This is a genomic window from Phycisphaerae bacterium (assembly GCA_018003015.1).
Classification (GTDB): Bacteria; Planctomycetota; Phycisphaerae; order UBA1845; family PWPN01; genus JAGNEZ01.
In genome coordinates, this window is the sequence record JAGNEZ010000026.1 from 1 (window position 1) to 57671 (window position 57671).

At 64.3% G+C, this 57671-nt stretch carries 43 protein-coding genes (1 of these 43 running past the window's edge); 19 read left to right on the forward strand and 24 right to left on the reverse strand.

The window, feature by feature from the left end:
• On the reverse strand, nt 1-1083 hold a 1083-nt coding region (locus tag KA354_12835), incomplete at its 3' end, for a DUF2961 domain-containing protein (protein ID MBP7935524.1).
• Between the two features lie 354 nt (nt 1084-1437).
• Between KA354_12835 and KA354_12840 the strand changes: the two genes are divergently transcribed.
• The gene (locus KA354_12840) at nt 1438-2973 is read left to right on the forward strand and encodes an insulinase family protein (GenBank protein ID MBP7935525.1); all 1536 of its coding nucleotides are present in this window, start codon (nt 1438-1440) and stop codon (nt 2971-2973) included.
• Nucleotides 2974-3009: 36 nt separating this feature from the next.
• Nucleotides 3010-4521 (forward strand): insulinase family protein, encoded by a 1512-nt coding sequence (locus KA354_12845; protein ID MBP7935526.1) that lies wholly within the window; start codon nt 3010-3012, stop codon nt 4519-4521.
• Between the two features lie 520 nt (nt 4522-5041).
• Here KA354_12845 and KA354_12850 read toward each other — a convergent pair.
• The 5 genes from KA354_12850 to KA354_12870 form a co-directional block, all read right to left on the reverse strand.
• Nucleotides 5042-6256 carry a DUF362 domain-containing protein gene (locus KA354_12850; GenBank protein MBP7935527.1) on the reverse strand — a complete coding sequence of 405 codons (1215 nt, stop codon included), beginning with the start codon at nt 6254-6256 and terminating at the stop codon, nt 5042-5044.
• A gap of 138 nt (nt 6257-6394) precedes the next feature.
• A complete protein-coding gene (locus KA354_12855; GenBank protein MBP7935528.1) occupies nt 6395-7030 on the reverse strand; it encodes an HNH endonuclease in 636 nt (211 codons plus the stop codon).
• Nucleotides 7031-7306: 276 nt separating this feature from the next.
• Nucleotides 7307-7873, reverse strand: coding sequence for a ribosome recycling factor (gene frr, locus KA354_12860; GenBank protein MBP7935529.1), 567 nt, complete (start codon nt 7871-7873; stop codon nt 7307-7309).
• A 79-nt stretch (nt 7874-7952) separates the two neighbouring features.
• Nucleotides 7953-8846, reverse strand: coding sequence for a decaprenyl-phosphate phosphoribosyltransferase (locus KA354_12865; GenBank protein MBP7935530.1), 894 nt, complete (start codon nt 8844-8846; stop codon nt 7953-7955).
• Between the two features lie 265 nt (nt 8847-9111).
• Nucleotides 9112-10539, reverse strand: a complete 1428-nt coding sequence (locus KA354_12870; GenBank protein ID MBP7935531.1) for a hypothetical protein — start codon at nt 10537-10539, stop codon at nt 9112-9114.
• 225 nt (nt 10540-10764) lie between these two features.
• Between KA354_12870 and KA354_12875 the strand changes: the two genes are divergently transcribed.
• The 5 genes from KA354_12875 (at nt 10765) to KA354_12895 (ending at nt 14267) form a co-directional block, all read left to right on the forward strand.
• Entirely contained in the window at nt 10765-11592 is an 828-nt protein-coding gene (locus tag KA354_12875) for a sugar phosphate isomerase/epimerase (GenBank protein MBP7935532.1), read from the forward strand.
• A gap of 169 nt (nt 11593-11761) precedes the next feature.
• Nucleotides 11762-12304, forward strand: a complete 543-nt coding sequence (locus KA354_12880) for a hypothetical protein (protein MBP7935533.1) — start codon at nt 11762-11764, stop codon at nt 12302-12304.
• A gap of 132 nt (nt 12305-12436) precedes the next feature.
• The gene (locus KA354_12885) at nt 12437-12643 is read left to right on the forward strand and encodes a hypothetical protein (GenBank protein MBP7935534.1); all 207 of its coding nucleotides are present in this window, start codon (nt 12437-12439) and stop codon (nt 12641-12643) included.
• Nucleotides 12644-12757: 114 nt separating this feature from the next.
• Nucleotides 12758-13588, forward strand: coding sequence for a sugar phosphate isomerase/epimerase (locus KA354_12890; protein MBP7935535.1), 831 nt, complete (start codon nt 12758-12760; stop codon nt 13586-13588).
• Nucleotides 13589-13889: 301 nt separating this feature from the next.
• Nucleotides 13890-14267, forward strand: coding sequence for a PilZ domain-containing protein (locus KA354_12895; GenBank protein MBP7935536.1), 378 nt, complete (start codon nt 13890-13892; stop codon nt 14265-14267).
• 12 nt (nt 14268-14279) lie between these two features.
• Here the strand turns inward: KA354_12895 and KA354_12900 are convergent, their stop codons facing one another.
• The 4 genes from KA354_12900 to KA354_12915 form a co-directional block, all read right to left on the reverse strand.
• Nucleotides 14280-16409 (reverse strand): hypothetical protein, encoded by a 2130-nt coding sequence (locus tag KA354_12900; GenBank protein MBP7935537.1) that lies wholly within the window; start codon nt 16407-16409, stop codon nt 14280-14282.
• Between the two features lie 68 nt (nt 16410-16477).
• Nucleotides 16478-17704 (reverse strand): ABC transporter permease, encoded by a 1227-nt coding sequence (locus KA354_12905; protein MBP7935538.1) that lies wholly within the window; start codon nt 17702-17704, stop codon nt 16478-16480.
• Nucleotides 17704-18492, reverse strand: coding sequence for an ABC transporter ATP-binding protein (locus KA354_12910; protein ID MBP7935539.1), 789 nt, complete (start codon nt 18490-18492; stop codon nt 17704-17706). Before KA354_12910 ends, KA354_12905 begins: the two co-directional genes overlap by 1 nt.
• Nucleotides 18493-18515: 23 nt before the next feature.
• Nucleotides 18516-19817: an efflux RND transporter periplasmic adaptor subunit gene (locus KA354_12915; GenBank protein ID MBP7935540.1), complete on the reverse strand. Its 1302-nt coding sequence runs from the start codon at nt 19815-19817 to the stop codon at nt 18516-18518.
• Nucleotides 19818-20058: 241 nt separating this feature from the next.
• On the opposite strand from KA354_12915, the gene KA354_12920 reads away from it, so the two are divergent.
• From KA354_12920 to KA354_12935, 4 genes are read left to right on the forward strand one after another with little or no spacing between them, the layout of a single operon-like run.
• Nucleotides 20059-21189 (forward strand): 3-oxoacyl-ACP synthase III family protein, encoded by a 1131-nt coding sequence (locus KA354_12920; protein ID MBP7935541.1) that lies wholly within the window; start codon nt 20059-20061, stop codon nt 21187-21189.
• A gap of 2 nt (nt 21190-21191) precedes the next feature.
• On the forward strand, nt 21192-21770 hold the full coding sequence (locus KA354_12925; GenBank protein ID MBP7935542.1) for an isoprenylcysteine carboxylmethyltransferase family protein: 579 nt from the start codon (nt 21192-21194) through the stop codon (nt 21768-21770).
• Nucleotides 21767-22753, forward strand: coding sequence for an NAD(P)-dependent oxidoreductase (locus tag KA354_12930; protein ID MBP7935543.1), 987 nt, complete (start codon nt 21767-21769; stop codon nt 22751-22753). Before KA354_12925 ends, KA354_12930 begins: the two co-directional genes overlap by 4 nt.
• Complete coding sequence (locus KA354_12935) at nt 22753-24846, forward strand: hypothetical protein (protein MBP7935544.1); 2094 nt, start codon at nt 22753-22755, stop codon at nt 24844-24846. The genes KA354_12930 and KA354_12935 overlap by 1 nt, the downstream gene beginning before the upstream one ends.
• 37 nt (nt 24847-24883) lie before the next feature.
• Here the strand turns inward: KA354_12935 and KA354_12940 are convergent, their stop codons facing one another.
• The 8 genes from KA354_12940 to KA354_12975 form a co-directional block, all read right to left on the reverse strand.
• Nucleotides 24884-26134 carry a glycosyltransferase gene (locus KA354_12940; GenBank protein ID MBP7935545.1) on the reverse strand — a complete coding sequence of 417 codons (1251 nt, stop codon included), beginning with the start codon at nt 26132-26134 and terminating at the stop codon, nt 24884-24886.
• Entirely contained in the window at nt 26134-27387 is a 1254-nt protein-coding gene (locus KA354_12945; GenBank protein MBP7935546.1) for a glycosyltransferase family 1 protein, read from the reverse strand. Before KA354_12945 ends, KA354_12940 begins: the two co-directional genes overlap by 1 nt.
• Before the next feature lie 189 nt (nt 27388-27576).
• Nucleotides 27577-28872 (reverse strand): glycosyltransferase, encoded by a 1296-nt coding sequence (locus tag KA354_12950; GenBank protein ID MBP7935547.1) that lies wholly within the window; start codon nt 28870-28872, stop codon nt 27577-27579.
• Between the two features lie 19 nt (nt 28873-28891).
• Nucleotides 28892-30169 (reverse strand): glycosyltransferase, encoded by a 1278-nt coding sequence (locus tag KA354_12955; GenBank protein ID MBP7935548.1) that lies wholly within the window; start codon nt 30167-30169, stop codon nt 28892-28894.
• A gap of 101 nt (nt 30170-30270) precedes the next feature.
• Complete coding sequence (locus KA354_12960; protein MBP7935549.1) at nt 30271-31644, reverse strand: hypothetical protein; 1374 nt, start codon at nt 31642-31644, stop codon at nt 30271-30273.
• A 21-nt stretch (nt 31645-31665) separates the two neighbouring features.
• Nucleotides 31666-32583: a sulfotransferase gene (locus KA354_12965; GenBank protein ID MBP7935550.1), complete on the reverse strand. Its 918-nt coding sequence runs from the start codon at nt 32581-32583 to the stop codon at nt 31666-31668.
• A gap of 686 nt (nt 32584-33269) precedes the next feature.
• The gene (selB, locus tag KA354_12970; GenBank protein ID MBP7935551.1) at nt 33270-35186 is read right to left on the reverse strand and encodes a selenocysteine-specific translation elongation factor; all 1917 of its coding nucleotides are present in this window, start codon (nt 35184-35186) and stop codon (nt 33270-33272) included.
• 9 nt (nt 35187-35195) lie between these two features.
• Entirely contained in the window at nt 35196-36605 is a 1410-nt protein-coding gene (locus tag KA354_12975) for an L-seryl-tRNA(Sec) selenium transferase (protein MBP7935552.1), read from the reverse strand.
• 308 nt (nt 36606-36913) lie between these two features.
• Here KA354_12975 and KA354_12980 point away from each other — a divergent pair, with 308 nt between their 5' ends.
• The 7 genes from KA354_12980 (at nt 36914) to KA354_13010 (ending at nt 46335) form a co-directional block, all read left to right on the forward strand.
• Nucleotides 36914-38203, forward strand: coding sequence for a hypothetical protein (locus tag KA354_12980; GenBank protein MBP7935553.1), 1290 nt, complete (start codon nt 36914-36916; stop codon nt 38201-38203).
• A gap of 420 nt (nt 38204-38623) precedes the next feature.
• Nucleotides 38624-40810: a hypothetical protein gene (locus KA354_12985; GenBank protein MBP7935554.1), complete on the forward strand. Its 2187-nt coding sequence runs from the start codon at nt 38624-38626 to the stop codon at nt 40808-40810.
• A 273-nt stretch (nt 40811-41083) separates the two neighbouring features.
• Nucleotides 41084-41890, forward strand: a complete 807-nt coding sequence (locus KA354_12990; protein ID MBP7935555.1) for a class I SAM-dependent methyltransferase — start codon at nt 41084-41086, stop codon at nt 41888-41890.
• 68 nt (nt 41891-41958) lie between these two features.
• Entirely contained in the window at nt 41959-43167 is a 1209-nt protein-coding gene (locus tag KA354_12995; GenBank protein ID MBP7935556.1) for a 2-hydroxyacyl-CoA dehydratase, read from the forward strand.
• Nucleotides 43164-44153 (forward strand): 2-hydroxyacyl-CoA dehydratase, encoded by a 990-nt coding sequence (locus KA354_13000; GenBank protein ID MBP7935557.1) that lies wholly within the window; start codon nt 43164-43166, stop codon nt 44151-44153. Before KA354_12995 ends, KA354_13000 begins: the two co-directional genes overlap by 4 nt.
• Nucleotides 44150-45526: a 2-hydroxyacyl-CoA dehydratase gene (locus KA354_13005; protein MBP7935558.1), complete on the forward strand. Its 1377-nt coding sequence runs from the start codon at nt 44150-44152 to the stop codon at nt 45524-45526. The genes KA354_13000 and KA354_13005 overlap by 4 nt, the downstream gene beginning before the upstream one ends.
• Nucleotides 45523-46335, forward strand: a complete 813-nt coding sequence (locus KA354_13010; protein ID MBP7935559.1) for a 2-hydroxyglutaryl-CoA dehydratase — start codon at nt 45523-45525, stop codon at nt 46333-46335. Before KA354_13005 ends, KA354_13010 begins: the two co-directional genes overlap by 4 nt.
• Before the next feature lie 24 nt (nt 46336-46359).
• Here the strand turns inward: KA354_13010 and KA354_13015 are convergent, their stop codons facing one another.
• A complete protein-coding gene (locus tag KA354_13015; GenBank protein ID MBP7935560.1) occupies nt 46360-48411 on the reverse strand; it encodes a S46 family peptidase in 2052 nt (683 codons plus the stop codon).
• A 528-nt stretch (nt 48412-48939) separates the two neighbouring features.
• Nucleotides 48940-50685 carry a hypothetical protein gene (locus KA354_13020; protein MBP7935561.1) on the reverse strand — a complete coding sequence of 582 codons (1746 nt, stop codon included), beginning with the start codon at nt 50683-50685 and terminating at the stop codon, nt 48940-48942.
• A 291-nt stretch (nt 50686-50976) separates the two neighbouring features.
• Here KA354_13020 and KA354_13025 point away from each other — a divergent pair, with 291 nt between their 5' ends.
• The gene (locus KA354_13025; GenBank protein MBP7935562.1) at nt 50977-51900 is read left to right on the forward strand and encodes an FAD:protein FMN transferase; all 924 of its coding nucleotides are present in this window, start codon (nt 50977-50979) and stop codon (nt 51898-51900) included.
• A 31-nt stretch (nt 51901-51931) separates the two neighbouring features.
• On the opposite strand, the gene KA354_13030 is transcribed toward KA354_13025, so the two are convergent.
• From KA354_13030 to ftsH, 4 genes are all read right to left on the reverse strand, one after another.
• Complete coding sequence (locus tag KA354_13030) at nt 51932-53473, reverse strand: DoxX family membrane protein (protein ID MBP7935563.1); 1542 nt, start codon at nt 53471-53473, stop codon at nt 51932-51934.
• 4 nt (nt 53474-53477) lie between these two features.
• The gene (locus KA354_13035) at nt 53478-55403 is read right to left on the reverse strand and encodes a hypothetical protein (protein ID MBP7935564.1); all 1926 of its coding nucleotides are present in this window, start codon (nt 55401-55403) and stop codon (nt 53478-53480) included.
• A gap of 180 nt (nt 55404-55583) precedes the next feature.
• On the reverse strand, nt 55584-56063 hold the full coding sequence (locus KA354_13040; protein ID MBP7935565.1) for a GNAT family N-acetyltransferase: 480 nt from the start codon (nt 56061-56063) through the stop codon (nt 55584-55586).
• 8 nt (nt 56064-56071) lie between these two features.
• Nucleotides 56072-57671 carry the 3' portion of an ATP-dependent zinc metalloprotease FtsH gene (ftsH, locus tag KA354_13045; GenBank protein ID MBP7935566.1) on the reverse strand. It continues 416 nt past the right edge of the window, so 1600 of the gene's 2016 nt are visible here — the last part of the coding sequence; its start codon lies off the right edge, out of view; the stop codon is at nt 56072-56074.

Consider the following 57671-nt stretch of genomic DNA (forward strand, 5'->3'; position numbering starts at 1 on the left):
CGTCCCCGCGCGGTCGGGCTTGGTGATGAGCTTGGCTCGCTCGGCCACCGCCGGCAAGGGCTGGTGCTTGTAGCCGCCGGGCGAGTTCTGATACCAGTAGTAGACCACGGCGTAATCGACCCAGCCGCCACCCTTCGCGATGGCTTCTTCCCACTTCGGGCCGAACTTCTTGTTGCCAAACATCTGCTTCTCCTGGCTCCAGTTCAAGTGCCAGCGGATCGACTTGTTGAAACGGATCGGCTGATGATCGTGAAACCGGTAAATCGAAAGCATGCAGGGCAGATCGCCTTTGACCAGCGTCATGCCTGCCCGCAAACCGGTGAACGGCTGCTGAAAGCCCCAACTGAAGGTGAACGAGTCTTCGCTGCCCAGATAGTCCACCCGACGCGGCTGGCCGTCAATGTCCACCTCATTGTTGGCCTCCATAACCGCCGAAAAACGCTGGAAAACCGGTTCGTCCGTCACTACGCTGAACTGGCGGCCAATGATGTGCCCCGAACCCTCGGTCTCGAAGAACACCGGGTCGGCGGTTGTCGTCATCTGGAAACACCTCCGGCTGTAGGTCGCGTGAAAATAGCCGAGCCGGTCATCCCATTCCGGCAGACTCTCCCACTCGAGATAACTGTAGCTGGACAGGTGCTTGTCCGTGTCGTTGCGGAGAAATACGCGGGCACGGGACTTGAATGGCATCTGGAAGTAACAGTTGTAGCTCCACGGGGCGCACTCGATGAACAGACATGAGAAATCGCGGCCGCTCCCGTTGCACCCGTCGCCGAAGAAGTCGGCCAGCGGGCACTGGACCGCCGGCTCCTTGGCGTCGTCAAACCAGACCTCGAGCACCACGCCCCGGGCGGCAAGATCCTTGGGTTGATGGCGGGTGATGTGAATGTGGCGGATGACGCCCGGCCCCTTCAGGTCGGCCAGAGGCATGCTCTTGTTGGCGTCCAGCCTGGGCAGGTCACTGTAGCGGTCCAGGTTCCAGCCGCCGTTGGCAAAGCCGGTCTGCACATCGGTGCGGATGATGGCCAGATCCGGCGGGGCGGCAGAGACCGGAACTGCCGCCGGCAGCAGCCACGTCGTCATGCCAATCCCACCCACGAGCCAAAATGTGATCCGATGCATCTGTAACCCCTTTCCTTGATGTACCATGGAGAAGCAAGAGACGGCAGCTACTGTACACGCGCAGACCGAACTGGGGAAGCAGCCGCCTCCGCCCGCTGCACCCTTCGCGGTGGGAATAATCGGCCTCCGTCCGGCACCGGGATAGAACCCACCACCAGCCTCCACGCCCCGTCATGAACCGCGGCTCGAGGCCCCGCCGCTCCCACCACTCCTCGCTCCACACTCACTTCCCGATGTTGTCCCGGACCCTATCAGGGTTGACAGTCCCGGTTCAGAGAGTTACTCCTAGCAACCATGTGCAGCAATCACCTTACCATGAAGCGTACCGTCAGCGGCCTGGTTCTGGTCCTCGCTTTCAGTTGTCCATCCCAGGCTCAGGAAGTGCCCGCGGTCGAAAAGTCCCTCTCCAACGGTATGCGCGTGCTCATGGTCGAACGGCATACCGAGCCCACCATCGCCGGCGGGTGGGTCGCCCACGTCGGCAGCTCGAATGAGCGACCGGGAATCACCGGTATTGCCCACTTGTTCGAGCACATGATGTTCAAGGGCAGCACCACGATCGGAACCAAGGACAATGCCAAGGACCAGGAGATCATCGCCAGCCAGGAGGTGCTTCGCGACCAGATGCGCGAGGAAGAGGCCAGAATGCGGGCCGCCCTCCGCCGTGGCCACATCGACGACATGCTCAAACCGGAAAACGCCACGCCCCGTTGGCGCGAACTGAAGAAACAGTTCGATGAGCTCATCACCCAGCAGCGCGCTAACATGGTCAAGGACGAGTTCGATCTGGTATACACCGCGGCCGGCGGCAGCCACCTCAACGCCTTCACATCCAACGATCAGACGGCCTACTTCGTCACCGTCCCGGCCAATAAACTCGAACTCTGGATGTGGATGGAGTCCGACCGCCTGCTCAACCACGTCTTCCGCGAGTTCTACTCCGAACGCGATGTGGTCCAGGAAGAACGCCGCCTCGGCGTCGACTCCACCCCCCTCGGCAAGGCCGGCGAGGCGTTCGAGGCCCTGGCTTGGGGCGGCCATCCATACGCCTGGCCCGTCGTGGGCTGGCCGTCGGATCTGCCCGCCATCACCAAGGCCCAGGCGGACGAGTTCTTCGCCATCTACTACGCCCCACAGAACATCACCCTCGTCCTCGTCGGCGATCTCAAGCCCGACGCCGTCATCCCCCTGGCCGAGCGCTACTTCGGCCGGATCTCCCGCGGTAGCATCGACCCGCCAGAAGTGATCACCGCGGATCCCCGCCACCCAATCGAGCGAAGAATGAACGCCCAGGTCGACGCCAACCCCCAAGTCTGGATCGCCTGGCAAACCGTCGCCTCCGCTCACCGCGACGCCTACCCCCTGGCCGTGCTCTGCGGCTTGCTCGAAGGACGAACCGGCCGCCTGCACAAGGCCCTGGTACTCAAGGACCAAATCGCCACCTCCGTCTCCGCCGCCGATGACTGCCGCAAGTGGGCCGGCAGCTTCGCCATCAGCGCTGAAGCCCGCGAGCCGCACACACCGGCAAAATGCGAGCAGGCCGTCTACACCGTACTCGATCGCCTCGCCCGCGACGACGTGCCCGCCGAAGAACTCCAGAAGGTCAAAAACCAGTTCGCCGCACGCGAGTACCGCAAGCTCGCCAATAACTACGCCATCTTCATGCAGCTCATCCACTACGACGGACAGGGTAACTGGCGCGAGATCAACGAGGCCGGCCCTAAACTCCAGGCGGTCACCGCGGCCGACGTCCGACGCGTGGTCAACCGGTACTTCACCCCCGAGAACCGGGCCGTGGCCTTGCTCACCCGCAAGCCGCCCGCAGTCCCGCCAAGCCCCACCGAACAGTAAAAGGAGTTAAAAGGCTCTTCCCGTGAGGTATGAACCATGATCCAGCCACACCGCAATGCACACTTGCTGGCCAGCGGCCTTACCCTGATGGCCGTGGGATGCAGCACCGCCGTGACCAGGATAACCATCCCCAACCGCCCGGAGAAGCTCACCTATCCGCCGCTGGTCTATCATCCGCCGACTCCCGCCGACTACCGCGTGCCACTCGCCGCAGGACCGGTCGCCTACCTGGTACCCGACCGCTCACGCCCCCTGATCACCGTGCAGGTGCTCGTCCGCGCTCCAGCCTACGCCGTCCCCGCCGGCAAAGAGCCCCTGAACTCCCTCCTCGCCGATCTGCTCACCCAGGGCGGTACCCAATCCCAAACCGCCGAACAACTCGAGGAACGCCTCGAGTTCCTGGCCGCCGAACTCGGCGTGCACGCATCCCATACCGAAATGTCCGCCCGCCTGAATATCCTCACCAAAGACTTCGACCAGGGCCTGGCCATCCTCCGACAAATCCTCACTACCCCGCGATTCCAGGAGGACCGGCTCAACCTCCTCAAACAGCAGGAACTGCAAGCCATGCGCGAACGCAACGACGCCTCGGCCGGTATCGAGCAACGCGAACGCGGCTTCCTGGCATTCGGCGAGTCGTTCTTCACCAACCGCCACGCCACCGCAGCCTCCCTCCAGTCCGTGACCCGCGACGACCTCGTAGCATTCCATCGTCAGTTCTTCCACCCCGCCAACATGGTCCTCGCGGTCAGCGGCGACTTCGACCGCGCCGAGATGATCAGGAAACTCGACACCTTCCTCAGTGACTGGCCCATCACCGGCAAAACCGCACCACCCTGTCCTACCGACGCGACCTTCGCTGCCCCAGGTGTCTACCTGGTCAACAAACCCGAGGTCAACCAGGGCCGCGTCGGCGTCCTCCTGCCCGGCATCCGGCGCGATAACCCCGACTACTACGCCGTGACCGTGATGAACGACATCCTCGGCGGCGGAGGATTCACCTCGCGGATCATGAAGCGAGTTCGATCCGATGAGGGACTGGCCTACTCCGCGGGCTCGCACTTCCCGGCAGGAGTACACTACCCGCTCTTCTTCGCCGCCGGATTCCAGACCAAGGCCCGGACCGTCGCCTTCGCTACCTCCATCGTCCTGACCGAAATGAAACGCATCGCCGCCGAACCGGTCAGCGATCAGGAGTTGCATACTTCCAAGCGATCCTTCATCGACGTCTTCCCGAACAACTTCGTCACCGCCGATCAGATCGCCGCCACCTTCGCCAACGACGAGTTCACCGGACGCTACGCCTCCGATCCCGATTACTGGAAGAACTACCGCGCAAAAATCGACGCCCTGACCAAGACCGACATCCAACGCGTGGCCGGTCAGTACCTCACACCCGAAAAGGTGGTCATCCTCGTTGTCGGCCCAAGGGAGGAGATACTCAAGGGACACCCCGACCATCCGGTCACCCTCCAGTCGCTCTCCCCCGGCTCGCTCAAGGACCTGCCGCTCCGCGATCCGCTGACCCTGAAGCCCATGACCAGGTAGATCGGCACCGGATACTCCTCCTGGTCCGCCACGAGGCGGCAATCGATACCCGCTCACGAGATCCAGGCCCGCCGCCATCCGCTATTCACCGGCCGCCGCCAGGCCCCTCCGGCGGTTCTTGCCCCCTCTCGCTGCGTGCGAACCGCCGCTGCCCCGCCTCCTTCCGGGACACGCGCAGTGTTCTTGCCACGGAGCCCGGCGCAGCCTCGCTGCCGATCAACCACCCACTCACCCTCAGGCTCAATCGCCCTCAAGACCGGCAGTGCTTGTGAATCTGGGTAACGGCGTTGGCTTCGTTTGGCGCTCCATGTCGCCGGTGAACGGCACTGCATACCCCCTGGCGCGGTCGGAAAGGCGGATTCCACCCTTGAAGCTGGCTTCGTTTCGTATCCCGGCAACGACAGGGGCAGGTAGACCCGCGATCGGAAAAGCTCACCCCTGCACCGGCCACGAACAGGGCCCTCGCCCGGGTCCGGCCCCGCCTGCCGGGACACCCGAACCTGACCCCCGAACCACCCGCTCAGCTCCTTGGCAGCCTCTTCCCCCAACCACCCAGCTTGGACGAGATCATCGACAAACCGAAGAAGACGATTCGAAGGACGGCCGCAAGAGGAGGACTCAGTCTCCGGATCGTGATCGCCTTGGACGGGCAGAGTTCCTGGCAACAGAAGCAGCGAATGCAGCCCTTAAGATCGGCAGTGGGCTTGCCGGTATCCATCGTGATGACCTTCGCTGGACAATGCCTCGCACACAAGGCGCAACCGGTGCACGCGGCGCGGTGAAAGACCGGGCGAGCCTTGATCCACTGCGACAGCCGCCCGAGAAGTGCACTCTGCGACCAGGACACCGCAAGCATCTCGCCCATCGCCGGCATGTCAAACCGCTCGACCCGGGCGTCATCAACACAACAACCGCGAAGCGTGACCTCGGCCAGGCCCGTCGGACAAAGACCTCGCTCCGCTGCAGCCTTCATCACCGGGACCTGCATCGGGTCGGCACCCACCAGGCTCAGAGCAACATAGTCCAGGGCAAAGGCGTCCTCACTCGCCAGGATCAGACCGAGATGCCGCGGATCGCCGGCCGACGGACCCGCACCCTCCATCCCAATCACGGCGTCCATCAGCGTCAGCTTCGGTCGGGCGGCCAGGTAGATGTCAATCAGCGCGTCCGCGAACGTGCCGTAGTCCGCCATCCGCATGTGGTACTCGATCTTGTCCGTACCCGCGATCGCGCCAAAAAGGTTCTTCACCGCTCCGGTGTACACCATCTGCCCGTGCGTCTTCAGCTTCGGCAGGTTGATCACCAGATCGGCCTGGGCAACGGCGGTGATCAGATGCACCCGCTTCAGCAGCTTGCCCGAAGGACTGGACACCTCCGTGTCCGTGAAATCATGGTTGAGAGTCAGGCCGGTGTCACGGGCTACCTGCTCCATGCCCGTCGCGGAATACACACTTTTGAGCAGGGTGGCGACAAACGGCCCGCCCGGACTGTCGGCCACGCTGACAACGCCGCCCGCTTCCTGGACCAGCCGGGCAACCGCCGCCACGACGGCCGGATGAGTCGTCGTCGCTTCAGTTGGGGCCCGAGCAGCCAAAAGGTTGGGCTTCAGCAGAACACGCATGCCCGGCTGCACAAACCGCGACATGCCGCCAAGGTACTCCACCGACCGCCGAACCGCCTCCTCGACCGCCAAGACGCCGTAACTCTCGCATCCGATGATCGAGACAACACTCATGCCCGGGATTATCGCGGATGACAGACCCATATCCAGTCAGGCAGTCTTCCATCAATGGCGCAAAGACCAAAGGCCGGGGCCGACCTCATCGAACCCGGGAGCGGAGAACGAAGTGCCAAAAGCCGGCCACCGCTCCTCTTACTTCAGTTCTACATGCCAGTAGGCGTGGTCAAGGAACTGCTTCCAGGACCGGTAACGATGACTCGAGAGTTGCACGGTCAGAGCCGGCGACCGGCGAGGCTTGGCCGGCAGGACAATCAGCGTCATGCCCGCCTGAACCGGCGTCCGGCCGCCTTTCTTGACGTTGCACTGCAGGCAGCAGCAGACCAGATTGTCCCACGTCGCCCGGCCGTTCTGACTTCGGGGCACAACGTGGTCCAGACTCAGCTCGCTGGTGGGGAACTTGCGGCCGCAGTACTGGCAGCGATTGCCGTCCCGGGCAAAGATGTTCCGGCGGTTCAGCTTGACATCCTTGGCCGGCAACCGGTCGTACAACGTCAGCCGGATGATCCGGGGCACCGCCAGACTGAACCGGACCGTCCGCACCCAGTCGTACTGGTGCGGCTCGAACCGCTCCTTCAGCTCGGACAACTCGCACCAACTCTCGAAATCGTAGGAGAGATAACGCCCGTCCTCGACGTGCACCACCTCGGCCAGGTGGCGATAGAGGAGAGAAAATGCCCGCTTCGCGCTCGTGACGCGAATGGCCATATAGTGCCGGTTCAGAATCAGGACATGACAGTCAAGCCCTGCTCCCGGACCAAACACCTGCATTGTTGCCGTCGCGGTGGGGAAAACTTCGCCCTCCTTACGACCGGACGGCCCGAAGCCAACCGGCCATCAAGGACCACGTTTCGACGTCCCGCGCCGACTTCACCAAGTCGTCCCATACCAGTATACCGGACCCTCAGGGGAGCCGCAACCGGCGGGCCGAAAAACTCGCCCGGCCCTTCCGGCCCCGACGAACCAGATAACATACCCCCACGCGCAAACGTGCACGCAGAAACACGCTTCCAGCGCCTGAGGCAACACCCTGGCCCCCCGCACAAGTCAGACCTCCTCGATTTCCTTGGCCTTGGCTGTAACCAGGCTGTCAATCTGCCCTTCGTATTTGGTCGTCAGCGTCTGGATGCTCTCCTTGGTCTTCTCGGCATCGTCCTCAGACATGGTCTTGGCCTTCTCCTCGGTGTCTATCTGGCGATTGGCGTCTCGACGCGTGTTGCGGATCGCAACCTTCTGGTTCTCACCCAGCTTACGCACCTGGGCGAGGAGCTTCTGCCGCCGTTCGCCCGACAGGGGCGGAACAGGCAGCCGGATGACCTTGCCGTCACTCATCGGCGTGATGCCCAGCTCGGATGCCTGAATCGCCCGCTCGATGTCCTTGAGGACGCTCGGGTCATAGGGCTTGATCAGCAGCAGGTTGCCCTCGGGAACGGAGATGCTCGCCAGCTCACGCAGATCCATCGTCGAGCCGTACGATTCGACCGGAACCTTGAGGTGCTCCACCAGACCGGGAGAGGCACGCCCGGTGCGAATGGTCCGCAACTCCTGGCGCAGGAAGTTGACCGCCTTGTCCATCAGCTCTTCACACTCAAACTCGATTTCGTCAGCAGGCATGCGTCTGGACTCCCTGACAGTTCCATCATCCAAGAATCGATGACCGCCATTGTAAAGACGGGAACAACGACGGGCAATATCAGAACACGCCAAAATCGCCGTAGAGAACGGCGGCCGTGGCCAGGCCCCACAGAATCACCGTGGCCAGGAAGGCCTTGTCCCGGATGAACAGCTCGGTGGGCCCGGTCACCTTGCCCAATTCGATGAGCATGGCGTATCGGAAAATGCCGTAGATGACCAGCGGAAGGGTGAATCCCAGATACTCCTTGCGAGTGTCGAACGTGGAGAGCGGCGGAGTGTGATCCTTGATGTAAAGCAGGAAGGTGACGATGGCGATGCCGCCGGATGTGCTCAGCAGGTTGTTCAGCAGATCGGGTGTGTAGCGGACCAGGAGGGGCCGATGGCCGATGAGGTCATCACTGTCGCCGATCATGGCAATCTCGCAACGGCGCTTTCCAAAGCCCAGAAACAGGCAGAGCATGAACGTGCAAACCAGTAGCCAGAAGGACACCGGTACATCAATGGCACAGGCCCCGGCAAGCGCTCGCAGCACGAAAAGAACGGCAATAACCAGAACGTCGAGCAGCATGCGGTGCTTCAGCACCAGGGAGTACGACATGGTCAGGGCCAGGTAGCCGCCCAGAACCCATCTGAACTGCGGTGGAAGAAACGCGCTGATCACCGCCGCGGCGGCCAGCAGGACGACAATCGTCACCCCGGCCGTGGGAAGCTTGACCGCACCGCTGGCAATCGGACGGTTCTTCTTGGTCGGATGGTGGGCGTCACGCTCGCGGTCAAGGATGTCGTTGAGGATGTACCCGGCCGAGGCCGCTAGGCAGAAGGCGACAAACGCGGCCAGCGACAGAGCCACCTGACGGCTGTCGCCCATCTGGTTGCCGAAAACCAGGGCGGCAAACACGAAGACGTTCTTCACCCAGTCCGCAGGTCGAAGCAGTCGCACGTAGGTCAGCATGGGGTGATAGTGTAGAATGGCAAACGCCGGATGCAACCGTAAAAAAGGACCGGGCCGGACTCCCCCAACAGTCGTCCGGCCCGCGTACCCCTATAGACCCCTCCGAAAAGCACCCCTGGTTGCTTACTTCCCCCTGCGTGTCCCCCTTGCCCCGATCTCGCGTCGGGGCGGTCGTGTCCCCCCTGTCGGTCCCTCCGGAAAACCTCCGGCGCCCGCATGGAATCGGCAAGACGGGCAGGCCAACGCCCGCCTTGCCGGTGAGAGCTTACTGCAGCAGAGCCAGAGCGTAGGTCTGCTGGGAGTTGGCCGTGCTCAGCATCGCGATGGCCGCGTTCAGCAGAGCAGTCTGCCGCTCGAGGTTGGCCGTCTCGGCTGCATAGTCCACACTGTCAATCTGGTTGACGGCCTCGGTCATGCCCTCCTGGGCGGCAGTCAGGGCATTGATCGTCGAGCCAACCTGGTACTTGTTGAAACTCCCGATGCGCGCCTGCATGTCAGAGACCTGCAGACTGGCCGCTCGGGCAATCTGCACCGCCTCGGAGTTGCTGGCGGTGAGCGAGTTCGCCCCGCCGCTCTTCAACGTACTCAGGTAGCCGCCGTTGGTCGCCAGATCGTACTGGCCGAGTTCCTGCGTGTTCAGGTAGCCCATACCGATCGTGGCTCGCGTGGTGCTGTCCGTTCCCAGCTGGAAGGTGGCACCACCACCGGCCACAGTGATGGTTCGACTGGTTCCTGCCGTGTCGACGGCCAGGTTGAAGCTCAGGCTGATGCCGTTGCTGTTCACGAAGACCTTCGTGCCCTGGGCATTGGCCTTCTCGCCGTTGACCAGAACCTGGGCATCTCTGCCCGAGGTCTTGATCGTATTCGTGCCGTCCAGCTTGACGGCACCGTTGATCTTGGACACCGCCACGAAGGCGTCGGAACCCTTGGTCGTGGACATGAAAATCAGCCTCTTGCTGGCTGTCGTGCCGACGATGGCGCTTACCCCGGTCACTTCCTTCTGGGCATTGATCGCCGCACGCTGCTGGGCACTGGTGAGACCGGCCGACAGCGTGATCGTCGCGGTGCCGAGCTTGCCGGTAATCTGCAGCACGGTCGTGGCCGACAAGGTCACGGAGCTGGCGGCAGTGGCCGACGCGGCATAAGCGTAGGTGGCCGCTGCGGTCACATTCAGAGACAGCGAAACGTTGCCGCTCTGATTGGGATCGCGGGCGTAAACCCGGATGTCCTTGACCGACGGCGAACTGTTGGTGTAGGCGTTGATCCGGTTCTCGCCGTTGAAGATCTTCTGGCCGTTGAACTCGGCCTTGTTGATCAGGCGGTCAATCGAGGCGATCGACTGGTCAATCTGGGCCTGGTAGGCCATCTTTTCCTCGATCGAGACGCTCGAACCCTGGGCCTCCAGGACCATGCGCTCGATCTCGGAGGTGAGGGTGGCAACCTCGGTCAGGGTATTGTCGGCCACGTCAAGCAGGGACTGAGTACGCTGATTGCTCTCGATGGCCGTGTTGATGGAGACCAACTCGGCGTTCAATGCGTTGAGCGCGATCAGGCCGGCCGGATCATCCGATCCCTTGTTGATCTTGTGATTGGTCGCCAGCCTCTGCATAGTGGTCGACTGCTCGTTCTGGATTCTGGAGATCGCGGAGAGGATCTTGAAAGACGCAGCGTTCATACCAATTGTCATTGCCATCTTCGTGCCCCTTTGCATTCGGCGAGGTCTAAAGGTCGGACAAACGGTAAGATATAACCGCGCTCCGCCAAACGGATTGGAGCCTTTTTTTGGGCGAATTCTGCACCTCGCTGCGCCGCCGCAAGTTGCGCGCGTGGCCTCACGCTTGACTCGAAGGTCCGGATTCCTTGCGGAACTCGAAGAGACCGGTATGATCGCAGGATCCAAATGCATGGGAGGATGGATATGGATCTCTCACTGGCCGGGTGGAGTCTGCATCGGCGCTTCCAGAACAAGGAGCGTCCGCTAAGCCTGCTCGACTATCCGGCAACGGCCCGCGATGAGTTCAAGATCGACCGGGTGGAACTGAACAGCCCATTCTTCGAGTATGCCAACCGCGATGCAACCGTCGGCGGCCCGTTCCGGCGAGGCTACATCCGAGAGTTGCGAGGCCGAGCCGACCAGGCGGGCGTCAAGATCGTGGCCATCGCCGTGGACGGGCACGGGGATCTGTCGGACCTGGACGCCCGACAGCGAGCCCAGGCCCTGGATCGTCACCGCAAGTGGTTCGATGCCTGCCACGAACTGAACTGCCCTGCGTTCCGGGCCAACTCCGGGGGACCACGCGCCGGGGAGATCGGCGCGAACCACGTGGGCTGCTGCACGGAGTCCTTCGCCAAGCTGGCGGAATGGGCCGGCGAGGCGGGTGTGACCGTGCTCATGGAGAACCACTGGGGACTCTCGGCCGATCCGGACCGGTTGGTCGCCGTCATCCGGAACGTGGCCAGTGACGCGTTGGGGGCCCTCGCGGATTTCCGGAACTTCCCCCCAACGGTCGATCCGTACACCGCCCTGGCCAGGATCGCCCCTTGGACTCGTTACGTGCACGCCAAGTTCTTGAGCTTCAACGCGCAGAGCGAGGATCCGGACTTCGACACCGCCCGGGTCATGGGCATCTTCCGGGACGCGGGCTATCGGGGCTTGTTCGGCATTGAGTTCGAGGGAGCGGGAGATGACCACGACGGCGTGTTACGCAGCCGTGATCTGCTCGAGCGCTATGCCTATACCCTGTAGCCTCGGCCCGGCAGTCCAGGTCCGGATATCGGCGGGCTCGTTGCGTTCAGGTGACTTCACACCTACACTAGCCCGCCGCCAGCATGACAGGATCATTGAATCGCTGGCGGGACATTGCCGAAAACGGACTACAGGTTACTGATGGTCGATGGTCCATTGAGGAGTCATCATGGCGAATTACGCACTGCTGTCCGCCAACGGGGGTGATCGTCCGGGAATCGTGGCCGCCATCACGGCCGTGCTGCTCGAGAGCGACTGCAACATCGAAGATTCTCAGATGGCTCGCCTGGGGCCGGAGTTCGCCTGCATGTTGGTGATTCGCATGCCCGAGGGCATGGTGAGCCATCAGCTCGAGACTCGGCTGGCGGGCGTTATCACCGAGCTGGGACTGCGGTTGAGGGTCCAGGATCTTCGCCCCGAGGAGGCCAGCGAGACCCGATCCGATCAGCCCAAGCACCTCATCCACGTGTACGGTGCCGATCGCAAGGGCATTGTGCATCGCATCAGTCGACATCTGGCCGAACGCAGTGTGAATATCACCAACCTCCAGACGGAGGTTATTCATCATGAGACCCCGCTCTACGTCATGATGATCGAGGTCGAGATCCCGCCCTTTGTCGATGCGGCCCGCCTCCAGGACGAGCTTTCCGGGCTCGGCCGGCAGATCGACGTGGTCGTGTCGATGAAACCCAAGGACGACGCCAGATTCTGATCGTCCCACGCCCCGGAGCACGGGACAAAGGGCCAGAGACGCGCGACCCCCGGGGACAAGGCCCATCGGGGGTTTCACTTTCAGCCGGAATCACGGCAATAGCTGGCCTCGACCGGCGTCTATATTCATATCATGACCGCTGAGTCCTTCGAAACGATCGAGACCGCGACCTTGGGGGTGAAAAGCCCGGCCTTCCCCGAAAACCGCCGGTTTGCCGCAGATGGCGGCGTCGGAAACCGTTTCCCCGTTGTCGAGACCGGCGATCCCGACTACTTCCCCTCCGGTCTGTCACCCATCGCAGAACTCGCCTGGGAACTGGGGCTGGTCGACCCGGACTGATGCTCGTCAAGGCATGGCTGGCGTCGCACGTTCGATCTCGCTACATTATCGCTGCCATCAGAACAGGCCGCCGGCCTGTCGAGCCGACGGCGTTCATAGCGGGAGTGACTGAACATGCCGACGCTCAGCGCATTTGCCGACGAGGTGAGCCAGGATCCCCAACTCCAGATGGATACCCTGAGTGCCAATGGCATCCGGTACATCGAGTTGCGCGGCGCCTGTGGCCTTAACGTCCTGAAGCTGTCCGACGCGCAGTGTGTGGACTTGAGGAAGCAGTTTGCCGATCGAGGCTTTGGCGTTTCGTGTATTGCCTCGCCGATCGGCAAGGTTCGTCTCGACGATGACTACCGCCAGCATTTCGACGAGTTCAAGCACGCGGTCGATCTGGCAGAGCTGTTCGGCTGCCGATATATCCGCATTTTCAGCTACTATGCCCCGGCAGGAAAGGACATCGCCGACTGTCGGGCCCAGGTGGTCGACCGGCTCAATGAGAAGGTGGACTATGTCGCCAACCGCAACGTGACCTTGGTGCTGGAAAACGAGAAGAACCTGTTCGGAGCGCTGCCCGAACGCTGTGTGTACCTGTTTGCGGCCGTCCGGTCCAAGAAGCTCGTGGGAGCCTTCGACCCGGCGAACTTCGTGAACATGAACGTCCCCGACGTCTATAGCACCTGTTGGGTGCCTTTGCGTCCGTTTGTCGGCTACTTCCACATCAAGGACTTTCGGTACGGCGAGGAGGAGCGGGCGGTTCCGGCCGGCCAGGGGGACGGCTGTATTCCAGCGATTCTGAAAGATGCCGCCGCTGACGGCTACGACGGGTTCCTGGCCTTGGAGCCCCATTTGGCCAAAGCGGAGCACTCCACCGGGCAAACCGGGCCCGAGTTGTTCAAGGTCGCCGCCGATGCGCTCAAGTCAATCTGTGCCGATATCGGCTGGCGGGTCTGATCCCTCCCGGCGTTGCGTCAGAACAACCGTTTCCTAAGTGTCCTGATAATCTAACGTTATGACTTGCGGGGATGGTCTGGTCACAGGGGCCTGTTGTAGCCAGGCAACATGGAATCCGTCGTGGCCTTTCGACGGTATTTCGTCTCGCGGCCGCTCTGTCGCTTTAAACCTTTGTCCGGCATTAGGTTAAGCCTGGGCCGGGAATCCCGCTGGTCGTCGTGGCCCGCTGGCCTGGCGCTTGCGTGGTGTGGGTCGAGGTGCCGTAGGATGTAGGTTTCCTTGGGGGGGATAGGGAGCAGGCGTGGTGGTCAGCCAGTTCCAGCAGAGCGACCGGCGGCTGCATCGCCGGCTGGTGATCAAGTTGCCGGTGGAGTGCCGGGCCAAGACGGATGACCGGGAACCCGTGCTACGGGCCGTGACCGGGAACATCAGTACAGGGGGTGTCTTCTTCGAGACAGAGCTCTCCAACGGGACCGTCCCCCCGGCGCCCGACACGATGCTGGATCTGCGTCTGCTCGTTCCTCCGGGCGAAGGTCATTTCCCTTACGAAGGTCGGGTGCAGTGTACCGCTCGGGTGGTGCGCAGCGCCGAACTCAGGGCCAGCGAGCACGACGGTATCCTGCGCAGGCATATCGGCGTGGCCGCTCGATTCTGCGAGCCCCTTCGACTCGATTTCTGATCTATGGGTCATTTAGCCTGGGCCGGCCGCGTGCGTATCCTTCGGCACGCGGTAGATCCGGGAAGGCAGCGTTCGGCGTGGCCGTCTTGGATCCAGCTCATCGTCGTAGATCAACTCGAGGTTGCGAGCCGTGTCCCAGCCTTCAGGGAACGGGGCTCGAAGGTAGACGTATTCGATACCAGCCTGCTCGAGTTCGGCGATGGACGGTCGCAGGTCAGGAAACAGGGATCCGGCCGTGAGGGAGTCGATGACGTCATTCCGCAATCCGCGGCCGTAGAGAGGGTAATTCAGGGCCCGAGCGTTGGTGGCCAGACTGACGAGGCGTGATCCGGCGGGTAAGGTGTCGATGGTGCTGGGGACACGATAGAAGGCGGCGCGGGACATGTCGCCGGTGTGCAGGCGGTAGAGCAGGGAGTCGAGTGGTCCGGCCAGCGTGCAGATGCAGGCTGTCCCGGTGGCGGCGGCGAGGACCGCAGCGGTGATGCGTGGTCGCCGGCGATGGAGGTGGGCAATAGCCAGCGAAGCCCAGCACAAGGCCAGCAGGTGGTAGATCATTCCGTAGCGGGTGCGAAACTGGAGGACCAGCACCAATGCAACCAGCATCGCCAGGGCAAGTCCGGCGATCACCGCCCGATTGGGGCGGGCCAGGGCCTGTCGGCGGGCCGCGCTGGACAGGCCGACTGCGAGGATTCCGGCGAGGATGATCGCGACCGAGAGGGGGGGGAAGTCGCTCTCGTAGCCGTCAACGCTGAGGATGGCGAGCCCGATCCTGCCGGGAAGTCGGGCCAGGTTTGGCGGCGAGGTGAGCTGGTCCCGAAGCGAGGGACGGTCGATCAGTCTCTCGGGGCTGACCCCGGGCAGCACTTCATGGCCGGCGATGCTCAGTCGCAGGGGATAGAGGGGATTACCGGCCTCGACCGAGGCGCGGACGAACCAGAAGGCGGAGCATGCCGCCAGTCCCGCCAGGAAGAGAGGGGCCAGCGTTCGCAGGCACCGTCGGTCGTCGGCTCGGCGCACACGGAGCACGCCGAGAATGACGGTCGCCAGCAGGGCAAGGAGCCAGAACACCGGCTTGGAGCCGCAGGATATGCCTAGGGCGAGACCTCCAAGAAGCGCCAGGAGACGCTTCTGGCCGGGAATTCGACCGGGTTCGCTGCCGATCATCAGGGCGAGGATGCCCGCCGCCAGGAACGCCGTGCCGAAGAGATCGATGAAGCTCTTGCACATCTGGTCGGCGACGACCTCGGACACCAGGACACCGATGACCGCGGTGGCGGCGGCGAACCGGGATCCCTGCACATGTCGCACCAGTCCCCAGGTCGTCGCGGCTGCGAGCAGGCCGGCGGGGAACAGGGCAATCCCGGCCACGGACTCGAGTCCTCCGCGAAGAAACCACCAGATGATCACCTCTCCGTTGGAGGGCAGGGCGTACTGCCAGAATTCCGGCTGCATGATCAGGGCATCGGCCCGCATCCACTTGACCACCAGTGGCAGGTGGTAGCGCAGGGCGTCGCCGCCGCCGATGGGGGGGCCGGAGAGGGCCATGAGCAGGCAGATGCCATGAGCACTCAGGACGAAGGCCAGCGGCAGCCTCGTGCCGCTGGGCAGCCACCGGCGGTTTCGGCAGACCGCGGGGCAGGCGACCGCTGGCTGGCGGCGGGCCAGGAGCCGGCCGGAGAGCCACAGCATCAGCATGAAGATGGCGGAGATCGCGGGAATGGGCATCCCGGGAATCCAGCCGAACAGTCGGGCGAAGGCCAAAACCTGAACCGATACCAGGAACGCGCTGGTGGTGATGATCATGGCCAGGGCCCAGCATGTCGGGCGGTCCGCGTCGGGGAGCCAGCGGTCTTCCAAGATGCGGCTGAGCGGCCAAGTGCTCCACAGCCCGACGAGGGCCACGAGGGCCACGATGGGTCCGGTTACGGGATCAATGCCTGTGAGCCAGTCTCCGGAGAGTGGCCAGCGAGGACGGAGATGGACGAGGCCGGCCAGCGTCCAGTACGCGGTTCTGAAGGTGGAAGAATGGAGGACGAAGACGACCACGGTGGCGGCCATAGCGGCCAGCATGACGCCGCTGACGAGGTGGTTTCGTCCAGGGCGAGGAGCGGTCGCTGCGATGGTGGCCGGCGGGGTGATCATGTGCGTTCAGGGAGGTTATCGGCCCTGTGCGGGGCGGTCTTTAGGTTGCGGTGACGGGCCGGGCTGGTTCAGTCGTGCCGCAGAGACTCGACCGGCTTGAGGGAGGAAGCCCGCCGGGCCGGAAGCAGGCCGAAGAGCAGGCCGATCGCCACGGCGAAGCCAAAGGGACCGCCGATGAGCGGCACGGAGAAGATGGCCGGCCAGCCGGTGAGGTGCGAAATCGCGATACTCCCGACGAAGCCCATGAGGACGCCGAGGATGCCGCCGACGCCCGCCAGCGTCGCGGACTCGATGATGAACTGGCTGAGGATCATGCGCTGGGTGGCCCCGACGGCCATGCGGATGCCGATCTCCCGGGTTCGCTCCATCACCGTGACCAGCATGATGTTCATGATGCCGATCCCGCCGACCAGGAGGCTGATGGCCGCGATGCTTACCAGCAGAGCGGTCATGACATTCGATGTGCTCTCGGCCATTTCCGCGTATTCCTCGATCGACTTAATGATGAAGTCGTCCGGTTCGCTTTCGCCCAGACGGTGGCGCTGGCGGAGCAGGCCCTTGATCTGGGTGATGGCCAGGTCGATCTGGTTCTCATCGACGGCTGAGGCGACGAACGCCTGGGGTCGATCACCGCCCGCCAGATGGCGAAAGAAGGTATTGAGAGGGACGACCACGGTGTCGTCCTGGTCCTCTCCGAGCGGATTCTGACCCTTGGTTTCGAGCAGGCCGACGATCTCGATGAGCGTGCCCTTGAGACGGATCCGCTGGCCGACCGGATCCATGTCGCCGAAGAGTTGCTCGCTGGTGGTCTTGCCGATGAGACAGACCTTGGCGGCCGTGTCATCGTCGCTGGGCTCGAGTTCGCGCCCGCTCTCGACGTTCCAGGCGCGGATGGCGGTGTACCGGCAGCTGGCCCCGGTGACCGGGGCGGGCCAGTTGCCCAATTCGCTGACCGCCTGGCAGATGATGCGGGCGACGGGGGCACAATGCGAAACCGCCGAGCATTCTCGTTCGATGGCCTGGGTGTCTTCGATGGTGAGGGTGACGGCCGATCCGGTTCCGGCCTTGACGCCGCTGGCACTGGTCGAGCCTGGCACGCCGATGATCATGTTGCTGCCGAGGTTGGCGATCTGCCCCTGGATTTTCTTCTTGGCTCCCTGGCTGATCGACACGACCGAGATGATCGCTCCGACACCGATGATGACGCCGAACATGGTCAGGAAGCTGCGGGTTCGGTGGCGGCTCATCTCGCGGAAGGCGATGTGGAAGCTCTCGATGAAGAGTGCCCAGTTCATCAGGTCGGCCCTCCCGTCGCGGGAGCCGCCTCCGAGCGAAGCTCCTCTTCGAGCGTTGCCCCAAGGCTCTTGATCGGCGGAATCGGGGGTCCTCCCGCCACCGGGCCGGGCTTGTCGTAGACGACGCGGCCGTCGTACAGAATCACGATGCGGTGGAGGTAAGCGGCGATGTCCGGATCGTGGGTGACCACGATGAGGCTGAGCTTCTCGTCGCGGTGCAGGCGGGCGAGGAGCTCCAGGACTTCCTCGCTGGTCTTGGAGTCGAGGTTTCCGGTCGGCTCGTCGGCCAAGAGGATAGGGGGGCGGTTGGCGAGTGCCCTGGCCAGGGCCACGCGCTGCTGCTGGCCGCCGGAGAGCTGCCAGGGCATATGTTCCATGCGATCCACGAGGCCGACGGTCGCCAGTGCCGCCCGGGCCCGTTTCTCGCGTTCCCTGCGAGGCACGCCCATGTAAACCATGGGCAGTTCGACGTTCTCCAGGGAAGTGCCGCTGCGGAGGAGGTTGAAGTTCTGAAACACGAAACCGAGCTTGGTTCGCCGGCAGTAGGCCAGCTGGGCCTCGTTCATCTGGTCGACGCGCTCGCCATCCAGCCAGAAGACCCCGCTGGTTGGCGTATCCAGGCAGCCGAGGATGTTCAGGAGCGTGCTTTTGCCCGAGCCGCTGGCCCCCATGATGGCGATGGCCTCTCCCGTGGCGATGGTGAGGTTGATGCCCCGGAGGGCGTGGACACGGACCTCACCCATGTCGTAGACCCTGTGGACATCACGTAGTTCGACGATGTTGCTCATGTCGAGGGCGTCTTCCGGTTACCTCAGGGCTGGCGGTTCTCCGGCCGGGCGAGCATGATCGCGCGTTGCAGGGCGCTCTGCCCGTCCGCGTGCATGCGGACCTCGGTGGCGAACTCATCGCCGGCTTTGACCGGGCTGTTCTCGGCAATGATGGTTTCGCGGTTGTCGGTGAAGACGGTCCAGACCGGCACGACCTGCCATTTCTGGCTGACGTACTGCCACAGTGTGCCCTTGACCGGCTCGAGGGGCGGTGGCGTGAAGCTGACCTCGCTGGGGCGTGTCTCGACGGGGTGTTTTCCGATCACCGGGGTGGGCGCCGGTGCGGGGGCCCATTTGAGGGCGTCCAACGTGTGGCGGATCTCGGTTGGCGGCAGCGGGGGTCGGAATCGCAAGGCCGAGTTGGCGATCTTGAGGGCGTTCTCGCGGTGCACGATTTCGATGGTGACATCGGCGGGCATGCCCGGGCGAAGGAGCTGCTCACGGTTTTCGACATCGATGGTGACGGTGTAGGTGACCACGTTGCCCAGGGTCTTGGGCTGGTTGCGAATCTGCCGCACGGTGCCGGTGAAGGTCCGGTCCCGGTAGGCGTTGACCTTGAAGGTGGCAGCCTGGCCGGGGCAGATGTACCCGACGTCGGATTCGCTGACGTCCGCGAGGAGCTTCATGTGGGAGAGATCCTCGGCCAGGGAAATCAGTTCGGGAGCCATGAACGCCGCCGCGACGGTCTGGCCGACGTCCACCCGGCGGTCGATGACGACGCCGTCGATGGGGGAAGTGATCACGGTCCGGTCAAGGTGGTACTTGGCCAGATCGACGCGGCTCCCGGCCCCTTTGACGCTGGCCTCGGCGGCGGCGACGTCTGCGACGGCAGCTTCCCTGGCGGCCTCTCGCATGGCGAGCTCGTCCGGACTCGCGGCTTGGCCGGCCTGCAGACTCTTGGCTTTCTGATACTGGCGTTCCGCCTCTTTGGCCTGGACCTGGACCTGCTTGAGCTGGGCCTGGATACGAGCGACGTCGGCCTCGGCTTGTTTGAGCTCGGCCTGGACGAGCTCAGGCTTGAGCCGGATCAGCTCCTGCCCACGTTTGACCCGGTCGTTGTGTTCGACTAGAACGCTCTCGACCGTGCCCGAGGTCTCGCAGCCGATCAGTACCTCCGTTGTCGGAGCGAGTTTGCCGGTTGCCGAGACGCTCAGGGCGAGCGAGCCGGTGGCGGCCTTGGTGGTGCGGACTTCCATCTCCTCTTTCTGGTTAAGGGCCTTCCAGCCCAGCCAGCCGCCGGCCCCCAAAGCCGCGATGATCAGAAGTTGGACGGACCGTTTGAACACAGTTCACTCCAGTGTGGGGCAACGTATAATCCCATCGTCTTCCTGAGTCTCCGGCTCAGGGGTCCTGGCCGGTCGGGAGTGCGGTCCAGGCAGGCGATCGGAGGCCAGTTGACATCCGTAAACCCTTGCGGCACAATCTGGCCTCTTGCATCGCTTTTGGGCAAAGCCGAAGCGTAACACGGATGTGCCCTGAGGAAAAGGGCCGCAGCGTGAGTGCAGCGTGCGATGAAAGGGTGAAATTGTGAACCCCCAGTTGAAGCGTGTTTCCATTGTCGGTACCGGTTCGTTCCTGCCGAACGATCCCGTTCCCAACAGTCGGCTTGACGAGGTGTTGGGACCGCTGACCGACGCTCCCGAGCGGGTCAAATCCTTCATGGAGACGATTGGGACGCGCATGCTGGCCAACAGCGGGGTGGAGTTCAGACACTTCGCGATCGACACCAAGACTCGGAAACTCACCCACACGGTTGCCTCTCTGGGCGAGGAAGCGGTCCGCCGGGCGTTGGACGCGGCGGGCATCAAGCCGACCGATGTAGATCTGCTGATTCTGGCGAGTTCCAACTATGACGAAACTACGCCACCCACATCGGCTTTGCTGCAAGAGCGTTTGGGGATTGAGACGTGTGCCGAGATGGAGGTTCACTCGAACTGTTCAGGGGTGGGTAAAGCCATCCAGATCGCCTATGACGCTCTTCGGGTAGGGCGGTACAAGACGGCGGTGGCGGTTTACCCTCAGCTCTCCAGTGTCTATCTCCGCCGCGAGTACCTCAACCAGCCGTTCATGACCAAGAAGCAGGCGGCGTTGAGGTATATTCTGGCCGATGGGGCCGGGGCGGTGGTGTTGCAGGCGGTGGACGCTCCTGCCGGCAAGGCGGTTCCACACGAGCTGCTCGGGACTTTCGTTGAGTCGGTGGGCGGCAAACGATCGCCGGGCATGACTGCCGGTGGCGGTGTGGGCAACCTGGTGGAGCCCGACAAGCAGATCGTTCACATGTGGAAGCAGGGGCTGCACCATCTGGATCAGGATTTTGCCGCGGTTAACCGGGATGCTGCGCGGACACTGCATGAGGGCGTCGTGCGAATGATCGCCCAGTTGGGCATCGATCCCAAGAGCGTCTCGCAATGCGTGTTCTCGATTCCAACCCGGCAGCTGTATGAGGACGGCGTCGGGCCGTTCATGGAGTTCTTTGGGCTCACCCGCAACGAGATCAAGTTTCGTGCCTGCAACACCGGCTACTGCGGTGGTGCTTCGCTTCTCCTGCACTTTGATGAGATCGCCCGGAACGGCGAACTGAAGACGGGGGACGTGGTTGTTGTTCACTCCGTCGAGTCGAGCAAGTGGATGACTGCCGGCTTCGTTGTGAGGTGGTAGCCATGGCGGATGCCGGCCACCGCGGGGGAGGGGGTAGCGCCCCAGCCAGGCAGGGCATCAGGGCGTGGCTGGACTCCATACCGCTGACTGCCCGGATGATCTTCTACGCGATCTTTTTCCTCGCCGGTGTTCTCGTCGGATTGCCCTATCTTGCCTATCAGATCGACGTGCATCTTCCTGCGTGCCGTATCGATATCGGCGTGTTTCGCTATGTTGGCGTGGCGGTTTTCGTGTTTTTCTTCATCATCTACGCTCGCGGCTCGTACACGCTGACCCGGCTGGGGCGCGGGGCCTACGTCGAGTTCGACCCGCCCAAGGAGTTCGTGGCGACTGGTCCGTTCCGCTGGTGCCGAAACCCGATTGCCGGATCCGTGGTGGGCATGATTCTCGGCGAGGCTGTGGCGTTCTCGTCCGTCGGCATCTTCCTGCTGTTCCTGGTCGCGATTCCCCTTGCCCATCTGCAGGTGGTCCTGCTGGAGGAACCCCTGCTGGAGAAGCGATTTGGATCGGCCTACAACGACTATCGGGCTCGTGTGCCGCGCTGGTTTCCGCGGCTTCCCGGAAGCGAGGGCCCCCCGTGATTGTGGCACTGACCGGCGGCACGGGCTTCCTGGGCCAGGCCCTGATCCGGTTCCTGGTGCCCGCCGCCGAGCAGGTGCGTGCGCTGGTGCGCCGGCCTGCGGACGAAGATCGGATTCGCTCGTGGGGCGCCGTCCCCGTTCGCGGCGATCTGGTCGTGCCTGGCGGATGCGACGGACTGGTGGGCAAGGGCAACATCCTGATTCACTCGGCGGCCCGTGTTGATCTCACCGGTACCTGGGCCGAGTTCCGTGAGACCACTGTGGAGGGGACGCGCCGCCTCCTCACCGCCGCGCTTCCCCAACAGCCGGCCCGGGTGGTTTACGTCAGTTCGGCGGTAGTTTACTCCCCCGCCGCCCAAAGCTCGCCGATGTGTGCCGAGCGGACTCCAGTCGAACCCGCCTCGTTCAACTACTACGGCCGGGCGAAGCTCGAGGCCGAGAATCTGGTTCGCGAGCAGTGCGATCGGGTGGGGTGTCCGTGGACGATCGTTCGCCTCGGTTTCCTGTACGGCCCGGAGAACCGGGCGATGGAGAGCCACTTCATGCCGCTGATCAAGGGGCGATGGCTGTTCATCGTCGGCAGCGGAGAGAACCGCATTGCGACGCTGTACGTCGATGACGCGGCCCGGGCGGTGGTGCTGGTCGCCACGAGCCAGGCACCTGCGAACCGGATCTACGACGTCGCCAGCGACGAGCCGGTCAACCAGTGCCAGTTTCTGGACGGGACATGTGACGCGATGGGTTTGCCTCGGTCCCGACAGCAGGTGGGGTGCGGGCTGGCTCGTTTCTTCAGCGGGGCGGTGGATCTGTGCTCTCGGATCACGGGCAAGAGGTTCTCGTTCTCTCGGGCGATGGTGGCCCTGATGTCCGCCGACCAGGTCATCGACGCGGGCCGCATTCGCAGGGAACTCGGCTGGCGGCCGGAGGTGACCTTCGAAAAAGGCATCCGGTTGACTCGCCAATGGTGGCTGCGGACGCACTGATGTCGTTGCCGGAACAGACTGAAGCGATGACGCCGCCGGCCGGTTGGTCCCGAGGCGGGCTTGTTGTCCTTGGTCTCCTGGTCGTTCTCCTGGCCGGTCACGGCACTTCCCTCTGGGACGGCGTGTTTCTTGACGACCACTGGCAGCGAGCTGCATCCGCCCACTATGGCTGGGGCTGGAACGACCTGATCGAGTCGGCGACCATCGACCTTTCGGGCAGATGGAACCACTTCTGGTGGCAGGAGAAACCGATCGTCTGGCGCTATGCTCGCCCGGTCGCCATGCTCGTGGTCAAACTGGAGTATGTGCTGACCCTGGGGAGTCCGGTTGGTATCCACGCATTTGCCTTGTTCTGGCACGGCCTGACCGGCTGGCTGGTCTATCGGCTGGCGGCCTGGGCCGGGCTGGGCCGTTTCTGGGCGTTCCTGGCGGGCGCCCTGTTCATTCTGCACCCGCATTCGACAACCACGGTCAGCTGGGCATCGGCCCGCAATGCCCTGGTCAACGCCTGTTTCTTCGCCGCGGCCGTGCTGCTGTATGCCCGGGCCTCGCTCGGAGTGGCGGGCCGCCCTAGCTCCTCGCAATGGAGGCGGTTCGTCCCGGCCATGTTGTTCTGGTTGCTGGCCCTGTTCAGCCGCGAGACGGGGATCATTTTCCCGGCGATCATCGTCCTGCTGGACTTGTGCTTCGGGGGTTGGCGGCATGTCATCCGCCGATGGCCGGTGTATGTAGCCGTCGGTATCCTGTCGGCGGCTTTCCTCTACTACCGCTTGTTCGTGTTCTCCGTGGATGCGGTACCGCCGGTCTACTTCAGCAAACCAAGCGGGCTTGAGTACGTGCCTTGGGCGGTGGGCAAAATACTGACCTGTCTGTTCTCGGAAGTGTTCTACACGCCCATGGTCATGGGCTTGTCTACGCTGAGGAATCTCTCGCCGGAGATTATTCTCGCTTATGCCGTCGTCGTGGTGTTGACCGGCCTGATTCTGTGGTGGTACTTCTGGGCGTCGCGAGGGCATTGTGGCCGATGGTTCTGGTTCCTATGGACCCTGGGTGCCTTCGCCCCGGTGATCCCCGTGTTTACTGCCCCGCATTTCGCCTATCTGCCGACGATTCCGTATGCCGTCATGATGGCCCTGATGCTGAGGCGGCTGCCCGGGCGATGGCGGCACGCGGTGACCACGTTGATCATCCTCGCGACGGTCTGGTCGTTCGGGGTCTACCGGTTCATCTACCGCGGTACGGTGCGGGCTGAGCAGCTGGTGCATGCGGATATGCTCTTCGAGGCTTGGCCGCCGCCGCCGGGCACCCGAGCGTTTTTCATCAACCTGCCGGTTGCCAACGCGTACGCCGGGCTGGTTCTTCGGGAAGCCTGGCAGGCCGAGGGTTTCGAGGGCTACACCCTGACGCTGGCGACCCACACGCTGATGATGGATCGCTCGAGCGTGGTGGAGCGTACGGGCCCACGCGAACTGACCATTTCGATTGCGCCGCCGGGTTACTTCACCGGTCTGACCGGTGGGATGTTCCTGAAGGTGCTGCGGCCGAGCGGCAGACTGGACGCGGGAACCACGGTCAAGAGCAAGGAGTTAGACGCGACCGTGCTTGAAGCCGGCGGCGACGGCGTTCTCAAGCTGAGGTTCACATTTCCCAAGCGGTTGTCTGAGACTGACTACTACTTCTATGTGGGGTCGCCCGAGCGACCTGCGTACCGCCTGAGATTCGATACCGTCCCGGTCAATCTCGAGGGGAGCCGATACGGTGATCTCTTCGCTTCCGCTCGGTCATCCGATCCTGCGGCGCGAGACAAGGCTCGCCGCGAGATCCACGACCTGACGCGGCCGTTGGCGATCCAAACGGCCAGCCCTTTGCAGCAACGCCTTGCCGGTGCCGCGATCATGTCCGACGGCGATCTGGATTTGATCGAGGAGTGGTGGGAGCAGATGGACGCTCCCCGGATGATCGAGGAGAATCGCCGCTGGCGAGAGCAGCACGCCACCATGTTGGCTGAACGCGGGCACTTCCTCAAGATCATGGAGATCGTCGGACGGATCGTCAGGTCGGATTTGTTCCTCACTGGAGGCAAGAAGTTATGAGTGATGAATAGAGGTCACTTGCTGCTCCGTTCGCTACTCATGACTGATCTTGCAGCTCTTCGATCGCCCTGCACGCTGGTTCCGCCGGATTCACGTGGCGCAGCCGTTCGGCGCACTCCTTGCATCGGGCAGCCACTTCGGGAGACTCCAGCAGGGTGTGGAGCCGCTCGGCCAGGAGCGGGGCCTGATACTCCTCCCTGCGGATCGTCAGCAGGGTGCCCAGCCTCTTGAATCGGGCGGCGTTGTCCGGTTGATCCAGGCCGAAGGGGATCGCCAACTGGGGCACGCCCGCGGCCAGGGCCAGCGAGCCGGTGCCGATTCCACCGTGGTGGACGATCGCCGCAGCCCTCGGCAATGCCGCCTTGAACGGCAGGAACTCGAAATGCCGCACGCCGTTGGGCAGTGTCTCGGGCAGGAACTGTCGATAGGGCGTCAACAGGATGCCTCGCCGGCCAAGGATGCGGCAGGCTTCGGCTGATGCCTGCAGGAACCACTGCACGTCGTGGAGCGGGGATCCGGATGAGAAGATGATCGGCGGAGTGCCTTCACTCAGGAACGCCTCGGCGTCGGGGGGCATCGAAATGGCCTCGGCCCCGTCGTACATGGGAAACCCCGTCAGCAGGACCTGGGCCGGCCAGTCTGGCTGCGGTGGGGCGAACCAATCGGGGAACAGACCGATCACCCGTTGCGGCGAGTTGTACCACTCCTTGAGAATCCGGCGAACGGGGGGCAGTCCCAACTCGGCGCGGAATGCATTGATCGGAGGGCCGATGACGCGGTCTACCAGGGCGTCCACGATGCGGTAGGTCACCGGCCGCAGAAATCGGGGGATCAGGTGAAAACGGGGCAGGGCGGACATCACCGGAGGCTGATGAATGCTCCGGAGCATGAGCGGGTAGACGTGAACCGTCGCCAGGGGCACGCCGAGCTCGTCGTGGGCGATGCGCGCCCCGAAGGCTCCGGGGCAGGCGGCGACCACCGTCTCGCCGGGCACGTAGCAGTCGCGAATGCAGGCGTACCAGCGCGGCAGCGTTTTGGGCAGGATTTCCCGGGCCAGGATCTCGAAACTGGCGGCTGCGTTTTTGAGCTGCGGATTCGGAGTGTCCGAGCCGGTGGCAAACTGGATGCCGAGTGGCTCGAAGTCGAGTCCTGCCCGACGGGCGTGCCGGTCGTAGCGGTCTTCGGTGAAGAGTGTCACCTTGTGACCGCGAGCCTTGAGCGCCCGTCCCAGCCAGACGAAGGGGTACACGTCCCCGTCGGTGCCGAAAGGTATCAGCAGAACATGCATCAGCGATCCGCTCCCGCAAGATGCTCGACGGCCGCACAGGCCTGACTCAGAGGATCTGTAAGCCGGAGTCTGCTCGCCAGCTCGCGGCACTGAGCGAGAACAGTCGGCCTGTCGATCAACTCAGCCAGCAACCGGGCGGCCGCCTCGGCGGTGTATTCATCAGGATGCAGGCTCCGACCGACACCGAGATGTTCGAGCCGGGCGGCGTTATCGGGCTGGTCAAGACCCAGGGGGGTGATCAACTGGGGAATCCCGGCGGCCATGGCCTGTGACAGGGTACCGATTCCCCCGTGATGGACCATGGCAGCGCATCGTGGCAGGAGCCGGCGGTACGGGAGATAGTCGAAGTGGCGGACGTTGTCCGGCAGGTTGGGGGGAACATGATCGCGGAACCGGGTCATCAGGATGCCTCTTCGGCCGAGCATCCGGCACGCGTCCATCGAAGCGGCGAAGAAACCCGGCCAGTCGCCGACATTGGAGCCGGTACTGAAGACCAGGGGCGGATCGCCGGCTGCAAGGAAGGTCTCGGCCTCCGGGGGCGTGGGTTGGTGATCACCGGCGTCGTACAGCGGAAACGTGGTCATCAGGGTCTGGGGAGGCCAGTCCGGCTGGGGGGGGGCGAACCAATCAGGGAACATGGCGATGATCCGTCGGGGGGAGTTCCACCAGTCGGCCATGATTCGTCGGACGGGGGCCAGGCCCAGCTCGGCCCGGAAGCTGTTGATTCCGGGGCCGAGTTTCCGATCCAGAACGGTGTCGAGCAGCCGGAACGTCAAGGGTCGAATGAAGCGCGGGATCTTCCTGAGTCGTGGCAGCGCCGGGATGACCGGGGGGGCGTGGGATGAACGAAGCATGAGCGGCTGAAGGTGGATGCTGGCCAGGGGGACGCCGAGTTTCTCCTGGGCGACTCGGGCTCCAAAAACCAGCGGGCAAGCGACGACCACCGTCTGGCCGGGCTGGTAGCGATCGGCAATCGACTTGAAGGTGGGGCGGAGCATGGCCGGGACGACGACGCCCGCGAAGAATGCGAAGCTGGCCTTCTCGTCGCCGCAGTGCGGATTGTTGAAGGCATCGAGGTACTCCTGGCGGCTGCCCAGTGGGGCGAACCCGAGGCCGGCACCGCGGACCCGTTGCTCGAAGAACTCGCTGACGATGACGGTGACTCGGTGGCCGCGGTCGCGCAAGGCGCGGCCCAGCCCCACATAGGGCAGAACGTCGCCGGCGCTGCCAAAAGGCAACAGCAATACGTGCATGCGCGGTTCCCGAGCACAATGACTTATGGCCGTCTCGCCCGATCGCCCGCAGGGCCGGGGTCGGTTGATCGCCACCGACCGGGCACTTTACCACGTCGCCGGACGATTTCACACCTCGGCTTCTGTTCTGCGGATCGGCGGTGATCATGAGATCATGATGGCCAGGCGGTCGGGTTCTCGTGAATGCCGCTAAGCGACAAAAGCGGAGGGGGAACAGCCGGTTGTCACGCGTGCGGCTCCGCCGCCCAGCTGTTCGGTCAGCAGGCAAGCTTCATCCAGAGGGTCGGACATCTTGATCCTGTGAGCCAGCATGCGGCAGTTGGCGGCAGTCTCCTTGGATCCGAGGAGGCGGCGCAGCCGGTCCGCTACCTCCGCTCCGCGGTAGCGTCCGGGGTGCAGGGCGTCGCCCACGCCCAGGCGAATGAGACGAGCCGCGGTGTCGGGCTGATCGTTGCAGATCGGCATGACTAGCTGTGGGATGCCGGCGGCCATGGCTTGGGCGGCTGATCCGATGCCCCCGTGATGGACCAGGGCGGCGGCCTGCGGCAGTAGGCGGCTGAATGGGAGATAGTCGAAATGCCGGACTTCGGGAGGCAAGGACTTCGGGACCTGCTCCGGAAACCGGGTGAGCAGAAGACCGCGACGGCCAAGCAACCGGCAGGCTTCGATCGAGGCCTGGAAGAACCAGCGGACCTCTTGGATCGGCGAGCCCGGCGTAAACACGATCGGAGGGTCGCCCGCGTCGAGGAACTCGCGGACTTCGCTGGGTAAAGGTTCTATCTCGCCTCCGTCATAACGCGGGAATCCGGTGAGCCGCACCTGCCGGGGCCAGTCACGCTGCGGCGGACTGAACCACTCCGGGAACAGCCCGATGATCCGGTCAGGCGAGTCCCACCAATGAGAGACAAACCGGCGGATCGACGGCAGGTTCAGGCGAGCTCGGAACCGGTTGATGGCCGGTCTCAGCATGCGATCGAAAACCGTCAGGTCGATCAAGGTGTAGGCCACCTTGCGCCATCGCCAGGGTATCCACTGCATGACCGGGAACTCCGAGAGCACGGGCGTTCGGTACACGCTCCGCAATCCGGAAGGGACGGTGTGGATGGTGACCAGCGGCAGGCCCAGCCTCTCCTGGGCGATCCTTGCCCCGAACGCGTTCCAGCTGGCAGCCGCCACTGTCTCCCCAGGGACGTAGTGCTCGGCGACACGCTCGTAGATGGGCTCGAGGGTTAGGGGAACGACGCGCTCCGCGAAGGCCCGGAAGGCTTGCCGGTGATGCCACAGCTCGCCGTCACGGATGATGCTCCGGTACTCCTCGGCGGTGCCCAAAGGCGCGAAATCAAGCCCGGCTTGACGCACCTGCCGCTCGAAGTAGCCGCTGGTGATCGTGGTCACGCGATGGCCGCGAGCTCGAAGACGCCGGCCGAGCCCAAGATAGGGATGGACGTCACCGGCGGTCCCCAGCGTCACCAGAAGAACATGCATGGAGGGCATTCTAACTGAACTAACTGGCTCGGGCTACCCGCCGAGCCGGGCTAAGTGGAAGACCTTCGATGATCTCGCAGGTCGCCGACAGGGGGTTCGCACTTCTGAGTCTGACCGCCGCATTCCTGCATGCGTCGGCCACCGACCTGACCCCCAACAGCTTGTTGAGACAGCGGGCGACCACCGTGGCCTGGTAGTCCCTGGGCTTGATGGCCAGGGCCACTCCGAGACGCAGCAGGCGGGCGGCGTTGTCCGGCTGGTCGTTGGTGAAGGGCATGACCAGCTGAGGAATGCCGGCCGCCAAACCCTGGGCCAGCGTGCCGATTCCGGCATGATGGACCAATGCAGCAGATTTGCCTAGAATAAAGCTAAACGGTATGTAGTCGAAATGCCGAACCGTGGCCGGCAGCGATCTGGGGACTTGCGTACGGTCCCGGGTAAGCAGAATACCCCGCCGGCCACACGCGACACAGGCCTTGACCGAGGCATCAAAGAACCAGTCCCAGTTCTGGATGGGGGAGCCGGGGGTGAAGACTATGGGCGGCTCGCCGGCGGCGAGGAACTCCTCGACGCCGGGTGGGATGGGCTCGACCTCGCCAGCGTCACACAACGGGAAACTGGTGAGCCGTGTCTGGGCGGGCCAGTCGGGTTGCGGCCGGCCGAACCAGTCGGGGAACAGGCCGATCACCCGCTGCGGCGAGTTCCACCACACGCCCAGGATTCGCCTGACGGGGGGCAGACCGAGCTTCGAGCGGAAGGCGTTGATTGGCGGGCCCAGGAGCCGATCCGCCACCAGGGCATCGGCCAGATCGAAAACGGCTCGCTTCCAGAGTCTGGGCATCCACGGCCGTACTGGCAGACCTGAGACCAGCGGGGACTCGTATTCGCTTCGGAACATCTCCGGCTGCAGGTGGACGGTGGCCAACGGAATGCCCAGTTTGTCGTGTGCGATTCTGGCCGCAAAGCCAAATCCGCAGGCGGCGATGACCGTATCGTTGGGTACGTATCGCTCGACAATGGCCTCGTAGGTGGGAGGCAGCATCTGGGGAACCACACGTTGTGCAACGACTTTGAAGTACCGCTTGGGATGCCAGATGTTCGGGTCGTTGATGACCGCCTGATATTCCTTTTCCGTGCCGAGACCGCAGAAATCGAGACCTATGCGTCGCACCAAAGCCTCGAAGTAGCCGCTGGTGATGATCGTGACCCGGTGACCGCGAGCCTTGAGCCCGCGTCCCAGCCAGATGTGAGGGTACACATCCCCCGGAGTCCCCACCGGTACCAAGATGACGTGCATGAGCGCTTCCCAAAGAGCCGAGGGCGGAGTTCCCTGACGAGCGTGCGTCCCTCATGATGCATGCGGGCCCCGCCGCCGACACAACGCCCTGATATACAGGATCATGAAGCGTCCAGCAATGCCGCCGCAAAGTCGTCCATGAGGCGGTTCATGGATGCAGGCGTGATCCGCGACTCCAGGAAGGTCGAGGTCACGTGGAGCTGGCCATGGATCAGGTTGAGGTCGATCGCGAATCCTGACAGGGGAGGCGGAATACCCAGTCCATAGGTATGGGCCTTGTTGGCGCCGCAGAACGTCGGGAGCAGCGTGGGGGCGTCCGCGGAGAAGCCTACCTGCAGCGATGGAGGCGTACCGAAGGCTACTGGGAGGGCGGATTCCCGCTCCGGGTTCATGTTCTGATACATGGCCTCGGTCAGGACGGCTGGTGGGAGCCTGGAGATCAGCTTCACGAGAGCCAAGTGGCGTCGGATTCCGTCGCCGGACACGATCTGCTCGGTTTGATGGCGCAGAAGGGCCGCCACCGCCTTGCGGTCCTCGACCATCCTGGCTGGAACACGCAACAGGAGGCCGCTGAAGAGGTTGTGGCAGACGGGCGATCGCTGACGGCGTTTGCGGTGGTCGAGCACGTTGAGCGTGGAGTAGGTGGCGCCCGGGGGAGGCGGCGAGGGCATGGCCCGGTGCATGGCCCGCAGCGCACTGGCCCGCACGAAGTCGCCGTACTGGGCGAAACCGCAGACACGCAAGGCGGCTTGCTGCGTCTGCCGGGTTTGCTCGGCGGAGAAGAACCGTCTGATGTGGCGGATACGCCCGATGGGCCGTCGCACCCGTCCGGCGGGAAGCCACTGGTCATGGCTCGGGATCCCCTTGGACCTGGTGCGGTCTTTGGCCAAGAGTCTGACCTGACCGAGAAGGGTAGGGATTGCGATAAGGGCCTCGAAATCGCGTCGCTCGTCGTCGCCGGAAGGCCGGATACTGGCCAGGTCGGGTTTCTCACGGTAGATCCGGTCGATGTCCTCGGCGAGGAGAATCATCCCGCGGACGTCCATGAACGCGTGAGGCCAGCGAATCACGACCCGGTCGCCATCCGGCAGCCCGCGAAAGACGTGGAACTGCACGGGTGGCAGGGTAATCAGGTCCATGGGTTCGTGGAGCAGGTCCTCGCCCTGGCGGATCCATTCCTGTTCGGTGGGTGGATCGAGAGAATGGACGCGGACCACGCGGTCCAGGTCTGGCGGTGCAGCCTCCAGCCGCCAGCGCGGCGTTCCGGTAACGGGGTGGCGGTCCAGCCGGGAGCCCACGGCGGGATACAGGCGGTAAATGGCCAGCAGCGTGCGTTTGAGTCCCTCCGCATCGATGGGCCCGATCATGTCCAGATGGACCTGGATGTGGATGCCCGGCAGCCCCAGGCGTCTCAACGCCCGGTCGTAGGCGAAGAACACGCGGTCCTGGGGGTTGAGTTCCGCGAAGCGGGCCATCGGGGTCTCAGCAGGCCTCCATTATTGCGGGGCGGCGGTTAGAGGCTGAAGCGGGTTGCGAGATTGCGTTCCCTCGGCCGCAGGTCGATCTTCGGGGCACTCGATGGTGTAGCCGGTCTCGGCGGCCTGGGTGCCGCAGAGCGCCCTGATCGCCCGCTGGTGGTCGTGGGAGAGGTTCTTACCCCGCCCGACCGAGCTGGTATCCACCGGCTTGGGAGCCTTGAACAGCACTTCCGGCGCGCCGATACCGCCGAAGCCCGGAGGCATGTGCTTGTGGTCTATCATCCGTTCGTGATAGGGCATGCCGACGCTTTCACAGATCCGCATCATCGCCGAGGCAGGATCCTGGACCAGGTCTTCGTAGCGAACGATGAACAGCCTGCGGTCCCTGGCCCAGTCCATGAAGTGAGCCCAGTTCCGGGCGGCCCAGCGCACGATGTGTTCGTCGTCGGTGAAGCGTGGTACGGATGGCCACATCAGGCGGATCAGCACGCCGGTGTAGCCGAAGAACAGCTTGTTCAGCAGTTTCAGCGTGGAGGCGATCGTGTCGCACGGATGCCGGGTGATGGCGATGATCGGGTGCCCGGCGGCGGCGAATCCGTCCAGGAGCTCAAAGTTGGCCCAGGGCTTGTTCAGCTCCAGCTCGTGGAAGCACTCTTTCATGACCAGATAGTTCATCTGGTTGGCCCGGGCCAGGTCCTTCAAATAGGTGAAGTACTCATCGTAGTTGCGCACCCGAGGCATGGGGACACGGACCATGCCGGCCCGTTTCAACAGCGACCTGAACCAGTACTTCAGCGCCCAGTGGGGAAGGAGGTCGTCGAGGTGAAAAGGCTCGCTCAGGGACAAAACCTTGTCGCCGCCGCCCATGAGCTTGGCCAGCAGCGTGGTGCCTGTCCGTGGCGGACCGACGATGAAGATCGGCTTGACGTCCGGCATCATAGTATCTACGCGGTCAGCAGCCTCTAAAACCGCAGCTTAACTGGCCCGGGTGCCATCGTCAATCGGTTGTCGGCGGCCGGACCACAGCTGATGTGAAATCTCGGGCTGCCCCGTGCCCGGCTCTCGAGGAGTCCCTTCCTGGTCGACCGGGTCTTCGCGGCAGGGGTCGTCCCGATATCTTGCCTCTGCAGCCGAGGGAAAAACCTGGAGTTGCCGCCCTGAAACAGCGGCGTTCGCGTTGATGATGCCTAGTCGTGGATCCTGGCCGCAGATCCTGCCGCGACGAGCGGAGTGTCGGCCAGGGACGGGCGGCGGCTCTGCTGTCGCCGCGCATCTTGCGTGACCGGCTTCTCGACGCACTCGTCTTCAGAAACATGCGGACAAGGGGCCAAGCAGTGCCAGACTGACGATTCCCACCGCGGTCAGGGCGATCGCCAGGATCGCCGGCCACTTGTCCAGGTCCCTGGCGAGTCCCAGCGTCCCGAGGATCAGCGCAATCGGAAGGGTGACGATGGTGAGGCATCCTCCAAGGATGCCGCGTGGGTCACCTCAGCCAGGCTTGAGGAAATGCTGGGCGAACAACGCAACGACGCCGATGCACGAGAAGACGATTGCCCTCTTGCCAAATCGAGCTTTCATGGCTTCGTGTTACTCCATTCTGCCCCAAGACGCCGCACGCGGCCTCAACCGCTCACTCCGACGCGAAGGTAGCGTGTGTTGTTCACCCGCCGGGTAAGCCCGGTGCGGTCAAAGTAGTCCAAGAGCGGGAGAGCGAACTTGCGGGTCGTATCCAGCAAGTACTTGAACCTGACGCTTTCCAGACGCCCCTGGTCGCGGATGAAGTCTACCAGAAGCTGGCGGGCCTTCGCCACGGCTTGGTGATGGAAGACCATGTCCGGACCGACGCGGGTGAGCCGGTTCTGCTGCAGCAGAATCCTGATGGCCGGCGCCACCTGGTCGATGGCCGCGCCGGTGAGCCTCGCCAGTTCCTCGGGCTCGGGAGGGCTGAAGAGACGTTCGAGGAACAGCGTCTCGATCTGTTCGATGAGTCGCCGCTGATCGTCGGTGAACTGTTCGCGGTGGCCGGCCAGAGCCAGGCTCTGGCTGCGCCGGACAAGAGTACCGGACGCGAGAGACAGCTCGACGATGTCCTTGAACAACTCCCTGGACCATCCGGTCAGGCCGTGCAGCTCATCGGCATCGGGCCCCGGTCGTTCGGGTGCACGCCGGTGAAAGTCTTCGAGCAGGCTCGCCAGCCGCCGGCTCAATTCGGCGGTCGTGTGGCGATGTGCGTATCGCCCGGAGGTCAGCCTGAGGACGCTCCCCCCCTTCGCGAGATCGGCGAGGATGGCCTGCAGCCGGGAAAGCGGCACCTTGGCCCGGCGGGCAAGCTCGGCCTCGGTGGCCGAATGATCGGTGGCTCGTCTGATACAGTATTCAACAAAGCGATTCCCGTCGCCGACCGCCTGAGCGCGTTCGGCCAGATCCTGGAGGAGCTCCGGCCGGCCTCGCCTGGCTCGTTGGGAGACGCCCTCAATGATCGTTCCACCGCCGATCGTCTGGACCGGCGACAAGGACCGGAGGATGAACCGATCGCCGGGGGCGGCCACCAGCGGTCGAGATGACCGGACCTGGACCAGCCCCTGTTCCCCGGACTTCATCCGCTCGGAATCCAGAAGGTAGACGGTGGCCATGACCTCGGAGGTTCCGGTGTGCAGCTTGACCTGCGATGCGTTCTTGAGCTGGGTACGTTCGTGCGGGAGAAGCTGCAGGTGACAGAAGAACCACTGCTGGGCCTCGAAGAAACCGGGGACGGCCACGGTGCAGCCCCGGTCGATGGCGTGGTGGTCCCACTGCCGCACGTTGAGGGCGACGCACTGGCCGGCCACGGCGGCGTCTCCCGGGTGCTGGTAGACCTGGATGGCGCTGATCCGCCCGGTCAGTTCTTCGGGAAGCAGGGTGACTTCGTCTCCGATCCGGGCGGTGCCTGAAACCGGAATGCCGCTGACCACGGTGCCGAAGCCCTTGATGGAGAAGGTCCGCTCGATCGGCATTCGGAACACGCCGTCGGTGGGCTTGCGGCGAAGACGGGCCACCAGGTCCTGAAGGGCGGTGACCAGCTCGCCGAAGCCGTCGCCGTTCAGGTTGGATACGCCGACAATGGGGGCGTTCTCCAGGAAAGTGCCGCCCAGGAAATCGCGGATCTCGGACCGGACCCTTTCGGCCTGCTCACCCGGCACGCGGTCGATCTTGGTCAAGGCCACCACGCCCGCCTGAGTACCCAGCAGCGTGAGAATGTCGAAGTGCTCGCGGGTCTGGGGCATGATCCCGTCGTCGGCGGCAATGACGAAGATCACCCCATCGATTCCGCTGGCTCCGGCGACCATGGTCTTGATGAAGTGCTCATGTCCAGGGACGTCCACGATACCGACCTGCGTGCCGGCTACCGTGCAGGGGGCAAAGCCCAGCTCGATGGACATGCCCCGTTCTTTCTCCTCTTTCAGGTGATCCGTGTCGCAGCCGGTCAGGTTCTTGACCAGCGCGGTCTTGCCGTGGTCGATATGGCCGGCGGTGCCCAGCGTGATGTTGATCCGCTCCATCTGGTTACCTCAAGCCTGGCAGGCCGCGACCACGGTCTCGATGAGCGGCTGCTCGTCGTCGGCAAACAGGGTGCGGGAATCGATCAGGACCCGGCCCGCGTGGGTGCGGGCAAAGACCGGCGGTTGCCCGAGTCGCATGCGGCGGGCCAGCTCTCCGGCCTCCATTCGCACCGGGGCAATGGCCACCACCGTGGTGGCCAGCTTCTGCTCCGGCAGGGATCCGCTGCCCATCTGCGAGAAACCAGCTTCGGTCGTCACCTTCGCCTCGGACAGGCGAGCGGCCAGGGCAAGAGCAATCCGGTCGGCCTGGGCGGCGACATCAGTTGGCTCGCGCATGAGCATCGCCAGGGTCGGCACTTCACGAAAGGCACGGCACTCGTCGAGGAACAGAGCAAGCGTGGCCTCCAGGATCGCCAGGGTCACCTTGTCCACTCGGACGGCTCGGGCCAGAGGGTTCTTGCGTACCTGGGTAATGAGCTTCGCCTGGCCCAGGATGATCCCGCCCTGGGAGGCGCCGATCAGCTTGTCGGCGCTGCAAGTGATGATGTCCGCCCCGGTGGCGACGGAGTCGGCCAATCTGGGCTCGGGCTCGAAACCGAATCGGGCGAAGTCGATCAACGCCCCCGCGCCCAGGTCATCGATCAGCGCCAGTCCGTGGTCGTGGGCGATTCGCTCCAGATCCGCCAGCGGAACCTCGGCGGTGAAACCCTGGATGCGGTAGTTGCTCGGATGCACCCGCATGATGGCCACGGTTTCGGGCGTGATCGCGCTCTCGTAGTCGCGGGCGTGTGTCTTGTTCGTCGTTCCGACTTCGACGAGCCTGGCCCCGCTGGCGGCCATGACATCGGGCAGGCGAAACGAGCCTCCGATCTCGACGAGTTGCCCGCGAGAGACGATCACTTCGCGGCCCTTGGCGAGCGTACTAAGCACGATCATCGTGGCGGCCGCGTTGTTGTTGACTACGGTGGCCGCTTCGGCTCCGGTGAGTCGCTGGAGGAGCCATTCGATGCGCTCGTCTCGCCGCGACCGCTGGCCGGTCTCGGTGTCGATTTGCAGGACCGAATAGCCCTGCAACTCGCGTCCCACCTGGTCGAGGGCTGCCTTGGCCAGTACGGCGCGTCCCAGCCCAGTGTGCAGAATGATCCCCGTCGCATTGATCGCACGGCGGTAGTGGGGGCCGGTTGCAGTGCGGGCCATCTCCAGGACGCGGGCGATGACGCTGCCGCGGATGGCGTCAGAGGCAGTGCCACATTGGGTGCCGGCCAGGAGTCGTTGCCTGGCCTCGCTGACCGCGACGCGAACGGCCTCGACCACGATCTGGCGAGGCAGCCGGGCCAGGCAGTCCTGCAGCTCGGTTTCCTGGAGGAGAGCATCAACCGAGGGCAGGGAACGCAGTGTATCTTGGCGCGAAGCCGGCATGGTTCTGCTCTCCGTTCAGCCGAGAGGCCCGGTCAGCACGAGCGACGAGCGGTCCGGCTCCTCAGGCAGGGGCGGGATGTTGACGCCCGGGCGCTCGCCGGCTGGGTCCTCACGCTCGGAAGCGGCCTGCCTCTGATTCTACAAGCCGGAGGAGGGGAATGCGACAGGCACGCGCTTCGCAGGAATCCGGATCTCCGTTTCGCAGGGTCGCCGCTCGATTGACCTTGGTCTCACGGGCCGGTAGGATGGCAATGGGTTCCCTTGCTCCCGGCCGTACCGTAAGAGTCGTCCTTAGCTGGAGAATGCACGTGAGGCCCATCCGCCGAGTGCTGATCACGGTAGGGTTTCTGGCCGCGACCTTCTCTCCCGTATGGGCTCAGGAGTGGGTCCCGCTGGAGAAGAAAGAGGTCAAGGAGCGGCGTTCGCTGCTCGGTGGGGGGAGTCAGTGGCTGGGCAAGACGAGCGGCAAACCGGCTCGACTCAAGGGCCTGCCTGAGGAAATGGGCACGAAGCTGAGCTACTTCTCCGCCAGGATCGGCGGCAAGCAGACTTGGCTGGTGATCGGAACGCCGCCGGCCGGCTCCAAGCCCAGGACTTCGCCCAGGTTCATCGCCGACACGAACCAGAACGGCGACCTGTCCGACGAGAAGATCGTCGCCGGACGCAAGAAGCGCGAGGGCGGGTGGCTGTTCGGGCGGACGGTGGACCACTACGGACCGCTGACGTTCAAGCCGGCCGATGACGCGGACTCGGCGGATGTAGAGCTGACCTTCCAGTACTACGGTGCAGACGGGCTGGCGGCCTCTCCAGCTTTCGAACGCGCGGGCGACATCACCGTCGACGGCCAGGAGTATCATCTCATCCTCTCCGACGGCAATGCGGACGGCCGGTTTGACGGCTTCTACGGGCCGTCCAAGAAGCAGAGCCAGGAGGAAGAGGCTGATTCGAAATGGACGGTGTTTTCCGAGTTTGACGCCATTTCGATCACGCTGAAGGACGCCAAACCCGCGGCGGAAGACGCCGTGATCTACCGCTTCTGGGATACGCCGCCCTTGACCAAGACTCTGCGTCTCAAGGACGTCTACTACCAGGTGGGGGTCAAGCCGGACGGCTCAGCGATTCGCCTCGCCAAGACGGAGTTGCCGGTGGGCACGCTGGACGTGGGGTGCGCCGATGCCTACCTCACGCTCTTCTCCGAGTGCGGTCTCCAGGAGCTGCAGGGCTCCGGCGGAAAATGGAGGCTGCCTGCGGGCAGGTACGTCTGCTGGTCGCTGGGCCTTCGGCTGACGGACGAGGCCAACGTCGTCTGGACGCTGCAGGGCTCAGGGGATATGGGCAAACTCGGTGAAATCGTCATCGAGCCCGACAAGACAGTCGCCCTCAAGATGGGGCCACCGCTGAAGGTCAAGACCGAAGCTCGGCAGATCAGCGGGTTGTTCAGCAGGAATCGCTACGTGAGCATGGGGCTCACCGGTCAGGCCGGCGAGAGCTACAGTCACGGAGCCTACAAGAACAGGTGGCGCCTGCCGCCTCCCAAGCTGAAGATCCTGGACCAGAGCGGCCAAGTCATGGCCAACGGCCAGTTCGAGTATGGCTGAGGTGGTACCTGCCAGTACTCGTGGCGAGTACCCAAGAGCTTCAAAGGCAAGTTCCGCGTCGAAGTGGCCCCCAATCTGGGCCCGTTCAAGGTTGACGTCGCCAGCAACAGCGATGAGTGGCACGCGGTGAGCAAGTGAGCGCCCGGCCGAGCCTCTCGGGGTCCGCGCGTTCTTGTCAGGCGGTGGGGCGTTGTCCTCGGTGTCTCTGCCGGGAAGGCTGGCTGTTGCCGGTGTTTTGCGTCCCCCGATGCTGAAAGGCCCGGTCAGTGGTCGGTGACCGGGGTTCGGGGTTCGGTGATGTGCCTTTGCGTCACTCATGTCGGGGAGACGAAGCGTCGGTCGACGGAGCTTGCTTCACCCGGGGAATGGGCGACCCTGAGACGCACATCTGGCGATGGCCATCGCCGGTTCGCTGGCGCCATGGTTGCAGCCGCCCTGCTCCCGATCCTTCTCTGCCCGGTAATCGCTCGAGCGTTGGCCAGCGAGAGGAAGCTCGTCCTGGCCTGCAGAGTGGACAACGACCTGTGCCAGGTTCTGGAGGCCTCGGGCATCACCTGCCCGCGCTACGATGCCGCCGGACGGGCCGTCGGCGAAGCCCCCTCGGGCGCGACGGTGATGATCCTGGCGGACGGCTACCCCGAGCAGACGACCGAACTTGGCCCAGCTTTACTGGAGAAGGCTGCCGCCAAGGACATCCGCCTGTATGTCGAGTATCCAAGGGCCGTTCCGGGTCTCGAGGTCGGCCCGCCGCGAGAGACGCAGTGGGAACGCGTGGTCGTCTCGACCGACGTGTTCGGCCCGGCCCTGCCACGGCTGCGCATTCTCATGGTACACGGTTGCCGTTTCATTCCCACGACGAGCGTGGACTCCCTGCTCGTGGCCGGTCGCGTCGCGGGTTTCGACCAGGCGGTGTTCGGACTGCCCAGCCAACTGTCTCCCATCCTGTTCGAACTGCCGCAACGGCGTCTGGTTGTCGCGACCACCAAGTTGAGCGCCTTCTTGACCGGTCGCTATGCCCCGGCGAGCGACTGGCAGGTCTTCTGGCAGCAGATGCTCGGGCGACTCACCGATCGCCAAGCCATCCCGCTCCGGGTGACGCCGATCGTGACCCCCGCGTACGGTCCGGCCGATCCGCTTCCCGCCGACGTCGAGAGACGCAGCCTTGCAGCCTTCACCCGGTGGGCGGTTGACGCTCGGCTGCTCGTGCACTCATCCCGCCAGGCCGAGATCCACCGGCTTCTGACCGCCAATGTGGAAGCGGCCGCGGCCCCCGGGCCTGGCGCTCCCAGCGGTGACGGTAGTCTTGGCCTGCTCGAGGGATTCGAGTCGCTGATCGCCTGGGATGGCAGCCAGAAGCAAAGGCTTCCGCTGCGGTGTGACTGCCACGCGGAGATGGCCGCCTGCATGGCCCTGGACTGGGCTGTGAACCACAATGCCGGCAGTCGCAGGATCGCCGAGAACCTGCTGGACTTCGTCTTCTTCAAGTCGGAGGCCATGCGCGGCCCACGCGGCGATCCAACTCATCCGGCATTCGGCCATGTGGCTTGGGGATTGATCGCCCCGGCCTGGCAGATCGCCCATTACGGCGACGACAACGCCCGGGTCGTGGAGGGCGCGATCGTGGCCGCCGCCTGCCTGAAGTCGGATCGCTGGGATGAGCCGATTCTTCGAGCCTTGTTGGCCAACCTGCGAACCACCGGGAGACTCGGCTTCCGGGGCGAGCGGATCGACATCGCCCCCCTCGAGCGACGCGGCTGGAGACCCTACCATGATGCCGACACAGTCGATCTCTGCGCCCACTACGAGGCGGCTCTGTGGGCCTGCTTTCTGTGGGCGTATCAGCACACCAATCACCTGCCGTTCCTCGACAAGGCGAAAACCGGGATCCGCCGGATGATGGAAGCCTACCCCGGCCGTTGGCGATGGCAGAACAACCTGGAGCGCGTCCGCATGGTCCACTGCCTCGCGTGGCTGGTCCGCGTGGAAGACACCCCGGAACATCGAGACTGGCTCAAACGGATGTGCACCGATCTGCTCGCCTGTCAGGATCCCGCCACCGGAGCGGTCGCCGAGGTCATCGGAGCCAAAGGCTCCGCCCACTTCCTGCCGCCGACGAGCAACGAGGAGTACGGGACTCGCGAAATGCCCATCATTCAGGACAGCGGCGATCGGGCCAGCGACCAACTCTATGTCACCGGCTTCACGCTGCTGGTTCTGCATGAAGCGAACGCCGTTCTCGGCGATCCCGGGCTCCAGACGGCCGAAGACAGGTTGGCGGAGTATCTCTGCCGCATCCAGGTTCGCGCCGATCGGATTCCGTACCTCAACGGTGGATGGTTCCGGGCATTCTGCTTCGGGCGATGGGAGTACTGGGCAAGCTCGGGTGACGCGGGATGGGGAGCCTGGAGCATGGAGGCCGGATGGGGCCAGGCCTGGGCCGCGGCGACCATGGGCTTGAGGGCGTTGAACACAACCGTCTGGGATCTGACCGGCGACAGCAAGATCGATCGGCATCTGCCCGCCGTTCAGCAGCTCATGGCGGTGAACAAGGGCGGCCCGTGGCGATCGACGACACAGCCTGACCCTGTGTCTCGGCCCCCAGAATGAGATTGCGGCACACGCGGGTGGCGCATGGAGGCAAACGAAGAAGTGATGTCCGCGATCGTCCAGAATCGGTTCGTCTGCCGCTCTCCGTACTCCTGCCGGATGGGTGAGAGACGGGTTCGTGACAGTTTCGGCAGCCGGACTCCCTGGTCGCCTGCGCTCATCCGCGCGGTGGGTGCCCTGGAGGGCGCCCGCCCGGTCGGGTATGCGTTTCTTCCTTGTTCACGCTGACATGGTCTTGTCGTCACAGTATCATCTTTGCGAGGAGTCACGGTCATGAAGAGAGTCGAGGGTATCGATCTGGGAAGCGTTCAAGCCGTGTACACGGGCTCCGAATGGAGGCTCTGGGAACTTCTGATGGGCGAGCAGATACACATCGGTGGGCTGGTATCGTCACAGGAGTTGGCTCGAAAAGCGGGGATTGCCACAGGCATGGCCGGCACCGATCTCTGCTGCTGCACCGGGGCGGGCATGCGTTTTCTGGTCCGGTTCTGCCAGGTCCGCCGGATGGTCGGTGTCGACGCCACCGAAACGGTGGTGCGCAGGGGCGAGCAGCGATGCCGAGACGAGGGGATGGAACATCGTATCCGGTTTGTCCTGGGCGACGCCTGTGAAACGGGCCTGGAGTCGGCCAGCGTCGATTTCGTCTGGGGTGAGGATGCGTGGTGCTACGTGGCGGACAAGGCTGCGCTGTTGGCCGAGGCGGCTCGATTGGTCAAGGGGGGCGGTCTCATCGCCTTCACCGACTGGATCGAGGGTTCGCCGCCCATGTCCGACGCCGAGGCCGATCGCTTCCTGCGGTTCATGAAGTTCCCGAGTGTGCAGGATCTGGGCGGCTACCGCGGATTGCTCGAAAGCTGCGGCTGCGCGGTCGTGACGGCCGAGGACACCGGTCGCTTCGCGCCGCACGCGGAGCTGTACGTCCAGATGCTCTCCACTCAACTCCGGTACGATGCCCTGAAGATCATCGGCTTCGACTCGGCTACGATGGAGGGCCTGATGGGCGAACTCCGCTTTGTGCGTGATCTTGCCCGTACCGGCAAGATCGCCCAGGGTCTGTTCGTGGCCCGCAAAGCCCGGTGAGGGCTTCTCCGCCGGGTCCGATGCGTTGTGGTTCTTGGCGTGGGGGTTGCAGGAATAGGAGCTGAGCGGTGAGTTCACGTTGCGGGCAGAATCACGAGCCGGCCGCCGGATCCGGGGTCTGCGGATCGGCGGGCGGAGGAAGCGACCCCCGGTCCCATTTCGCGGGCATGATTCCCAACTGCCTCGCCTACGCCACGGAGGCGAAGCGGCAGGGCCGGCCGGTCGTCGGCATCATGTGCGAATACACGCCACGCGAGCTGATCATGGCGGCCGGAGCGGTGCCGGTGTGCCTGTGCGGGGGATCGGCCAAGACGATACCGGCCGCCGAGGAGCATCTGCCCGCCAATCTGTGCCCACTGATCAAGTCCACTTTCGGTTACCATGTGCAGAAGGGCAACCCCTTCCTCGAGATGGCCGATCTGGTTGTGGCGGATACGACCTGCGATGGCAAGAAGAAGATGTTCGAGCTCATGGGTGAAACCCGGCCGATGTTCATTCTCGAACTGCCCCAGAAGCCGGATCGGCCCGAGGGTCTGGCCTTCTGGCGGTCTGAACTGGTCCGCCTGAGGGACGAGCTCAGCCGGAGGTGCAAGACGGAGATCACCGACTGCCGCCTGAAGCGGGCGGTCGAGGCGATGAATGAGGAGCGATCGCTTCGTCGGCAGTTGGCGGAGCTGATGAAGCGTGAATCGCCGCCCCTGACCGGGCGGCAGCTGCTGGATTTCAAGAGCAGCATCTCGTGCGTTCCCGTCGACATCGAGCAATACAGGAAAGCGATCGAGCTGCTCGGGAACGAGGCCCCGGATTCGGCGATGAGATCCCGGGTCCGGGTGCTCATGACCGGGGTGCCCATGGCCCATGGGGCCGAGCGAGTGCTGGAGATCATTGAGAACAGCGGCGGCCTGGTGGTCGGCATGGAGAACTGTACCGGGCTCAAGCCGATCATGGAGGACGTGGAGATTGACGGCGATGTGCTCGAAGCCATCGCCAGGAAGTACTATCACCTGTCATGCTCGGTGATGACCACTAACGAGCGGAGGCTGGACCTGCTGCGGCAACTGGCGGCCGAGTATCGCCCGCAGTGCGTGGTGGAACTCATCTGGCAGGCCTGCCTGACCTACGACGTCGAATCCAACCGCGTGCGCCGGCTGGTGGAACAAGAGTTGAACCTGCCGTATCTGCGGATCGAGACGGACTACTCGCCCTCCGATTCCGCCCGGATCGCGGTTCGGGTCGAGGCCCTGTTCGAGATGGTCCGCGGCCGGGGCAAACGATGAAGACGGTATTGTCCACCTGTCCCTATGTGCCTTCGGAGTGGGTTGCCTCCCACGGTCTGCATCCGCGGCGTTTTCGGCCAGGTGACGCTCGCGCCGCCGCGGGCCTGGCCGGCGGGGCGGGGGTCTGTCCGTATGCCCGCGATGTCCTGCGAGCCATGGAGGCGGCGATTGTAACCGCGGACACCGCTGGCGTGGTCATCACCACGGTGTGTGATCAGATGCGGCGGGCGGCAGACCAGCTGTCGGGGACGGACTCCCGCCCGGTGTTTCTGATGAACGTGCCGACCACCTGGCAAACGCCTGCCGCGCACCGGATCTATGTTTCCGAACTGCGGCGTCTGGGCCGTTTCCTGGTCTCCGTGGGCGGCAGGGCGCCGGACGATCGCCAGTTGGCGAACACGATAGTAGCCTATGACCGGGCACGTTTCACGCTCAAGGAGTGTCGGCGGCGATGCTCGGGAAGCGGGTTCAGCCGGTTGTTGGCGGAGTTCGACGAGCAGGGACTGGACGTATCGTTCTCCCTTTCGGCTCCCGGACCTGCCGACGCGGTCAGGCTGGCCCTGGTTGGTGGCCCGCTCTGGGCCGAGGACGCAGAGCTGTTCGAGATCATCGAGAGTCTCGGCGGCAACGTGGTCCTCGACGCTACAACCAGCGGGGAGTTGGTCATGGCGGACGCGTATGACCGGTCCCACCTTGCGGACCGGCCGCTGGAGGAGATGGCTCGGGTGTACGGGCGCATCCCCGACGCCTTCCGTCGTCCCAACGTCGCCCTGTTCGAATGGTTGGGGCGCGAGTTGGCGGCTCGAGGCGTGCAGGGAATCGTGTTCCGCACCTGTCTGTGGTGCGACACGTGGGTGGCGGAACTGGTGCGCATCCGGGACGGGTTTGGATTGCCGGTCCTGCACCTGGATGTTGACGGAGCGAGCCCGGGTTGCCGTGCCCGGATCAGCGGCCGGCTGCAGGCGTTCATGGAAGTGCTTCGATGAGTGGCCTCGCGTCCATCACGCTCGAGCAATGGGATCGTCGCTACGAGGAACTGCGCGCGGCGGGCCTGCGGGAGCCGGAGTATGGGGGGCCGTTGCGGCGACATGTCGAGGACGGTGATCGGCGGTTGCTTCGGCTCCGGTTTGACCCGTCCCCGGCGGCGTTGCGGTTGTGGAACTTCCTGCTGACCGAGGAGGCACGGCTGCGGAAGGCTCGCCGGGACGGCAAGAAGCTGGTTGGCGTCATGAAGGATCTCGGGACGACGGCGCTGATGGCTTACTGCGTCCCTGAGCTGGTGGCCTTCTATCCCGATGGGGCCTGGTGGATCCCCTGTGTGATGGAAATGCAGGCGGGCCTGTTCTCGATCGCCGATTCGCTGGGCATCAACGACTCGTTCTGTCCGGTGCGAGCCATGCTGGGGGCGTTCGTCACTGGGGCGCACTTCCCGATCCCGGACATGCTGGTATGCAGTGCGGGGGCGACGTGCGACGACTTCTCGGCCATCGCTCAGCGGCTTGAGGGGCTGGGGCACCCCATCTTGTGGTGGGAGATCCCGCACCGGCGGAGACCGGAGTCGGGGGAAGGGCGGGTCGAGCTGCCGGGCGGTTTCGTCGCCCCGACCGAGCAGGTGGCCGTGGTCCGCGAGGAGCTCGATCGGGTGCGGGAGGGGCTGCAGAGCGTGGCCGGTTCTCGGCTCGATGATGTCCGCCTAGCCGCCGGGATTCGCAAGGCGAACCGGGTCCGGAGGCTCCTGGCCGATCTACGGCGCCAGGTCTTCACCGCCCCGCGTTGTCCGATGCCAGCCTTGGAGATGCTGGTTGCGGAGATGCTGGCCATCCATTTCTGTTCCGATTTCGACGAGAGTCTGCGAGTGCTCGCCGACCTGGATGAGGAGGTATCGGCTCGCGTGCGATCAGGTGAGGGCATTCTCCCGGCCGAAGCGGTTCGCGTGTACTGGGTGAATCCGGTGGCGGACCTGCGGGTCATGAACCTGCTCGAGTCATGCGGCGGGCGGGTATGTGGGACGGAGTACCTGTTCAGTCACGCCCTGGATCTCATTCCGGAGGATCTTGGTCCGATGGAGGCCCTGGCTCGGATGGCCCTGGCCGATCCGATGGTTGGGCCGGCTTCTGATCGGGCGGAGCGGATCTGCCGGGATGCGGTTGGTTTCGGCGCCGAGGCGGTGCTCATCTCGCGCATTCCGGGTGCCAGTCACTGTGCTCTGGAAGGTGAGGTGATAGCCGAGGGTGTACGGCGGCTGGGGCTTCCGGTGGCGGAGATCGAGGTGCCGTCGCTTTCGGACGCCTGTGGACCGCGGCTGGCCACTCGGCTGGGTGGCCTGATCGAGACCGCGTTGAGGAGGAGGGGCTCATGATCGTCGCGGGTATCGACGCCGGTTCTCGAACGATCAAGATCGTTCTATGGGACGGGGGCCGTGGAGCGATGGTGGGCGCGGGGGTTGCCGACCAGGGTGTCGAGCAGGACGCGTTGGCTGGCGCGTTGCTTGATCGGCTACTGGGCGAGACCGGACGGGCCCGGTCGGATCTTGGACGGGTGGTTGCCACCGGTTATGGGCGGGGCATCATGAGCATGGCCGACAGCACCGTGACGGAGATCACCTGCCACGCAGTAGGCGTGCGGCACGTGCTGCCCGGGGCGCGGACGGTGATTGACATTGGCGGGCAGGACAGCAAGCTGATACGACTGGACGGTGACGGCAGCGTGCGTGATTTCGTGATGAACGACCGATGTGCGGCCGGGTCGGGCAGGTTTTTAGAAGTTATTGCAGCTCGTTTGGGTGTTGAGTTGTCGGCCCTGGGTGCCCTGGCCCGGCAGAGCGAGCGGCCGGCGGTGATCAGCAGCATGTGTGTGGTGTTCGCCGAGACGGAGGTCATCGGTCTGTTGGCGTCGCGTACGCCGGCGGCGGATCTGGCCGCAGGGGTTCAGGTCTCGATGGCGAACCGGGTGGTGGCCATGGCTGGCCGGCATCTGGATCTGCCGATCGTGTTTACCGGCGGGGTGGCCCTGGTGCCGGGCATGTCGGACGCGTTGGCGACGGCCCTGGGGCATCCACTCCAGGTGGCTCCGGATCCGCGGATGACCGGAGCTCTGGGTGCGGCCCTGCTCGCCGCCAGCCACGCGGAGCCGGTTCGGGCGAGGGTGGCCCCGGCACCTCCCCGGTGACATCCGGCCTTCGGCTCGCCAGGGTCAGGGCCGGGTCAGCTCGTCGACCAGGGAGCCGGCGTCGTAGACACCTCTTAATGACTCTATAATGGCCCGGATGTCGACGGCCACGGCCCGGCCCTGGCGATCGTCGTAGGCGATGTCCCAGACGAGCGACTGGATATTGCCGTCGAAGATCAGGCCGACGACCTCGCCGCGGGTATTGACCACCGGGCTTCCGGAGTTGCCGCCGATGATGTCTGCCGTGAACACGAAGTTGAAGGGGGTACGAAGCCGGATCTGGTCGCGGCGGTCGAGCCACGATTTGGGGATATCGAACGGCGGCTGCGGGCCGCGTTCCTTGTACCGCTCGAACAACCCGGCTATGTCAGTATAAGGAGGTATAGTCGTGCCGCCCTGCTCATAGCCTTTGACCTGGCCGAAGGCGAGTCGGAGGGTTCCGGTTGCATCGGGGTACAGGGACTCGCCGTACAGGGCGAACTGGATGGCGGCGATCCTGGCGTAGGCATCGCGTTCGACGCCTTCGACCTCGTCCTCGAAGCGTTTGCGGAGGGTGCGGCTTTCCGGATCCATGGTGATGGCCAGGCGGATCATGGGATCGGGGCTCGCCTCGACGGCCTTCTTGCCCTCTTTGACCAGTCGTTTTCGGGTTTCGATGTCCTTGAGGGTGCAGCCTTTGACGAGCTGTTCCGCGCGAGCTGCCGGGGGCAGGCCGTCCAGGGTTCTGACCACGGCGGGGTCGTCGGCTCCGAGGGTCTCCGCCAGGAGCGACAGTCCGCTGGTCAGGGCTTCGATTTCGAGGGCCTCGTAGATGGGTGACGGCGAGTAGAGTCCGAGATACACGGATTCGAGTTCGGAGTCGCGGTATTCGCGGAGGCGGTCCGGCGACGGCTTAGGTAGTTCTTCTGACAGCCTGACAACAGTCATAGCCATACTGAAGAGGCTTGAGCCCAGCCCGCCGCCCAGGGTGCGGTGTCGCTGGAAGAAGGTGCCGTAGAGTTTCCGGGCGGTAGCCAGGCGTTCCCACGGATTGCCGTTTGCGAGGGCCGGTTGGGTGGCGGCCACGGCCTTCAGCCTGGCGTCGGCCTGTTCGCGGGCGGTCATGACAGCCGGATCGAGGAGGCCGGCGTAGATGCCGGTTCGGGCCTTGCGGCCGTTCTCGATGCCCAGGAGGGCGTCGTGCCCGATGCGGGCGTGTTCCGGGCTGCGGTTGCAGAAGACATTCATTTGGGCTTCGCGGCGCCAGAGGCGGCGGAGGCTGTCCGGCATCTCCGCATCGCGCAGGAAGCGGAGGTGGTCGGCGGTGATCAGTCGTTGGGTGTGGCCGGGATGGCCGGCGACCAGGAGGAGTTCGCCATCGCGGGAACCTTCGGTGCTCACCTGGAGATAGTGTTCGGCCTTGAGCGGCTTGTCGTTTTCATAGACGCGGAAGAAGCAGCAGTCGAGGTTGAAGCGCGGGAACTCGAAGTTGTCGACGTCGCCGCCGAAGAAGGCCGCGCTCTGCTCGGGGGCCATGACCAGGCGGACGTCGGTATACCGGCGGTACCGGTAGAGGTGGTATCGGCCGCCTTTGTAGAGGGTGACGATTTCGCTGTCGAGCCCGGTGGCGTCTTTTGATTCCTGTTCGATGCGGGTCATGGCCTTGCGGCGGGCTTCGAAGGCCTTGGCCACGGACAGGGATGGATCGGCGGCCGCGTTGACCTTATCGGTGACGTCCTCGATCGACCAAAGGAACCTGATCTCCAGGTCCTTGCACTTCAGTTCGTGGTCGCGGGTGCGGGCGATGAAGCCGGTCTTGAGGAGGTCGCGATCCGGGGTGCTGAGGTTATAGATCTGGTCGGAGCCGACGTGGTGGTTGGTGAGGATGAGCCCGTCGGCGGAGACCAGCGAGCCGGTGCCACCGCCTATCCGCACGGTTGCCTTCTGCAGGTGCTCCAGCCAGGCGGGGGTCGGCTCGAAGTTGTACTTCGAGCGGAGCGTAGCGGTCGGCGGGTTGTTCAGCAGCCACATACCCTCGTCGGCGGCCGCGGCGGAGGCGATGAGCAGCGACAGCAGGACTGGCGAGCGGACGATCATCGATCGCATGGTCAGTTCCTTGGTACCTTGGTTCTGGGATGCTGGGATGGACGCCAGCGACGTCTTGCCGTCTCACGGCGGTAGTGCGGATCATGGTCGAGAGGACGCTCGAACGCAAGGGCGGCAGGGGGAGTTGAGAACGAGGATGAAAAAAAGGGCTTGCCCGGTGCGATCGATTCCTGCTTGACGAACCTGAAGTTCTCGGTTGGGTATCGTCGTCGTCGCGAGGGGTGGGCATTTGACGAAGATGGTCATGCTTTTGCTAAACGAAGCCACCGCTGAGCCGCTCGAGCTGCGTTTTTGGCCGCGCCAGGGCGGTTTTGGCCGGTGGCGATCGACGAGCGCCGGCGCCAAACGAAGCCAATATCCGCGGTCCGAAGCCGAGGCCCGCGGTCAGTTGTCGGGGATCGGCAATCAGCCGGAGGAAGACGGGGGATCATTCTCTCCGGTTTGGGCTTGGAGGGAATAACACCACGGGTGTCCCGGTTGAGCGCGGGCAGTGAACGTCGGCTGCGGTGAGGCTTCCATTCAGCATCCCGGGGGCTGGCCGGGGCCGGTGAGGCAGGGGGAGAACAGTCGGAGGTCCTGTGGGTCGGCATCGCCGTCGGCGTCCAGATCGGCGGGGGCGCAGCCCGGTGCATAGCTGACGGCGTTGCCCGACAGGCATCGCTGGAGGAAGGCGAAGTCGTCCAGGTCCACGTCGTGGTCCAGATCGAAGTCGGAGCATTGGATTCTGGCAACCGGGGTGGTCGGCGTCGGGGAGTAGTTCAGGGTCGCGTCGTAGGCGAAGATGGCGTAGTAGTGCGACGTATTGCATTCCACGTTAGCATGCACGTACTGGTCGCGGGCGTCTGGGACACCGGGCTGATCCGCGAGCAGCGTGCCGTCGGTTGGGCCGGTCGGATAACCGGTCGTCTTGAACACGATCCTGGTTCCAACGAGGTCCAGGTCGGGGGGGTTCGTCCAGGACAGGGTGATGTGGTGGTAGGCGATGGTCGTCGCGACCTCGGCGACGGGGCCGGGAGGCGTGAGGTCGACGGGTGTTGCCATGGTTGCGGCGGTGTACAGGTAGGATCGGGCGACGGCCGCCTGGTCGTTCAGTTCCCAGGATGTACGGATGGTGCCGGGTGTGTAGGGATCGCGGGACCACAGTCGGCCGTAGTGGCCGTTGGGGTCTTCGCGGTTGGTGTGGAGCCAAGTCATGGCGGTGATGACGGTCTGGAGCCAGGCGGGGTTATAGTCGTGGAGATAGAGGTTATTGAGGGCGTCCACGAGTTCGAAGGCCCAGTAGCCCTCGTCGCGGATGGCTCCGTCGGTGAAATACGCCGCGACGGATGTGTGGCTGATGCGTTGGGCCTCGTGGAGGTCGGCGACGTTGCCGGTGGCATCGTAGAAGAGGAGGTTGCAGGAGATGCCGATGCCGGCGCTGTTGATGAGTGTGTATCCGTCGCTCGTGCCGGCGTTGTTGCCGGTGAGCAGGAATCGCTCCTTGAAGAGGCCGTTGGACTGCTGAACATGGGAGGCGGCCCAGGCATAGAGACGGTTCGCGTCGTCGAGGTATCGTGTCTGGCCGGTGATCGGGTAGAGCAGCAGGGCGGCTCGGGCCGCCTGGAGGGTGGATACAGCGTCTTTGGATGAGTGGTCGGGCACGCTGAAGTAGATTCCGCCGCCGCCGGCCAGGTCCTCGCCGGAGATGACGAAGTTGTAGGCTGCGACTGCGCGGTCGAGGTACCGTGGCTCGCCGGTGAGGTTATAGGCCTCGGCCAGAGAGACAACGAGGTGGCCGTTGTCGTCGTAGAAGAGCGTGGCGCCGGAGCTGACCCCGGACCGGTAGCCGCCGGCAGCGCCGGTGCCGTTTCGCCAGTAGCGGGTGTGGAGTTCGTCGGCGAAGGCGCGGAGGATGGGGGCGTAGACTGTCGGGTTGATTCGCACCAGGGCGTTGAGTACGCGGAACTGGGTGGCGACCGGCCAGACGTAGGCGAAGCCGCCGTCGCCGCCGTAACGGTCCCCGTCGAGTGAAGCCGCCTCGGCGTAGAGGTTGGAGCCCGGCACGCGGAGTGACTCGTTGATTTTCTGATAGACGTTCTGTCCCCAGGCCTGCAGCGGCGGGTCGGCCGACCGAACGGTTGCCGGATGGGCGATCAGGGTCATAAGCAGGGCGATGACTGGAACCGGGCGTCGCAGTGGCCGAATCGCCCAAGTCGCCACGTGCGGGCGGCAGGTAGTTGCCACCGGGATCCATGGCGCGGTGATTCGCTGGTTCCTCCTCAACATCGTCCAGAAGCGTCCATCAGGGGCTTTTGTTCCGCAGCCTCATTGTACCATGACCTGGGGCATCTTTCTAGCAGCAGATGAGTCTGTCACCGTGGCGTGCAGCGTATCGTCGGAAGGGAGGAGGGGATCCGATCGGGTATGATGGGGGCCTAGGCCGAGGCCGCTTTGTGGGGGGTGCGAGGACGGAGCTTTGGCCCGGGCGGGGATGGTGGCGTAGGGTGTAGGAGTGCGGCCGTGTTCAGATGGTCCCGTTTCCGAAGGCGTCGTCTCGGTACATGGACTGGGGAGACGATGGGAACGGCGTACACGGTCAAGTTGGCGGGTTGCGGCCGGCCTGCGCCGGGCGATCTGGAATCCCTGCGGGAGGCGGTTGAGGGAGTGCTTCGCTCGGTGCAGCAGGCGATGTCGGTTTACCTGCCGGATTCGGAGCTGTCGCGGTTCAACCGGCACGAGGATGGTTCTCCGTTTCGGATGTCGGCCGAGACCTTCCATGTGTTCCGGCGAGCGATTCAAATTGGGGAGGAGTCTGGCGGGGCGTTCGACATCACCGTTGGGCCGATGGTCAGTCTGTACGGGTTTGGCCCGGACCCCTTTCGGGTCGATCTGCCCTCCGACGAGGAGCTGGCCGGGCTGCGTTCGTTCGTCGGGTACCAGAAGCTGGAGCTGGATTCCACAGCAGGGGCCATTCGAAAGAGGCATTCGAAGGTGTGGTGTGATCTGTCGGCCATTGCCAAGGGGTACGGCGCCGATCGGGTGGCGGCGGTTCTGGACCGACGCGGCGTGGCGGACTACATGGTGGAGGTCGGCGGCGAGGTACGGGTTCGGGGGTGCAATCTTGATGGGAAGCCCTGGCGGATCGCGATCGAACGTCCGGCGGCGGATGACGTGGAGATCCATCGGGTTGTGCCGTTGATTGACCAGGCCATTGCCACGACCGGAGACTACCGGGTGTTCTACATCAGGGATGGCAAGCGGATCTCGCACACCATTGATCCGCGGACCGGTCGCCCGGTGGGGCACTCGCTGGCCTCGGTCACGGTGATTGCCGACGATTGCGAGTCGGCGGACGCATGGGCTACGGCCTTGATGGTCCTGGGGGCGGAGGAAGGTGGGGCTCTCGCCGAACGAAGGCGCATGGCGGCGTTGTTCCTGATTCGTGGCGAGGACGGCCGGATCGAGGAAAGGGCGACCGCCGCCTTCCCGGGTTCAGGTTGAGGCGCTCATCCGTTCGCGGGTTTGCACTGATTCACAGGGCTCGCCACGGCCGGGTGCGGTCGTTTGTTTTCGCCAGGTTGGCGAGGATGGACGAGACCAGGTTGACGTCGGCGACGATCTGGAAGTCGTACATGCCGGCGCAGATGAAGTCGGCGCCGTTCCGGAAAGCGTATAGGAAGCCGTCTTCGGGCTTGATAGCGCCGGCGGCCATGACCTTGAAGGCGATCCACGGCTCCGGCAGGTCGCTCATCAGCTTGATGGTCTCGTCCGGTTCCAGGCAGAAGTTGTTGTCGTGATCGCCCTCGGTGGTTCGTGAAGACCAGTAGTTGTGATGGTGGAGGGTCTTCATCCAGAAGTCGGGGTGGATGCTCTTGTCGACACAGGCTTGGATGGTCTTGAGGCGGTGGCCACCGATGCCGGCGGGCAGGCCGGCGGCCCTGATTGTCTGCACCGCGCGGTAAATCTCATCGATCTTGCCTTCCTCGACCAGCCGGTCTGCTGTTCCGCCCTGGACGTAGGCGGCATGGGCCCCGCCCTCGATGGACAGCTTGACCGCCGCCGCCAGATCACTGCCGCCGCAATCGGAGACGAACTGGATCTTGCCGCCGTACTCGTTCCAGTACTTCTGGGCGATCCGCAGCAGCATGGGGTGAGTCAGGAACGTGTTGATGCCGCACTTCTCGGCCAAGCGGAAGGTGTTGATGACTCGTTCATCGGTGTGGTAGGCCTTGACCAGGTCGGAGACGTACAGGAGGTCGCGTGAATGAGCCCAACCGCCGATGAGGTTTCCGCCCATGATGAGCCGGCTGAGTTTCAGCTTGCCGATGTGGCCGTAGGTCATGGTGCCGGTCAGGTCCTTGAGTCGGGAGAAGGTGAACTTTTTGAGGGTTGCGGAGGTTCGCCCATCGGCTCCGGCCTCGACCAGGAGTCGTTCCTCGTGGCTGTCCCACTTGCGTTTCCGGTCCACGGTGTACCAGAAGGCTCCGAGGGCCGGAATTCCGGCCAGGTCGCGCAGGAAGAGGCGCCGGTGGGTGAGGCGTGGGTCCTCGTCGGTGGCGGGTTCTGCCGGGGCGATTTTGGCGGTTCGGTTCGTGGCCGGCTGTTGTCGTGCCCGGATGGACCGCAGGATTCCGTCCAGCCCGTACATCCAGCCCCGCGGGATGAAAACGAACATGATCAGGGCGGCGATCTCGATCAAGTTCTTGTTGATGATCAGGTAGTTGCCCTCGCCGTACACGCCGCGCAAGCCGATGAAGGGCGGGTTAGAGATGTAGTAGAGCGAGAGGAGTACGGCGCCGGCGAAGGCGGAGAGGCGGGTGAAGACGCCGAGCATGAGGCCGAGGCCGATGAGGCCCAGTCCCCACATGTTGAGCAAGTCCACGGCATGAAGTGTGGTCGGCGATTCGGTCAGTCCGCGGAAGAACGGGGCCAGCCGCCACGTTGAATCGGTCAGGTAATCGGCCGAGCTCCAGTCCTTGGCGAGGATCTTGATGACGCCCTCGTAGAGGAAGTGCCAGCCAATGACCATCCGAAGCAGCGTCAGCACCCAGCCCGATCGCCAATTTGCGCGCATGGATTCACCTCGTTTTGTCCCTTGCGGACTCTATCTTAACCGATTCATCTCCGGGTTTTCCACACTCGATCGCGGCGGCCGAAAAGGCGGGTAGCGTCACCTTGTTGCCCTTGACAGCCGTCCGGGTCACCGCGATACGGGCGGGGGCGGTCCAGTGGTTCATCGCGTCCGGCTGCCGGGCGTCCAGGGTATCGGATACGGTCTCGATGGCCAGGCAGGTGAAGGCATCACCGAACTCGGTCAAGTCAAGCACCAGGTCGGTGGGCTCGTTTTTCAGGCTGACCACGAACAGGCAGACCGCCTTGCGGTCGAGTGTGGCGCAAGCCATGCCGTCGAGGCCGTCGGGTAGGTTGCCGAGGGCCAGCGGAATTGGCTTGGCGTGTTCGCTGTACAGCTTCATGACGTGGTAGCTGGGGCGTTTGAGCAGACCGGCCGGGCTGGTGCCGATGATGCCGCTGCAAGAGCTGTTGGCCATGTTCGAGCGGCAGGCGATCTCCACGAGGTCGGAGTGGCGGGCGAGCAGGTTCAGATAGCGGGCGTTCAGCAGGGCACCCTCGAGGGTTAGCATTTTGCCGCGCATGAGTCCCCAGTCGCCGGCGGTGAAGTTCCACTCGGTGACGGCGAGTCGGATGTGGTCGCATCCGGGTGCGTTGCGTATCATGCGGTCGAGCTTATTGAAGTCGGCCTCGCACCCGCCGAGGTCGGGCGTGTAATGGTGTGGGGCGATGTAGGCGATGCTCTTGCCGAGGGTGTCGAGCACCTTCTGGGACGGAAACGAGGAAAGGAGCCGGACGCTCGGATCGGCTCGCTTCATCGCCTCGAAGAAGGCCGGGCACTTGGCGACGTAGTTATCGTCCTCGCCGCTGATCTCGTTTCCGAGTTGCCAGTACTTGACGTGGTACGGGTCGGGGTGCCCGTTGGCCGCGCGTTTTGCGCCCCAGTCGGTGTTCGCCGGGCCGTTGCAGTACTGGACCAGGTCGGCGGCGTTCTGGGGTCCATCGGAGAAGCTGAGGCAGATCAGCGGCTCGGCCTGAACCAGCTCGCAGAACTGGCAGAACTCGTCTATGCCGACGTCGTTCGAGTCGATTCGCCCCCAGATGGTATTTGGGAAGGGCACGCGCTGATCGCGGTTGCCGATGCCGTTTTTCCAGCGATAGCCGCCCGGATCGATCGCGCTGCCGCCCCATCGGATGACCGCCGGCCTGGCCGCCCTGATCGCTTCGATCACGTCGGTTCGCCAGCCCTTGAGGTTTTCCGCAGGCATGAGCGAGAGCTTGTCCGCCCAGACGGTGCCCTTGCCGGTCGCTCGGATTTCGAACACCGCCCGGTCGGTGGTCCCGCCGGAGGTCAGCTGGGCCGCCGCTCGGGTCCACGTCGTGCCAGGCGTCGGAAGGCTGGCCGCGGCCAGCTCGGTCCAGTCGCCCTGCGGAAGGGCCGCCTTGATCACGACCTGCACGCGGGTATCGGCGGCATCCGTTCGGAAGTGGCCGGTGAAGTGGTAAGTTGCGTCCTTGGTCACGGCCAGGCCGGGCTGGGCCATGCCCGCGGGCCCGTCCAGCCGGCCGGTGATGCGAGCGCAGCGTGGGCCGTTGAATGCCCCGGCGGTCTCAAGGCTCCAGTCATCGCCGGGCACCCACAGGCGGTCGCAGGTATTCGTCGCTCCGTCGTAGTAGACCCAATTGGCGCAGCGGGTGACCCCTTCGAAGCCGCGGTCGTTGAGCATCTCGGACCACATGCCCGGTATCAGATCGTCGAGCGGCTCCATGAAGTTGCCGAAGAGCATGGGGTTGACCTTGCCTTCGTGGAGCGGGCGGTTGGATACCTTGACGGGCACGTCACCCGCCAGGGCGAGCAGATTGCCGACGGCGACGAGGGCTGCGATCAGGCTGATGGGTATGGGCGTGGATCGTCCTGGGCCGCCGATGGTCATGATGGGACTGCTCCTGGATGGACGTTGATCGATCAACTTGGCCAGCATCATGACCGATGGGATGAGCGGTGTCCAACGCGAAGAGCGGGTTTTGAGCAGGTGGCTTCTGGGCTGAAGCTCGCGCCGGCGAAGCGGGTGGCGTTCGCGGGCTCGCGGCGGGTGGTCAAAGGCCGGAGCGGTTCAGATATCGTCGGACGAGTCGTCGTCGGCCGTATCGCCCAGGTCGCATTCCATGATGATGAGGTTGGTGCCGGTATCCGGGTCGAGTCGCAGCCCGACGATGTCGTAGCCTTGCCGGATGGCCAGGTGGAGCATGGGGCGCTGGCTGTTGTAGCATTCGAAGCGGATGATGTGGTAGCCGTTGTCGCGGACCCAGGCGGTCATGGCCTCCATGAGTTGGGCGGCGATACCGGATCGGCGGTACTGGGCAAGCACGCCGACCAACCAGCAGTAGAAGGCACCCGGTTTGAGCTCGTAGCCGATGGCGAAGCCGGCGGGGTTGCGATCCACCTGAGCCAGAAGCAGCAGGGGGTTGTAGCGCCCGCGAAAGCGGCGTTCGAAGAAGGCTCGGTCGCGGCCCGGCCGAAAGACCTGCCGGAACAGATCGACCAGCAGGTCCAATTCGCCCAGCCCGACCGGTGTGATCTCGGCGTTGGCCATGCGTCACCTCAACTGGGCTGGGGCAGGGGTCCGGAGCCGAGTTCGGGTTCCGGCCTAGCCGGTCGGCTGGCCGGCGTGGGCGGTGGAGTGCCGGCCCGGTCTGCGTCGAGCAGGTCGCTGATCGTCGGGCGATCGAGCGTTTCACCTCGGAGCAGGGCGTGGACCTCCGACGCGTCCAGAGTCTCGTACTTCATCAGTGCCTGGGCGACGGCGTCGAGCTTGTCGCGGTTCTGGGTGAGGATCTTGCGGGTGTCCGCGTAGGCCTCGTTGATGATGCGGTGGACCTCCTCGTCGATCATCTGGGCGGTCTGCTGGGAGTGTTCCCGTCCGCCGGGCATGTCCCACCACTTGCTCGCCCGGGCGGCGTCATCGCCGTAGAAGATGAAGCCCACCCGATCGCTCATGCCCCACTCGGCGACCATGCGGTGAGCCATTTCCGTTGCCTGCCGGATATCGGAGGCCGCTCCCGAGTTCATGTCGCCGCAGGCCATCTCCTCGGCCACTCGGCCGGCGCACATGATCCGGAGCGTGGCCCGGACGTACTTGGCGCCGTAGGTGGTTCGGTCTTTTTCTGGAAGGGAGAAGGAAGCTCCGAGATACGGTCCCCGGGGGATGATACTCACCTTGTGGAGGGGGTCGGCCTCGGGAAGCAGCCCCTGGACTAGGGCGTGTCCCGCCTCGTGGTAGGCGGTGGCAATCCGTTCCTGGTCGTCGATGACCCGGCTCTTCTTGGCCCGGCCCCAGCGAACCTTGTCCCGGGCCTCCTCCAGGTCGGTCATCTCGACGTAGTCTTTGTTGGCCATGGTGGCCAGGATTGCGGCCTCGTTGATGATGGCCGCCAGATCGGCCCCGCTGAACATTGGCGTGCCGCGGGCCAGTCGCTGCAGATCGACGTTGGGGCCCATCTTGATTTTCTTGGCGTGGACCTTGAGGATGTCGAGTCGTCCCTTGACGTCCGGGAGAGGGACGAACACCTGCCGGTCGAATCGTCCTGGCCGGACCAGGGCGGGATCGAGCACATCGGATCGGTTCGTGGCGGCGATGACGATGACCTGGTCGGAGGTATCGAAGCCGTCCATTTCGACCAGGATGGCGTTGAGGGTCTGCTCGCGTTCGTCGTGTCCGCCGCTGGTGAAGCCGGCCCCGCGCCGCCGGCCGACGGCGTCGATTTCATCCAGGAAGATGATGCACGGCGAGTTGTCTTTGGCCTGCTTGAACAGGTCGCGGACGCGTGAGGCTCCGACGCCGACGAACATCTCCACGAAGTCGCTGCCGGAGATGCTGAAGAACGGCACGTCGGCCTCGCCGGCGATGGCCTTGGCCAGCAGGGTCTTTCCGCATCCTGGCTCGCCGACCAGCAGCACGCCGCGTGGAATGCGACCTCCCAGCCGCTGGAAGCGTTTCGGGTTCTTGAGAAACTCGATGATTTCCGAGCATTCCTCCTTGGCTTCCTGGACGCCGGCCACATCGTTGAAGGTGATGTTCGTGTGTTCCTTCGAGGTCACCCGGTGCTTGGATCGGCCGAAGTTGCCGAGCATGCCGCCCGGCCCGCCGCCGACGCCGCGGAACTGCCGGAAGATGAAGAACCAGATGAACGCAAAGACGACC

Bases quoted from the DNA above. Each gene is read 5' to 3' on its own strand.
- KA354_12880 (MBP7935533.1), top strand. From the start codon at position 11,762: ATGGCGAATTACGCACTGCTGTCCGCCAACGGGGGTGATCGTCCGGGA.
- KA354_13025 (MBP7935562.1), top strand. From the start codon at position 50,977: ATGGGAACGGCGTACACGGTCAAGTTGGCGGGTTGCGGCCGGCCTGCG.
- KA354_13030 (MBP7935563.1), bottom strand. From the start codon at position 53,473: ATGCGCGCAAATTGGCGATCGGGCTGGGTGCTGACGCTGCTTCGGATG.
- KA354_13040 (MBP7935565.1), bottom strand. From the start codon at position 56,063: ATGGCCAACGCCGAGATCACACCGGTCGGGCTGGGCGAATTGGACCTG.
- KA354_12850 (MBP7935527.1), bottom strand. From the start codon at position 6,256: ATGAGTGTTGTCTCGATCATCGGATGCGAGAGTTACGGCGTCTTGGCG.
- KA354_12910 (MBP7935539.1), bottom strand. From the start codon at position 18,492: ATGAGCAACATCGTCGAACTACGTGATGTCCACAGGGTCTACGACATG.
- KA354_12935 (MBP7935544.1), top strand. From the start codon at position 22,753: ATGTCGTTGCCGGAACAGACTGAAGCGATGACGCCGCCGGCCGGTTGG.
- KA354_13005 (MBP7935558.1), top strand. From the start codon at position 44,150: ATGAGTGGCCTCGCGTCCATCACGCTCGAGCAATGGGATCGTCGCTAC.
- KA354_12890 (MBP7935535.1), top strand. From the start codon at position 12,758: ATGCCGACGCTCAGCGCATTTGCCGACGAGGTGAGCCAGGATCCCCAA.
- KA354_13010 (MBP7935559.1), top strand. From the start codon at position 45,523: ATGATCGTCGCGGGTATCGACGCCGGTTCTCGAACGATCAAGATCGTT.
- KA354_12955 (MBP7935548.1), bottom strand. From the start codon at position 30,169: ATGCACGTCATCTTGGTACCGGTGGGGACTCCGGGGGATGTGTACCCT.
- KA354_12875 (MBP7935532.1), top strand. From the start codon at position 10,765: ATGGATCTCTCACTGGCCGGGTGGAGTCTGCATCGGCGCTTCCAGAAC.
- KA354_12840 (MBP7935525.1), top strand. From the start codon at position 1,438: ATGAAGCGTACCGTCAGCGGCCTGGTTCTGGTCCTCGCTTTCAGTTGT.
- frr (MBP7935529.1), bottom strand. From the start codon at position 7,873: ATGCCTGCTGACGAAATCGAGTTTGAGTGTGAAGAGCTGATGGACAAG.
- KA354_12965 (MBP7935550.1), bottom strand. From the start codon at position 32,583: ATGCCGGACGTCAAGCCGATCTTCATCGTCGGTCCGCCACGGACAGGC.
- selB (MBP7935551.1), bottom strand. From the start codon at position 35,186: ATGGAGCGGATCAACATCACGCTGGGCACCGCCGGCCATATCGACCAC.
- KA354_12960 (MBP7935549.1), bottom strand. From the start codon at position 31,644: ATGGCCCGCTTCGCGGAACTCAACCCCCAGGACCGCGTGTTCTTCGCC.
- KA354_12885 (MBP7935534.1), top strand. From the start codon at position 12,437: ATGACCGCTGAGTCCTTCGAAACGATCGAGACCGCGACCTTGGGGGTG.
- KA354_12905 (MBP7935538.1), bottom strand. From the start codon at position 17,704: ATGAACTGGGCACTCTTCATCGAGAGCTTCCACATCGCCTTCCGCGAG.
- KA354_12865 (MBP7935530.1), bottom strand. From the start codon at position 8,846: ATGCTGACCTACGTGCGACTGCTTCGACCTGCGGACTGGGTGAAGAAC.
- KA354_13020 (MBP7935561.1), bottom strand. From the start codon at position 50,685: ATGTTGAGGAGGAACCAGCGAATCACCGCGCCATGGATCCCGGTGGCA.
- KA354_12945 (MBP7935546.1), bottom strand. From the start codon at position 27,387: ATGCACGTATTGCTGTTGCCTTTTGGCAGCGCCGGCGACGTTCTGCCC.
- KA354_12855 (MBP7935528.1), bottom strand. From the start codon at position 7,030: ATGCAGGTGTTTGGTCCGGGAGCAGGGCTTGACTGTCATGTCCTGATT.
- KA354_12900 (MBP7935537.1), bottom strand. From the start codon at position 16,409: ATGATCACCCCGCCGGCCACCATCGCAGCGACCGCTCCTCGCCCTGGA.
- KA354_12990 (MBP7935555.1), top strand. From the start codon at position 41,084: ATGAAGAGAGTCGAGGGTATCGATCTGGGAAGCGTTCAAGCCGTGTAC.
- KA354_12975 (MBP7935552.1), bottom strand. From the start codon at position 36,605: ATGCCGGCTTCGCGCCAAGATACACTGCGTTCCCTGCCCTCGGTTGAT.
- KA354_12845 (MBP7935526.1), top strand. From the start codon at position 3,010: ATGATCCAGCCACACCGCAATGCACACTTGCTGGCCAGCGGCCTTACC.
- KA354_12950 (MBP7935547.1), bottom strand. From the start codon at position 28,872: ATGCATGTTCTTCTGGTGACGCTGGGGACCGCCGGTGACGTCCATCCC.
- KA354_13015 (MBP7935560.1), bottom strand. From the start codon at position 48,411: ATGATCGTCCGCTCGCCAGTCCTGCTGTCGCTGCTCATCGCCTCCGCC.
- KA354_12985 (MBP7935554.1), top strand. From the start codon at position 38,624: ATGGTTGCAGCCGCCCTGCTCCCGATCCTTCTCTGCCCGGTAATCGCT.
- KA354_13000 (MBP7935557.1), top strand. From the start codon at position 43,164: ATGAAGACGGTATTGTCCACCTGTCCCTATGTGCCTTCGGAGTGGGTT.
- KA354_13035 (MBP7935564.1), bottom strand. From the start codon at position 55,403: ATGACCATCGGCGGCCCAGGACGATCCACGCCCATACCCATCAGCCTG.
- KA354_12940 (MBP7935545.1), bottom strand. From the start codon at position 26,134: ATGCATGTTCTGCTGATACCTTTCGGCACCGACGGGGACGTGTACCCC.
- KA354_12925 (MBP7935542.1), top strand. From the start codon at position 21,192: ATGGCGGATGCCGGCCACCGCGGGGGAGGGGGTAGCGCCCCAGCCAGG.
- KA354_12870 (MBP7935531.1), bottom strand. From the start codon at position 10,539: ATGGCAATGACAATTGGTATGAACGCTGCGTCTTTCAAGATCCTCTCC.